General features: G+C 46.7%; 47 protein-coding genes and 1 tRNA gene (1 of these 48 only partly in view). 18 read left to right on the plus strand and 30 right to left on the minus strand.

Features of this window, described 5'->3' with window-relative positions:
• Nucleotides 1-1,202: 1,202 nt before the first annotated feature.
• The 3 genes from SAPGRDRAFT_RS23635 (at nt 1,203) to SAPGRDRAFT_RS17050 (ending at nt 2,549) form a co-directional block, all read left to right on the plus strand.
• Nucleotides 1,203-1,403, plus strand: a complete 201-nt coding sequence (locus tag SAPGRDRAFT_RS23635) for a hypothetical protein (protein WP_037350456.1) — start codon at nt 1,203-1,205, stop codon at nt 1,401-1,403.
• A gap of 76 nt (nt 1,404-1,479) precedes the next feature.
• Complete coding sequence (locus SAPGRDRAFT_RS17045) at nt 1,480-1,917, plus strand: hypothetical protein (RefSeq protein ID WP_002660565.1); 438 nt, start codon at nt 1,480-1,482, stop codon at nt 1,915-1,917.
• 119 nt (nt 1,918-2,036) lie between these two features.
• A complete protein-coding gene (locus SAPGRDRAFT_RS17050) occupies nt 2,037-2,549 on the plus strand; it encodes an energy transducer TonB (RefSeq protein WP_002660567.1) in 513 nt (170 codons plus the stop codon).
• Between the two features lie 56 nt (nt 2,550-2,605).
• Here SAPGRDRAFT_RS17050 and SAPGRDRAFT_RS17055 read toward each other — a convergent pair.
• A tRNA-Val gene (locus SAPGRDRAFT_RS17055) sits at nt 2,606-2,680 on the minus strand.
• Nucleotides 2,681-2,830: 150 nt separating this feature from the next.
• On the minus strand, nt 2,831-4,546 hold the full coding sequence (locus tag SAPGRDRAFT_RS17060; RefSeq protein WP_002660569.1) for an FISUMP domain-containing protein: 1,716 nt from the start codon (nt 4,544-4,546) through the stop codon (nt 2,831-2,833).
• Nucleotides 4,547-5,004: 458 nt separating this feature from the next.
• On the opposite strand from SAPGRDRAFT_RS17060, the gene SAPGRDRAFT_RS23850 reads away from it, so the two are divergent.
• Both SAPGRDRAFT_RS23850 and SAPGRDRAFT_RS17070 read left to right on the plus strand, forming a co-directional pair.
• Nucleotides 5,005-5,187, plus strand: a complete 183-nt coding sequence (locus SAPGRDRAFT_RS23850; RefSeq protein ID WP_037350457.1) for a hypothetical protein — start codon at nt 5,005-5,007, stop codon at nt 5,185-5,187.
• Between the two features lie 56 nt (nt 5,188-5,243).
• Nucleotides 5,244-5,783, plus strand: a complete 540-nt coding sequence (locus SAPGRDRAFT_RS17070; RefSeq protein ID WP_002660572.1) for a hypothetical protein — start codon at nt 5,244-5,246, stop codon at nt 5,781-5,783.
• Nucleotides 5,784-5,999: 216 nt separating this feature from the next.
• Here the strand turns inward: SAPGRDRAFT_RS17070 and SAPGRDRAFT_RS17075 are convergent, their stop codons facing one another.
• The gene (locus SAPGRDRAFT_RS17075; protein WP_002660573.1) at nt 6,000-6,935 is read right to left on the minus strand and encodes a hypothetical protein; all 936 of its coding nucleotides are present in this window, start codon (nt 6,933-6,935) and stop codon (nt 6,000-6,002) included.
• A 175-nt stretch (nt 6,936-7,110) separates the two neighbouring features.
• On the opposite strand from SAPGRDRAFT_RS17075, the gene SAPGRDRAFT_RS23175 reads away from it, so the two are divergent.
• Complete coding sequence (locus SAPGRDRAFT_RS23175) at nt 7,111-7,257, plus strand: hypothetical protein (RefSeq protein WP_002660575.1); 147 nt, start codon at nt 7,111-7,113, stop codon at nt 7,255-7,257.
• A 9-nt stretch (nt 7,258-7,266) separates the two neighbouring features.
• On the opposite strand, the gene mltG is transcribed toward SAPGRDRAFT_RS23175, so the two are convergent.
• The 13 genes from mltG to SAPGRDRAFT_RS17145 form a co-directional block, all read right to left on the minus strand.
• On the minus strand, nt 7,267-8,328 hold the full coding sequence (mltG, locus tag SAPGRDRAFT_RS17080) for an endolytic transglycosylase MltG (RefSeq protein ID WP_002660576.1): 1,062 nt from the start codon (nt 8,326-8,328) through the stop codon (nt 7,267-7,269).
• Between the two features lie 192 nt (nt 8,329-8,520).
• Nucleotides 8,521-9,336 (minus strand): 3-methyl-2-oxobutanoate hydroxymethyltransferase, encoded by an 816-nt coding sequence (panB, locus tag SAPGRDRAFT_RS17085; protein WP_002660578.1) that lies wholly within the window; start codon nt 9,334-9,336, stop codon nt 8,521-8,523.
• Nucleotides 9,337-9,489: 153 nt separating this feature from the next.
• Entirely contained in the window at nt 9,490-10,086 is a 597-nt protein-coding gene (locus SAPGRDRAFT_RS17090; protein ID WP_002660581.1) for a riboflavin synthase, read from the minus strand.
• A 41-nt stretch (nt 10,087-10,127) separates the two neighbouring features.
• Nucleotides 10,128-11,708 (minus strand): ABC transporter substrate-binding protein, encoded by a 1,581-nt coding sequence (locus SAPGRDRAFT_RS23180; protein WP_172635364.1) that lies wholly within the window; start codon nt 11,706-11,708, stop codon nt 10,128-10,130.
• Between the two features lie 290 nt (nt 11,709-11,998).
• Nucleotides 11,999-13,195 (minus strand): 5-methylcytosine restriction system specificity protein McrC, encoded by a 1,197-nt coding sequence (locus SAPGRDRAFT_RS17100; RefSeq protein ID WP_002660584.1) that lies wholly within the window; start codon nt 13,193-13,195, stop codon nt 11,999-12,001.
• The gene (locus tag SAPGRDRAFT_RS17105; protein WP_002660585.1) at nt 13,195-13,794 is read right to left on the minus strand and encodes a pseudouridine synthase; all 600 of its coding nucleotides are present in this window, start codon (nt 13,792-13,794) and stop codon (nt 13,195-13,197) included. The genes SAPGRDRAFT_RS17100 and SAPGRDRAFT_RS17105 overlap by 1 nt, the downstream gene beginning before the upstream one ends.
• Before the next feature lie 174 nt (nt 13,795-13,968).
• The gene (locus SAPGRDRAFT_RS17110; RefSeq protein ID WP_002660587.1) at nt 13,969-14,763 is read right to left on the minus strand and encodes a thymidylate synthase; all 795 of its coding nucleotides are present in this window, start codon (nt 14,761-14,763) and stop codon (nt 13,969-13,971) included.
• On the minus strand, nt 14,763-15,506 hold the full coding sequence (locus tag SAPGRDRAFT_RS17115) for a class I SAM-dependent methyltransferase (protein ID WP_002660589.1): 744 nt from the start codon (nt 15,504-15,506) through the stop codon (nt 14,763-14,765). Before SAPGRDRAFT_RS17115 ends, SAPGRDRAFT_RS17110 begins: the two co-directional genes overlap by 1 nt.
• 78 nt (nt 15,507-15,584) lie before the next feature.
• Nucleotides 15,585-16,643 (minus strand): tRNA preQ1(34) S-adenosylmethionine ribosyltransferase-isomerase QueA, encoded by a 1,059-nt coding sequence (queA, locus tag SAPGRDRAFT_RS17120; RefSeq protein WP_002660590.1) that lies wholly within the window; start codon nt 16,641-16,643, stop codon nt 15,585-15,587.
• 430 nt (nt 16,644-17,073) lie between these two features.
• A complete protein-coding gene (locus SAPGRDRAFT_RS17130) occupies nt 17,074-19,146 on the minus strand; it encodes a LysM peptidoglycan-binding domain-containing protein (RefSeq protein ID WP_002660592.1) in 2,073 nt (690 codons plus the stop codon).
• Between the two features lie 282 nt (nt 19,147-19,428).
• The gene (locus SAPGRDRAFT_RS17135; protein WP_002660594.1) at nt 19,429-19,998 is read right to left on the minus strand and encodes an acyltransferase; all 570 of its coding nucleotides are present in this window, start codon (nt 19,996-19,998) and stop codon (nt 19,429-19,431) included.
• Entirely contained in the window at nt 19,998-20,729 is a 732-nt protein-coding gene (gene gldF / locus SAPGRDRAFT_RS17140) for a gliding motility-associated ABC transporter permease subunit GldF (RefSeq protein ID WP_002660595.1), read from the minus strand. Before gldF ends, SAPGRDRAFT_RS17135 begins: the two co-directional genes overlap by 1 nt.
• Before the next feature lie 3 nt (nt 20,730-20,732).
• On the minus strand, nt 20,733-21,374 hold the full coding sequence (locus tag SAPGRDRAFT_RS17145; RefSeq protein ID WP_002660598.1) for a hypothetical protein: 642 nt from the start codon (nt 21,372-21,374) through the stop codon (nt 20,733-20,735).
• A 470-nt stretch (nt 21,375-21,844) separates the two neighbouring features.
• Here SAPGRDRAFT_RS17145 and SAPGRDRAFT_RS17150 point away from each other — a divergent pair, with 470 nt between their 5' ends.
• A complete protein-coding gene (locus tag SAPGRDRAFT_RS17150) occupies nt 21,845-25,696 on the plus strand; it encodes a lamin tail domain-containing protein (RefSeq protein WP_002660600.1) in 3,852 nt (1,283 codons plus the stop codon).
• A gap of 273 nt (nt 25,697-25,969) precedes the next feature.
• Here the strand turns inward: SAPGRDRAFT_RS17150 and SAPGRDRAFT_RS17155 are convergent, their stop codons facing one another.
• Both SAPGRDRAFT_RS17155 and SAPGRDRAFT_RS17160 read right to left on the minus strand, forming a co-directional pair.
• On the minus strand, nt 25,970-26,386 hold the full coding sequence (locus SAPGRDRAFT_RS17155; protein WP_002660602.1) for an STAS/SEC14 domain-containing protein: 417 nt from the start codon (nt 26,384-26,386) through the stop codon (nt 25,970-25,972).
• A 117-nt stretch (nt 26,387-26,503) separates the two neighbouring features.
• Nucleotides 26,504-26,911: a DUF7793 family protein gene (locus SAPGRDRAFT_RS17160; protein WP_156001988.1), complete on the minus strand. Its 408-nt coding sequence runs from the start codon at nt 26,909-26,911 to the stop codon at nt 26,504-26,506.
• A 254-nt stretch (nt 26,912-27,165) separates the two neighbouring features.
• Between SAPGRDRAFT_RS17160 and rpsU the strand changes: the two genes are divergently transcribed.
• Entirely contained in the window at nt 27,166-27,360 is a 195-nt protein-coding gene (rpsU, locus tag SAPGRDRAFT_RS17165; protein WP_002660605.1) for a 30S ribosomal protein S21, read from the plus strand.
• A 254-nt stretch (nt 27,361-27,614) separates the two neighbouring features.
• Here the strand turns inward: rpsU and SAPGRDRAFT_RS17175 are convergent, their stop codons facing one another.
• From SAPGRDRAFT_RS17175 to SAPGRDRAFT_RS17190, 4 genes are all read right to left on the minus strand, one after another.
• The gene (locus SAPGRDRAFT_RS17175; protein WP_002660607.1) at nt 27,615-28,274 is read right to left on the minus strand and encodes a CoA transferase subunit B; all 660 of its coding nucleotides are present in this window, start codon (nt 28,272-28,274) and stop codon (nt 27,615-27,617) included.
• Between the two features lie 18 nt (nt 28,275-28,292).
• Nucleotides 28,293-28,988: a CoA transferase subunit A gene (locus tag SAPGRDRAFT_RS17180; RefSeq protein ID WP_002660608.1), complete on the minus strand. Its 696-nt coding sequence runs from the start codon at nt 28,986-28,988 to the stop codon at nt 28,293-28,295.
• Between the two features lie 29 nt (nt 28,989-29,017).
• On the minus strand, nt 29,018-29,821 hold the full coding sequence (locus SAPGRDRAFT_RS17185) for a 3'-5' exonuclease (RefSeq protein ID WP_002660610.1): 804 nt from the start codon (nt 29,819-29,821) through the stop codon (nt 29,018-29,020).
• A gap of 241 nt (nt 29,822-30,062) precedes the next feature.
• On the minus strand, nt 30,063-31,250 hold the full coding sequence (locus tag SAPGRDRAFT_RS17190; RefSeq protein WP_002660612.1) for a hypothetical protein: 1,188 nt from the start codon (nt 31,248-31,250) through the stop codon (nt 30,063-30,065).
• Nucleotides 31,251-31,393: 143 nt separating this feature from the next.
• Here SAPGRDRAFT_RS17190 and dusB point away from each other — a divergent pair, with 143 nt between their 5' ends.
• A complete protein-coding gene (gene dusB, locus SAPGRDRAFT_RS17195) occupies nt 31,394-32,386 on the plus strand; it encodes a tRNA dihydrouridine synthase DusB (RefSeq protein ID WP_002660614.1) in 993 nt (330 codons plus the stop codon).
• A gap of 223 nt (nt 32,387-32,609) precedes the next feature.
• Nucleotides 32,610-34,916 carry a hypothetical protein gene (locus SAPGRDRAFT_RS17200; RefSeq protein WP_002660615.1) on the plus strand — a complete coding sequence of 769 codons (2,307 nt, stop codon included), beginning with the start codon at nt 32,610-32,612 and terminating at the stop codon, nt 34,914-34,916.
• A 70-nt stretch (nt 34,917-34,986) separates the two neighbouring features.
• On the opposite strand, the gene lon is transcribed toward SAPGRDRAFT_RS17200, so the two are convergent.
• Nucleotides 34,987-37,401, minus strand: a complete 2,415-nt coding sequence (gene lon, locus SAPGRDRAFT_RS17205; protein ID WP_002660617.1) for an endopeptidase La — start codon at nt 37,399-37,401, stop codon at nt 34,987-34,989.
• 708 nt (nt 37,402-38,109) lie between these two features.
• A complete protein-coding gene (locus SAPGRDRAFT_RS17220) occupies nt 38,110-40,596 on the minus strand; it encodes a DUF5686 and carboxypeptidase regulatory-like domain-containing protein (protein WP_002660621.1) in 2,487 nt (828 codons plus the stop codon).
• A 182-nt stretch (nt 40,597-40,778) separates the two neighbouring features.
• Here SAPGRDRAFT_RS17220 and SAPGRDRAFT_RS17225 point away from each other — a divergent pair, with 182 nt between their 5' ends.
• Together SAPGRDRAFT_RS17225 and SAPGRDRAFT_RS17230 are read left to right on the plus strand one after the other, a co-directional pair.
• Nucleotides 40,779-41,564: a porin family protein gene (locus SAPGRDRAFT_RS17225; protein WP_002660623.1), complete on the plus strand. Its 786-nt coding sequence runs from the start codon at nt 40,779-40,781 to the stop codon at nt 41,562-41,564.
• Between the two features lie 475 nt (nt 41,565-42,039).
• Nucleotides 42,040-43,095 (plus strand): OmpA family protein, encoded by a 1,056-nt coding sequence (locus SAPGRDRAFT_RS17230; RefSeq protein ID WP_002660624.1) that lies wholly within the window; start codon nt 42,040-42,042, stop codon nt 43,093-43,095.
• Nucleotides 43,096-43,228: 133 nt separating this feature from the next.
• On the opposite strand, the gene SAPGRDRAFT_RS17235 is transcribed toward SAPGRDRAFT_RS17230, so the two are convergent.
• On the minus strand, nt 43,229-44,215 hold the full coding sequence (locus SAPGRDRAFT_RS17235) for a PorP/SprF family type IX secretion system membrane protein (protein WP_002660626.1): 987 nt from the start codon (nt 44,213-44,215) through the stop codon (nt 43,229-43,231).
• Nucleotides 44,216-44,257: 42 nt separating this feature from the next.
• On the opposite strand from SAPGRDRAFT_RS17235, the gene SAPGRDRAFT_RS17240 reads away from it, so the two are divergent.
• Nucleotides 44,258-44,455: a hypothetical protein gene (locus tag SAPGRDRAFT_RS17240; protein ID WP_002660628.1), complete on the plus strand. Its 198-nt coding sequence runs from the start codon at nt 44,258-44,260 to the stop codon at nt 44,453-44,455.
• Here the strand turns inward: SAPGRDRAFT_RS17240 and SAPGRDRAFT_RS17245 are convergent.
• Nucleotides 44,452-45,504: a tetratricopeptide repeat protein gene (locus SAPGRDRAFT_RS17245; RefSeq protein ID WP_002660630.1), complete on the minus strand. Its 1,053-nt coding sequence runs from the start codon at nt 45,502-45,504 to the stop codon at nt 44,452-44,454. The genes SAPGRDRAFT_RS17240 and SAPGRDRAFT_RS17245 overlap by 4 nt on opposite strands.
• A gap of 257 nt (nt 45,505-45,761) precedes the next feature.
• Here SAPGRDRAFT_RS17245 and SAPGRDRAFT_RS17255 point away from each other — a divergent pair, with 257 nt between their 5' ends.
• Nucleotides 45,762-47,171 (plus strand): hypothetical protein, encoded by a 1,410-nt coding sequence (locus SAPGRDRAFT_RS17255; protein WP_002660632.1) that lies wholly within the window; start codon nt 45,762-45,764, stop codon nt 47,169-47,171.
• 171 nt (nt 47,172-47,342) lie between these two features.
• On the opposite strand, the gene glpK is transcribed toward SAPGRDRAFT_RS17255, so the two are convergent.
• Both glpK and SAPGRDRAFT_RS17265 read right to left on the minus strand, forming a co-directional pair.
• The gene (gene glpK, locus SAPGRDRAFT_RS17260) at nt 47,343-48,827 is read right to left on the minus strand and encodes a glycerol kinase GlpK (protein ID WP_002660634.1); all 1,485 of its coding nucleotides are present in this window, start codon (nt 48,825-48,827) and stop codon (nt 47,343-47,345) included.
• A gap of 80 nt (nt 48,828-48,907) precedes the next feature.
• The gene (locus SAPGRDRAFT_RS17265; protein ID WP_002660635.1) at nt 48,908-50,398 is read right to left on the minus strand and encodes a serine hydrolase domain-containing protein; all 1,491 of its coding nucleotides are present in this window, start codon (nt 50,396-50,398) and stop codon (nt 48,908-48,910) included.
• A gap of 308 nt (nt 50,399-50,706) precedes the next feature.
• Between SAPGRDRAFT_RS17265 and SAPGRDRAFT_RS17270 the strand changes: the two genes are divergently transcribed.
• The gene (locus SAPGRDRAFT_RS17270; protein WP_002660637.1) at nt 50,707-51,615 is read left to right on the plus strand and encodes a glycosyltransferase family 2 protein; all 909 of its coding nucleotides are present in this window, start codon (nt 50,707-50,709) and stop codon (nt 51,613-51,615) included.
• A gap of 163 nt (nt 51,616-51,778) precedes the next feature.
• Nucleotides 51,779-52,327 carry a hypothetical protein gene (locus SAPGRDRAFT_RS17275; protein WP_002660638.1) on the plus strand — a complete coding sequence of 183 codons (549 nt, stop codon included), beginning with the start codon at nt 51,779-51,781 and terminating at the stop codon, nt 52,325-52,327.
• Nucleotides 52,328-53,080: 753 nt separating this feature from the next.
• Here the strand turns inward: SAPGRDRAFT_RS17275 and SAPGRDRAFT_RS17280 are convergent.
• Complete coding sequence (locus tag SAPGRDRAFT_RS17280; RefSeq protein WP_253271360.1) at nt 53,081-53,605, minus strand: hypothetical protein; 525 nt, start codon at nt 53,603-53,605, stop codon at nt 53,081-53,083.
• Between the two features lie 211 nt (nt 53,606-53,816).
• Here SAPGRDRAFT_RS17280 and SAPGRDRAFT_RS17285 point away from each other — a divergent pair, with 211 nt between their 5' ends.
• Complete coding sequence (locus tag SAPGRDRAFT_RS17285; RefSeq protein WP_002660642.1) at nt 53,817-55,469, plus strand: sigma 54-interacting transcriptional regulator; 1,653 nt, start codon at nt 53,817-53,819, stop codon at nt 55,467-55,469.
• Here the strand turns inward: SAPGRDRAFT_RS17285 and SAPGRDRAFT_RS17290 are convergent.
• Nucleotides 55,459-56,898: a hypothetical protein gene (locus tag SAPGRDRAFT_RS17290; RefSeq protein ID WP_002660644.1), complete on the minus strand. Its 1,440-nt coding sequence runs from the start codon at nt 56,896-56,898 to the stop codon at nt 55,459-55,461. The genes SAPGRDRAFT_RS17285 and SAPGRDRAFT_RS17290 overlap by 11 nt on opposite strands.
• Nucleotides 56,899-57,193: 295 nt before the next feature.
• Here SAPGRDRAFT_RS17290 and SAPGRDRAFT_RS17300 point away from each other — a divergent pair, with 295 nt between their 5' ends.
• Nucleotides 57,194-57,671: the 5' portion of a hypothetical protein gene (locus SAPGRDRAFT_RS17300; protein WP_051018638.1), read on the plus strand. It continues 293 nt past the right edge of the window; the window shows 478 of its 771 coding nt (coding positions 1-478); its start codon is at nt 57,194-57,196; its stop codon lies off the right edge, out of view.

The following is a 57,671-nucleotide window of genomic DNA, read 5'->3' on the forward strand; positions in this document are numbered from 1 at the left end:
CAGATCCAGATCCGGATACCCCACCCAACCCCCCTGCAAAATAAGAGGGCGGAAGAGGAGGAGAAGCTTGGCTTTTTCTCCTTTTTTTTGGGCCTCCGCTGCAAAGCTGCGGCGGTTACTCCCTTTGGTCGTTGAAGACGAACTAAAGGGCTTGTTGTGGTTCGGGGGCTCGCTGCTGGGCGGTTTTGGGGCCTCCCGCCTTTGGCGGGCGCTACGTTCGGCAGCTCGCTGCTCGCTCGGCCCTGCGCAAAAAACAAGTTTTTGCTGGGTCTGCGGCTTTGCCGCACTGCCTACCATCGGTTACTCCCTTCGGTCGTCGAACTGCGCCCTAAAGGGCTTGTTGTGGCCGTTTGGCCTTTGGCCATGGCGGCTTTGCCGCCTGTCATTCATCGCCTAGGGGCTTAGGTAAAGAAAGTATCTTTTAGTGACTGGCTGGTTTTGGGCTGAAGCTTAATGGAAAGCTACAAGTAGAAAAAGCGAACAAGGACTTTAGTCCGTCAGTTCGCTCAGGTAATAACCCTGGGCTTCAGCCCAGGGCGCTAAGCATAGCCGCTGTTTACTAAGCTTAATTAAAGATTCTAGGAGCTCGCCTTTTCTGCCATGGGCTGAAGCCCACGGTTGTGGGGCTATGCAAAGAGCGGGCTAAAGCCCTTGTTTGCTGATGGAGCCTAGTGGAACAGAAAATCCCCTCGAATGAGGGGATGACGATTTTTTCGATAGCCTAGGGCCTTGTCCCTAGGCAGCCGAGCAGGAAGCCATATGGAGATAATTTTCATTAGTCCCTCAACTTTTTCTTGGGCGTTTTTGAAAAAGGAGAGATAAAGAAAACGTCTTTTAGTGACTGGCTGGTTTTGGGCTGAAGCTTAATGGAAAGCTAGAAGTAGAAAAAGCGAACAAGGACTTTAGTCCGCTCTTCGCTCAGGCAACAACCCTGGGCTTCAGCCCAGGGTGCTAAGCATAGCAATTGTTTTTACCCCTGATTTTTTTGTGTGGACTTGTTTTGGGCCATGGGCTGAAGCCCATGCTTGCGGGGCTATGCAAAGAGCGGGCTAAAGCCCTTGTTTGCTGATGGAGCCTAGTGGAACAGAAAATCCCCTCGAATGAGGGGATGGCGATTTTTCAGTTAGCCTAGGGCCTTGGCCCTAGGGTTCCTATGAAATTTATGGGGGATAAAAAACAAACTACCGAAGAAAAAATAACCCTTGTTCAAAGCGGTAGAGGATTTTAATCCTCTCCGCACTATAGATGTAGAATGGGGTTGTTGTATGGCTGTAGGTTTCAACCTACAGCCACAGCTAGCAGGCGGCGAAGCCGCCGCAGGCCTAGGGGCCTGCAAGGGGGCCGCGCAGCGGCAGACCCAGCCAGCTTGCTGGCGCAGGGCCGAGCAAACCTGCGAGCCCTGAAAGGGCCCGGCCGCCGCAGGCGGCAGGCCCCAAAAAAGAAAAAATAGAATTGTTCAGGACAAGACAAAAAAAAACTATGAAGTATACCTTATTTGTTGTGTTTGTACTTTTGTTAAGCTGTAAAAGCAGTAGGCGATTAGTAGTTTACAATAGTGATGTTATGTCTGATGAAGTGCTTTGCATAGAGAAGTTGCTAGTGGTTTCTGCATCTTTAAAGTCTACTGCAATCCTTTATGTTTATCCTGAATCGACAACTGTTACTGTTCGTAATGGAAAACGAGAGCTAAAAGGGGCAAAAATTGCTTTAGATGGGCTTAAATTTGGCCTGATGGCTTATGAATTAGACAGAAAAAGGGACAAGCAAATATGGGTATCAGATAGTATTCATACTTGTAATTTTATTGTAGACTATAGATATGGCTTTGTTTCTATAAGCCATGATAATTCAGCTGTACAGGGGCAAGAGTGTTCATGGGTTTTAAATTACCGTAACTCTATGCCTTATTTTAGATGAGGGCTTTCAGCTGTAGGGGGATATATCCGTCCTATAGGCGGGCAAGCCTCAAAAAAGAAAAATCTATAGCCAGCAACTTTTTTCTAAAGATGAGCATCTAACTAAAAAATGACAGCTAGATGAACCTAATAATTAAATGCCTAAGCTTTATGCTCCTCTTTTCTTCTTTAGGGTTTGCCCAAGCCATAGATAGTACAAATTGCTGGCAGCAAAGAGGGATGCCGCCAACGATCACTATAGAACAAACTCTAGAAAAGGATAGGGTGCTGACTATTGTCGAGGAAATGCCCTACCTATTGACCGATAGTTGTGCTGGAACATATAGCAAAGCCCAAAGAACAGCCAACAATCGTCTCCTGCTGAAGTTGATGGCCAAGGAAGTAAGCAAAAATCTTCCGCCCAATAGAGAAGAGGAAAGCTCCTCGGTAGTTTATCTTCAGTTTGTTGTTGATCAAGCAGGTAAATTAAGCCAAATACAAGCTATTTATCCCCCAGGAAGAAGAAAGGCGCCCTTGCTGGAAAAAGCAGCTATTCAAGCCCTAAAACAACTAGACAAAGAATATCTCTGGCAGCCCGCTAAACATAAAGGAAAAGTAGTCGCCTGTCGGTTGATTTTGCCTGTGCGAATTTAGCTTCCTAGAAAACAAAAAAAAAGAGTTACCGATTAAATCAGTAACTCTTTTTGTAGTGGGCGAAGAGGGATTCGAACCCCCGACCCTCTGGGTGTAAACCAGATGCTCTGAACCAACTGAGCTATTCGCCCTTGTTTTGCTTTCCGTTGAATGCATTGCAAATATACGGCAAGATTTTAAATCTCCAAATCTTTTTTTCTAGAAAAACTCCCCGATAATGCTTGCACTGAGCTAACCCTAAGATTATCAGGGAGAAAATTTTTTAATTTTTTTGAAGAAAATTATTCTTCGATCTTAATGTAACGGACCGAGAAGTAGCTGCTCTTATAAATGGCCGCCAACTGACATTGCTCGCTATTATAGGCTAAGCGAAGCCGATAAGCCAATTGTTCCCCTTTATAGATCTCTCCAGCCCGATCGGTACTCGACCAAAAATGGCCATAATGGCCTTCTTGCCAGAGCAGTTTGCGCTCCAATTTATATTCTCCGCAGGCTAGGGCCGCAAACTGACGACTATCTAGCCCTTTTTTATTAACCCAGCTCGTTTTGGCCTTTAGGGCCGAGCTTTTATGATCTACCATGACCAATAGGGCCTCCCAATCACTTTTATTGGGCAAGCGCCAACCCGCAGGACAGTTCTTGACGGCCTGCTCCCAACTGTATAGCTGTCCACCATCGGCCAAATTAGAAGGCATGCTGTCCGCTAAAGCCAAGGCATAGTTGCGCCCCATCCAATCTTGTTTCCCAATCTTAATCAGAGGATACTTTTGCCCATCTTTGGGGTCGGTCCAATAAGAGGCTGTTTTTTCTGCAGAAACCTCTGGCTGGGGGAGAGGCTCCTCTGTTTTTGGCTCTTCTACTTTTGGCTCCTCCACTTTTTCTACTTCTGTCGAGCGTGTCGGACCAACAGACATTTCACTGCTAGCGGCTGCTTTCTGAGAAAGGGTCAATTGACCATGCTCATAAAACATGGCTTGGGCCGAAGGCGGTAAATTTTGAAAATCGACCTGGGCCGAAGCTAAGGCAAAGGCTTCTGCAGGCGTGGTACCGTTAAAGATGGCCATATAAAAAGCCTCAGAAAATAAAATGGCCTGCTGATCAGAAAGGGCGTTATTGGTCCCAATAACATAGGGAATATATTGAGCAATCACTTTGGCCTGTGCCTCAGAGTAACAAGCATTGAGGAATACGCAATCAATGTATTTTTGAAAGAGGCGAAAGAGTTGGGCCAAACTTGGTCCGTCGGCTAATTCTGATTCTCCAGCAGCGCCATAAAAGAGTAGACCGTCCTCTCCACTTCCGTGACCAGAAAAATGGACAAAGCGAGGTTTTTCTTGCAAAAGGGTCTCTAAAAGGGCCTTTTTCTGAATGTCTAAAGACAATTCCACCTCAAAATTATCGCGATAATCAGAGCGGCGAAGCGCATTCTTAATGGCATTGATCTCAATATTGAGGTCCAAGGCCTGCGTATTTTTAGGGTTGGCCGTCAGCAAGAGCAATTTTTGTTGCTGCCCAACCGCCGTAGGCGCATTGCTGCGTTGCTGCTCAATATAAGTCACGCCCAATTCTACCCCTTCCACGGCTCTTTTCCAAGCTTCTGCGGTAGAGGACCAGCTAGGATCTAAGACGGGCAGGGCTGTTTTTTGCCCATTGGGCATCGGAAAAACGGGATAATCTGCATAGGGCTTGTGGCCATAATCGCAGGCCTCCAATAAAATAGGTTGCACCCAATATTCTCGGCGTTTCTGTGTTTTTCGGGCCAGCAATTGAGCCAAAGGAGCGGCCTCCAATTGGGCATCTTCCAAATAGGCGGGAGAAAGCAATAAGATCAAAATATTAACGGCCAAGTCTTTCTCTTCATAGGCCTCAAAGGGGTTTTCTTGATGCTCCCCCACAATCTGAATTTGCCCGCTAGCCTTTAAAGGAGCCAAAAACTGCTCTAAAGTTGCCTGATGCTCCTGTTGGCTATCCACGGCCAAAATCTGTACGTTTACCATAGTTTTTTCTGCGCTTAAAGTGTGCAGCGAAACTAAGGAATTTTTGTCATAATTTAAGCGGCTCCACAAATCTAGTCTAAGCCTCTTGTTATTTCTTGTTTTGGGGCCTCCGCCTCCCTTCGGTCGTCGGCGCTACGTTTCGCAGCTCGCAGGTCTGCTCGGCCCTGCGGCCTGACGGCCTAGGTCTGCGGCTGCGCCGCCCTGCTGCACATCGCTAGGCCGCTCATCTGTCTTTTTTCTTTTGGCTTTCTTCTTCGGCTATCGAAAAAAATCGTCATCCCCTCATTCGAGGGGATTTGCTGTTCTACTAGGCTCCATCAGCAAACAAGGGCTTCAGCCCGTCAGTTTGCATAGACCCGCAACCATGGGCTTCAGCCCATGGGCCTAAAACTGCCCAGCTGCCTAGGGCCTTGGCCCTAGGGTTTCTATGAAATTTATGGGGGAGAAAAAAATACCCCTTGTTCAAAGCGGTAGAGGATTTTAATCCTCTCCGCACTATAGATGTAGAATGGGGCTGTTGTATGGCTGTAGGTTTCAACCTACAGGTTATATATCCATCCATCCTACAGGCGGCAGGCCTCAAAAAAAGACAAACACAAAATTTTAGGCAGGCCTATTTTATGCCGTTAATTGGAACTTAGCGCTAGGATTATTCTTTAAGGGGAGAGAATAAATAACCTGAAAAAAAGTAAGAAATATGGATGATGATTTTTATACCTTAATTGATCGTGTGATGGCGCTTTCTAAGGAGGAATACCGAGAAAAAGTCATGCAGCCTTATCCGCTAATAGATGCATTGAGAGCAGAACTAGGAGCATCTGCCGAAATTTATGATAACTTCGATCTTCCAAGGGTGGAAGCTTATGTTAATCACCCCACATTTAAGTATGGGGAATTAGAGATTAATTATAGTACGACTATAGTCATTTCGAAACTAGTGGATGTAGTACGCCTAACGTTTAATTGTACTGTAAAAAACCCAGATCCTAAGGCTTGGAGTAAACGGATTGATACAGAGAGTTACTTTGAATACTTTACCCAAGAACAATTTGATTTGGATGAAAAACTGACTGCATTTTTTGATCAGCATGGGATTCACAAATTCACTTACAGGGAAGAGATATATGTTATCCCTGAGTTAGATTTTGTTCATGAGGGGATGAAGTTTTTTGGTGGACAGCCTAATGCAAGGATGCTGTTTTTTGAAAACTTTTTTTATTCTTTTAAAGATTTATAGTACTCAAAAAAAGCTGTTGTTTTTGGCCATGGCGGCTTTGCCGCCTGCAATTCATGGCCTAGGGAGAACCCCAAATGCAAAGGGCCTCAAATGATTATATATCACTGCTATGATAATCAAAGAGCTCTTTTAAAGACCCTCTTAGAGGGCTAGGCAAGCAAAAAAAGGGCAGAAAACCAATTGGTTTTCTGCCCTTTCAATCATCCTAAGCGCTAATTAGAGGCTGGCCAAAATGGCATCTAGGTCCAACTCTTTTTTCAGTTGGTCTACGGCCTTTTTAGCGGCTTCCATGCCTGATTTTAGTTCTTCTAGACTGAGGCTAGCGGTCGCCTCTGCTGCATTGGCGCCAGAAGACTGGCTGCCTAGGCGCTCTGCCAATTTTTCTAGCTTGGGCAATTGGGCCGCAATCATATCTTTATGGCCCTGCAAACGCTCCTGAATCGGTTTTTTGCTACTATGAAAGGCATTGATAAATTGCTCTACCTTTTCAACGACATCTTGCGTAAAACTCAAATCAGTTTGCTGGCTCTCGCCCTTTTTGAGGCGAGCCGCCAATTCCTTGACTTTATCAAAGTCTGATTTAATTTCTTTAGAGCTATCTACCAAAGCCTTGAGCTCTTCTTTGAGCGCCTCTTTTTTGGCCGCTTTGGCACTGTCTTCTGTTTGGGCCTTGGCCTCTTGCTGCTCCTTCAGTGCAGATTGGTCCATAGAGGCAGAGGCCGCATTAGAAGCTTCTGCCGCACCAGCAGCTAGCTTAAAGCCCAGTTTGGCCATATTGAACATCTGCTTGCCCATTTTTTGGATCTGTGCCACCTTGGCCATTCCCTGCTTGGGCATAACATTGATCTCTTCTCGTCCATCGGTTTCTGCAACAAAACAATGCCCAACCAAAACATTTTTCTTGTTGTCTTTAAGACGCTGTTTAATTTCTTTTTTCCACTCAGGCGTTTGCTTGCCCGGCAAAATAATCATGGTCTTTTTTCCCTTCTTATCGGCAAACTCAAAGTTGGTCAATACCACAAATTCTACAGGCTGCTCGGGCCCTTTGTGCAACTTCTTTAAGCCGTTAAAAAGAAGACGTACCACCTTCTTATAATCATTAAAGGTGAGGGTCTTTAAGTCCTCTGGCTTGATTTTACTAATTTTCAACATAGGTTCTTAACTATTAGGTATTTTGGCTCAGGATTTCATTCTAAAACCCTTTGCCCTAAATATACAGAAAAGGGACCAAAATCAAACGTTTTTATAGGCACAAAAAAAAGAGGCTGCTCCTATTCGGAACAGCCTCCCCTAAAAACCCAAACAAATAAACACAAAGACAATACAAATGTACGGATCAGATTTTAATATGCAAACTACAGGCAGTATTTCTTCAAATTTTAACACTTTTAGGGTGGTTTTTGTCACTAAAAGGGCCAAATGCCCCGTTTTGGGCCAAAAAAAGGAGCAGATGAAAACATCTGCTCCTTTTTAAATTCTTCGCTTAGCGATAAATTTTTTGTTGATTGAGCCAATGCTGGTAAGTTCTGGCATTTCGGCCATGCTCTGCCGAGTTTCGGGCAAAGGCATGTTGGGCGGGCTGCCCTTCTTCTGGTGGTTTGGCACAGAAAAACCAGTAGTTGTGCTTTTCGGCCTTCAAAACGGCATCTATGGCTTGGCGAGAGGCCATGCGAATAGGGCCAGGGGGCAAACCTGCATACTTATAGGTATTGTAAGGCGAATCGGTCTTGAGCATGTCTCGACTGACTCTTCGGATAGAAAAGTCGCCTTGGGCAAAGACTACCGTGGGGTCGGCTTCTAGCTTCCAGCTTTTGCTTTTGAGCCGATTGAGATAAACGCCAGCAATGCGGGCTTTTTCTGGTCCATAGTTACTTTCGGCATCTACAATAGAGGCTAGGGTGTAGACCTCTGCAGGGCTCAGGCCAAGGCTATCGGCTAGGGCCAGACGGTTGTTGCTTTCCCAAAACTTATGGTGCTCTTTTTTCATTCGGTCCACAAATTCTTCTGGCGAAATATTCCAGTAGAGCTCATAGGTGTTGGGAATAAAGAGCGTCATTAGCGTTTGTGGATTAAGCTGGTTTTGGGCCATAAAGTCGGCCTTTTGCATGGCTTCCCAATAGGCCAAAGAATCATAGGCTAGTTCTTGGCCCAAAAGGCCGGCTAGCTGTTGGGGCAAACGCAAATTATTAAAGGTAAAGCGAACAGGCGACTGCCCTTTTCTTAGTTGAGCAAAGAGCTGGTAGTAGCTGCTTAGGGTATCTTCTAAAACATAGCGCCCCGCCTTAGTCTTGAATTTCATCTTTTCTCCCACCCAGACGAAATTACTTTTGTCCTTGAGCCAGTTTTTTTGGCTCAGACTGTCGGCTAGTTGGTCTAGGCTAGGCGCCTCTTTTAGGTAAAGCGTAATTTGCTCTTTTTCTTTGGGCAAAGAGGGACCAAAAATGATTTGGTAGTAATAATAGGCAGCGCCAAGGGCCGCAATGGCCCCCAGAAAAACAATAAGCAAACTAATGCGGATAATCCGAGCAAGAGATTTTTTTTCCATGATAACTTGAGATGAAAAAATGCAATTTTGGCGTTTTGCAGGGCCGAAGGCCCGCAGGCTGAGGGATGGACAGCAGTGGCCGTTAGGCCAGACCCAGGCGGCAAAGCCGCCGCAGGGCCGAGCAGACTTGCGAGCCACGACATAGCCCGACCCGAGCCGATAGGCGAGGGGCAGCCCCAAAAAATAAAAACCTTAGTACTGTTCTTTTTCGTTGGGAAAATCTTGGGTTTTGACATCCTTAATATAGCGCTGGGTGGCCTCCTTCATCATTTCATACATATTGAGGTAGCGGCGCAAAAATCGGGGATGAAAATCTTTGGTCATGCCCAGCATATCGTGCACCACCAGCACCTGCCCGTCTACATCGGGGCCAGCGCCAATGCCAATAATGGGAATGCTGACCGCCTGGGCCACTTCTTTGGCCAATTGAGCGGGGATTTTTTCGAGAACAATGGCAAAACAACCCAGTTTTTCGAGCAATTTGGCATCTTCTAGCAGTTTTTTGGCCTCGGCTTCTTTTTTGGCGCGCACACTGTAGGTGCCAAACTTATAGATCGATTGAGGAGTGAGCCCAAGATGGCCCATAACGGGAACGCCAGCCGATAAAATGCGGCTAATCGACTCTGAAATTTCGCTACCGCCCTCTAGTTTTACGGCATGTCCACCCGTTTCCTTCATGATGCGGATAGTAGAATTTAAGGCCGCTTTAGAGTCGCCCTGATAGCAACCAAAAGGCAAATCGACGACCACAAAAGAGCGGTCTACGCCACGTACAACAGATTGTGCATGATAGATAATTTGGTCCAAGGTGATGGGCAGGGTAGTTTCATGGCCCGCCATTACGTTAGAGGCGCTATCTCCGACCAATAAAACATCAATTCCAGCTTCATCGAGGATGCGGGCCATAGAAAAGTCGTAGGCGGTGAGCATAGAAATCTTTTCGCCTCTTTGTTTCATGGCGTGCAAAACATGAGTAGTTACTTTCTTGACAGGCTGATGTACAGACATAATTTGTATTCCTAGTTGGTGAATCCCAAAAATGAGATTTTTTAAAAGGATTACAAAGAAGTTAGGCCTTTGATTTATATATGAAGTTCTATATAGCCAGAAAAAAAGGAGGAAAGCCTTGGCTTTCCTCCTTTGGGGCCTTAAGCTAAGGATCTAGGCGTTTTGGTAAACGGCGGCATATCGGGCCACGTATTTGCCCAAAATATCAAACTCTAGATTGACGGTATCGCCTACTTTTAGCTGCTTAAAGCTGGTATGCTCGTAGGTGTAGGGGATAATGGCGACCGAAAATTCATTTTGGCTGGGATTAACCACGGTCAAGCTAACGCCATTGATGCAAATAGAGCCTTTATCGACCAAAAGATGCTCGGGGGCAATTTCGTAGCTAAAGCGGAAGTACCAGCTGCCATCTACTTCTTCTACAGAAAGGCATTGGCCCGTTTTATCAACATGGCCCTGTACGATATGGCCATCTAGGCGGCCATTATAAGGCATGGCGCGCTCCAAATTGACGCTATCGCCAATCTGAAGTTGGCCCAAATTGCTCCGAATTAAGGTCTCTTCAATGGCCGTGACGGTGTAGTTCTCTTGATTGCAAGCCACTACGGTCAAACAAACGCCATTATGAGCCAGACTTTGGTCAATTTTTAGCTCGGGCGCTAGGCTAGAGGCTACTTTAATGTGCAAATTGCTGCCTTCTTTTTCTAGGCCAATAATTTGACCCGCATCTTCTATGATTCCAGTAAACATAATTGTCGTTTTTGTCTCTAACAGGGCAAAAGGAATAGAGTTTAGTCTTCTTTTTGCTGCTCTTCGATTTCTTCCCGCAATTTAGAAATAAAGATAGATAGGGGCCGAAGTTGGTAGTCCTTAAATTGCAAAAAGTGCACAAATTGGTTCTCAAAGCGGTTAATTAGGGGCTTTTCAATGATTTCTTCACCCTCTACTAAGGGCCGCTCCTCAATAACTTCCTCAATGTAGAAACGAGTCTGCAACCCCAGATAGGGCGCTTCATGAAAATGCTCCGGAAAGCCCGTACCGTATTTTTCTAGCATTTTGGCCAAGTAAAGGGTGGCATCATAACCCATATAGGCAAATTCTCTGGGCGCAATGCCATAGCGCTGCTTATATTTTTTGATAAAGGCCCTGGCCTCCCGACTATCTTCTTGTACAAAAAGGGCATCGCTAAAATGAAGGCGGAGGTTTTCGTAATAGTCGTAGTTGATCCGCTCGTAGTATTTCCATTGCGGCATCCCAATAACCAAAAACTCATAGCCTTTGCCTTTTTCTACTCGGTCTACCAAACTGTGCAGCTCTCTAAGGGCCGCAAAGACAAAACTTTCAGAGCGATGAGCGGGAATAATGACGATGTTTAGGGCATCTTGGCTCAAATGTTTTTTGATGTTGGCAATGCTTAAGCCATTGTTGGGCGAGAGGTAGCTCGGTATCTGGGCATCCAAATCATTTTTCCCCTTTTGGTAGGCCGCAAGCAGCTCGCGAACAGCACTGCTGTCTCTTTCTTGGCCCACAATCAGCAAGTTTTGCTTCTTGAGACGGTATTTTAGCTCAGCAGGGGTCTCAATGCCCTGGGCCAAAAATGCCCCCATATGTTGGTAGTGCACCGGATAACCCGGATTGAGCTGTAGGTAGAAAATGTTGTTTTCTGTTACGCTGGGATTGTTGTTAAATGGAGAAACTACCATAATGCCGCTGTCTCGACCAAAATTGGCCGTTTTTTGGAGCAGTTTAGAACTCACCGGACCCAAAATGACATCCGATTCCGCCAAGGCTTTGCTTTTCAGTAAGCTATCTACTTTGCTTTTACTGGCCTCTGTATCAAATACTTGTACTTTTAAGGCTAGCTTGGTTTTTTGCAAACTATCCAAAGCCAGTTCTACGCCTTCATAATATTCTACAGCCCGCAAAGAACGAAGCGGAATCTCATTTTTATAGTACTTATTGGCCAAAAAAGGCAGCATGATCGTCAAGGTGTATTGCTCTTTCATCTCGGCCTGACGCATCTGATTGGGATCGCCCTCATAGATTTTTCCCGCATAATCAATCCAGCCCAAGGTGTCTTTGATAATCGGCTGCTGCCCAATTTTTTTATACTCTACAATGATTTGCTTAAACTGCGATTCTTGCAAAGTGTCTTGCCAAACAATGGTGTCGGGCTTGATGTTGCGCAGACTATCTCGATTCGTAATTTCTGGCCGATAGCCATTCTCTACAATGGTTTTTGCGCTATCCTTGTTGGTCCGAACGGTTTCTAGTTCATCCGTTCCACCCCCTCCTTTCAATAAATGACAACTATCCAAACCCAATAATAGGCCCAAGGAAGCGAGCATTAATGTTATTTGCTTCAAGTTCATAAACGTAGTTATATATAATCAATAGTTTGATGGGCTAAAGGTACAATTTTTTGCTATTTTTTGGGGCCTCCGCTGCGGCTTCGCCTTGCGGCGCTACGCTTTGGGGCTCGCAGGTCTGCTCGGCCCTTCGCCAGCAAGCTGGCTCGGTCTGGCCTTCGGCCACCCCGCCGCATCGCTAGGCCAGTCGCTTCGCTCCTTGGGGCCCGCCCGCCGCATCGGTTACTCCCTTTGGTCGTCGAACTGCGGCTTTCTGCCTTGTTGTGGCCAGTTGTTTTGCTCCTTGGGGCCTGCTATAGCTTCAAGCCATTTTGTAGGGCCACAAGCAGCAAACTCTGCCCCAACTGCTTATTGAGCTGCCCATTTTGGACCAAAGGGACCTCTAGCAGCCGGGCGCGTCCTTTGCCGCTGGCAAAGGGCGCGCTTTTCATTTTAGCTCGCCCCCAAGGCGCCGGATAAATGAGCCAGCCTTCTTCGGCAGCCCACTCTTGCTGATAGCTGTAAATTTGTCGCAAGTCTTGCTCGCTAGGCAGCCCTTGCTCTAGCCGTTTCCACTTAAATTCCATCAAAATTCGCCGACCATAGGCATCCTCCCAGCAGCAGTCGGCCCGCAATTTTCGGCTTTCCCAAAAGGGCTTTTCTGCCTGAAAGGATAGCCGCCAATTTTTGGGACTAATGGCGCTCAAACTAGCGGCCAAATATTGTTCAAACAAAGGGGGCATGGGCAATAAAAAGCTCCAAAGCCAATCTGCTCCTTTTTGGGCCGATGGCCGCAGACCATTAAGGAGCAGGCGGGCCAACTCAAAAAGAAGTTGGCCCTTAGGCGTGCTTGGGGCATAGGCCGCCCAAAGGATGCGCCTAGGGCGAGCTGGGGCCGCGGGCAATTGCGCTAAAATATTTTCTAGCTGCCATTTTTCTTTGGGAGGCAAGCCCTGGGCGGCCAGCTCCTTGAGGGTCCAGACCAATAGCTGCAAAAAGGGGCGGGGCCTTTTGCTGGCCTGCCGCAAATAGGGCCAAAGTTTGGCCGGCGGCTGCAATTTAGAAAAGTTAATTTGGCCCTTCCAGTTTTTGCTGCGGCCCGCCCGCCAAGCTCGCTGATACTCTTGGGGCCCCTGCCAAAATTTTTCTAGCTCGGCCAAAAACTTCTGCCGATAATGGCTGAGCCAAGGCCCTTTTTCCCTTCCTTGCCGAGCCCAGTTCTGCCAATGGGCCAAATCTTCGGCTTGGCTGTAGACCAGCAGCTCTTGCAAAATTTGGCGATGTTGCTGCTGGTTTTTAGGGACCGATTTTTCTAGCTTGGGCAAAATTTCTAGACAAAGATGGGCTGTTTCTACCAGGCCCACAAAGTTGCCCCAACGCAATCCCTGATGTATAGGAATGACATAGGGCGGCCCTAGCTGCAAAAGGCTTTGCAGCTCATCAGCGCTGAGGTCTGCCCCCAAATAGAGGCAATCCTGCTCAAAAATTTGAATTTGTTTTTTGCTCGGCACTACTTCAATAAGGTCTGGGCCTCTTCTGCAGTGAGCTGAATGCAGTCGCCAGCCTGCATGTTTTCTGGCATTGTCCATTGGCCAATCTGATGGCGGAGCAAACGCAGGGTGGGAAAGCCCATGGCAGCGGTCATTTTACGGATTTGGCGGTTTTTGCCCTCTCGCAAACCGATGCGCAGCCAAGTGGTGGGAATATTGGCCCGAAAACGCACGGGCGGATCCCGCTCGGGCAGGGCGGGCGGCTGCTCTAAACGCTCTGCTTGGGCGGGCAAACAGGCATAGCGCTTCTTAGAGGGCAGCTTGATGGATAAACCGCCCGCCCGCAACTTTTCTAGGTCTTCCTCCTGAGGCTCGCCTTCTACTTGGACCAAATAGTAGCGCCAATGGGCATTTTTTGGGGCCAATAAACGAGTTTTGAGCAGATTGTCATTGCTGAGTAGCAAAAGGCCCTCGCTATCGGCATCTAGACGGCCAACAGGATAGACATCCTTGGGAAAGCCTAGCTCGAGATGGGCCAGGGTAATATGATTGGGCTGCTCTTGCGTAAACTGCGAGAGCATGCGGTAAGGCTTGTATATAATGTAATAGGACTTGGCCATAAGATGAATATTTTGCAGTGGACAGGCCCGAAGGGCCTTCGGCTGAGGGATGGAAAAGGGGGGCCGAAGGCCAGACCGAGCTTTTGAGCGTAGCGAAAAAGCGAAGGGCCGAGCAGACCTGCGAGCCCTGACACAGCCCGACCCGCCCGCAGGGCGGGGCAGCCCCAAAAAAAATTAAATAGACACCTTGGCCTTAATATGCGGATGAGGATCGTAATTTTCTAGTTGGAAATCTTCATAGACAAAGCTAAAGAGATCCGTTTTTTCTGGATTGATCTTCATCTTGGGCAAGGAACGAGGGGCTCTTTCTAGTTGCAGTTGGGCCTGTTCCAAATGGTTTTGGTAGAGGTGTAAATCGCCAAAAGTATGTACAAAATCGCCCGCTTCTAGGCCTGTTACCTGTGCCATCATGAGGGTCAGCAGGGCATAGGAGGCTATATTGAAGGGGACGCCCAAAAAGGCGTCGGCGCTGCGCTGATAGAGCTGGCAAGAGAGTTTTCCGTTGGCCACATAAAACTGAAAAAGGCAGTGGCAGGGAGAGAGGGCCATCTCTGGCAAATCGGCTACATTCCAGGCCGAGACGATAATTCGGCGAGAGTTAGGATTGTTTTTAATCAGCTCGATAGCCTGCTGGATTTGGTCGATGCTCTGGCCCTTATTGTTGCTCCAGCTTCGCCATTGTTTGCCATAGACCGGGCCCAAATCGCCATGTTCGTCGGCCCATTCGTTCCAGATACGCACCCCATGTTCCTGCAAATAGGCCAGATTAGTATCGCCTTTAAGGAACCAGAGCAGCTCGTGAATAATGGATTTGAGGTGGAGCTTTTTGGTGGTCAGCAGCGGAAATCCTTCTTGTAGATTAAAGCGCATTTGGTAGCCAAAAACGGAGCGGGTGCCAGTGCCCGTTCTATCGCCTTTATCTACGCCCTCCTTTAAAATATGGGCGAGTAAATCGAGATAAGCTTGCATTAAGCGAGTTTTTCTTTTAGTTCTTGAAAAGAGAGGAGGCCCAACTGTTCTTTTCTGTTGGCTTCCATCACTTTATATTCAAAAAATGGATTTTGAGGGGGGCAAGCGGGCCCTAGGGGCTGCGTTTTTGATAAAATGCCTAGGCCCCAATCGCTATCGATGCAGCAAGACTGAACGCTCTGCTCTTGTCGCCACTTAAAAAAGGCCTTCCAGGTGGTGCCATTCCAATAGCCTCTAGCGGGCGAATGATGGTAGGCATAATCCTCTCGGGCATGGTATTCTGTGGGCGGATTGCAATCGTGCAAAACAATAAAGCCATGTGGTTGAATAAACTGCAGGGCATGCTCAATATCGCGGTCCACCTGTTCGGCCAAGTGCAGGCCATCAATAAAAATGACATCAAAGCGATGGTTGGGAGAAAGGACTTTCCCTTGGGCCAACTGCTCAAAAAACTGGTCGCTAGTGAGCTTAAAATCTACGGGATTTTCTTCAAACTCGACACCGGGGTCTACACTATACTTATTTTTGGCCTCAATGAGGTTAAAGTTATGATTGGGATTGCGCACCCCAATTTCTAGATATTCGCTAGCTGCATTATGCTTGGCCGTTTGGGCCAATAGATAGTTAATAATATCGGTTCGGCTAGGCGTTTTGGCCTTTTCTCGGTCGCTTGCTCTTTGTCCCTCTGCCTGATAAGGGTTATCGATTAGTTGTTGCTTAATGCTTTTCAGGTATTTTTTCATCGGAAGAACATTTAGTAGAGTTCATTAAAAAAGGCAGGACCGGTGTAGATCCTGCCTTTAGAAGGAGAGAGATGCAAATTAGAGAATCAACATAGCGTCTCCATAGCTATAGAAGCGATATTTTTGTTCTACAGCCTGACGGTAAGCTTCCATCATCAGGTCGTAGCCACCAAAGGCACAAATCATAATCACAAGGCTAGATTTGGGCAGGTGGAAGTTCGTAATCATACAATCGGCAATACTAAAATCGTAAGGCGGATAGATAAAGCGGTTGGTCCAACCTTCTGCAGGCTTAAGCAAGCTATGAGCAGAAACAGAAGACTCAATAGAACGCATAGAGGTGGTTCCTAGGGCACAACGGCGCTTGTCTTGCTTGATGGCCTCATTCACGGTATCGCAAACGGGCTGGCTAATCTTGAAGTACTCGGCGTCCATTTTGTGTTTAGACAAATCTTCTACCTCAATATTGCGGAAGGTACCCAAGCCAACATGCAAGGTCAATTCAGCAAATTCTACTCCTTTCAATTCCAAGCGCTTCATGACCTCATGGCTCATGTGCAAACCAGCAGTTGGTGCAGCTACGGCCCCTACTTCCTTGGCATAAATGGTCTGATAACGCTCGGTATCTAGCTCTTCTAGGTCTCGCTTGATATACTTGGGCAAAGGCGTTTGGCCCAATTTGTAAAGCTGTGCGCGAAACTCTTCATTGGGGCCATCATACAAAAAGCGAATGGTCCGCCCTCTAGAAGTGGTATTGTCTACTACCTCAGCTACCAACAATTCTACGCCATCTTCATCATTGAAATACAGCTTGTTACCCACCCGAATTTTACGTGCAGGATCTACCAGTACATCCCAAAGTTTTTGCTCTTCATTGAGCTCTCTCAACAAGAACACCTCAATTTTGGCCCCTGTTTTCTCCTTTTGTCCATACAAACGAGCAGGAAAAACCTTGGTGTTGTTCATGATAAATACGTCTCCATCATCAAAATACTCAATGATGTCTCTAAACTGACGGTGTTCAATTTTTCCGCTATCGCGGTGCACGACCATAAGGCGCGATTCATCGCGGTTCTCTACGGGATATTGTGCAATTAGCTCCTGTGGGAGGTCAAAGTTAAACTGAGATAGTTTCATAGTCGTTACGGCTCCTATAAAATGATAAAATAAATGGGTGTTAGACCCAAAGCGCAAAGATAAAAATCTATCTCGCTTTATTGCCGCCTTCCAACAGTATTTTTTTTGACGGGGGGGATTTGGGGCCCGCGGCCAGCTTTGCTGGCCGCCGCTATGCTGCGGGGCTCGCTATTCGCTCGGCCCTTCGTTTTTTTCGCTTTGCTCAAAAAAACTCGGTCTGGCCTTCGGCCACCCGCTCCGCAGCGCTGGGCCGTTTGGCCTTCGGCCATGGCGGCTTTGCCGCTATCTGCGGCCAATCTTATTGGGCCTTGTTTCTAGCTTAAAAGCCCCTGCTTTGTTTGTAGAAGATCTTAGCGGTCCGCAAAGAGACTGGGCCAAAAAAACAGCCTCCTTGAAAAAGGAGGCTGTTTTGAGCATTTGTCTATAGGGTCTAAATATAACCGAATCGTTTGGCACGATCGGGATATTTAGCAATACAAAGTTGCTTTATAGATTTGCCAAAAGGCATTTGGAAGTGAGGCTTATCGACAAAGCTTTTCCAGTCGCCACCCCACTCAAAGCCAAAGCGCTTTCCTACGGCAGCAATTTTGGGCCAGTCGCAGTTCCAAATGGGCTGGCCATTTTTAATTTCTACCACATCAATGGCTAGACCGTAGTTATGGTAACTTTGTCCCCCTCTGGCCTTGGTTACATTTCCTTTGGCATAAAGGGCGTCTTGTTCGGCCACCGTGCGTAGGGCAGAGGTAACACGCAGCTTAATGCCCAGCTCTTTTTCTACTGTATTGACAAAGCCATAGGCGGCTTTTTGTACCCGGGCATCAAGGCTAGGGATTCTGTTGTTGGTGTGCTTGTCCCAAGTTTTATTGGCACCTCGGTATTCCTCGGCTACGGTGGTGTTTTCTGTTGTTTCTTTGGTGCCTGCATCGGCTGCGGTGCCGGCTCCGGCGGGAGTATTGAGCTTTTGGCCCACTTGCAGTGCTGGCCATTTTACGCCAGCATTGACCTCAGAGAGCGCATCGAAGCTAATGCCGAGTTTTCCAGCAATTTTATAGCCCGTATCGCCACTCACTACCGTATAGCTACCCATTTGAGGAGTTTCCTCTTTGGGGGCTGCGGTTTCGGCGGCTTGGCTGCCCGGAACTTGCAGCTTTTGGCCCAATTGCAATTTGGTCCAGACCACAGCAGTATTTGCAGCAGAAAGCTCATCGAAGCTAATACCGAGTTTTGCCGCAATTTTATAGCCGGTATCGCCAGCTACTACGGTATAGTCGCCGCTAGTTGTAGGTGTTTCTTTGCTAGGGCTATTATTTTCTGTATTGGTATTTTCTGTAGTAGTATTATCTGTTTCCTCCTGAGGGGGAGTTTCTTCTTTTTGGTTTGTTGTGTCTCCTTGGATTGTGGAAATATCGTCAATCGTTTCGGAGAGGGTATCCTGTTTTTCAAGGAAGGTATCTACCTTGGGGCCATAAGCAGAAACCTCTTTATATTTAAGGTCGATAGCTTCTGATTTGGAGCCAGAAGCATTTTTGCTTTTCCCATTTCCAGTCAAGTAATACTTATAGATTCCTCCTCTTTCAATAGCCGGTTTTAGATATTCTGCTTTAATGAAATCTACGGTAGGGTTGGCACTACCTGCGTTTTCTGCATTTTCTATGGCCCATTTTACGGTACCTTGTCCTGCGTTGTAGGCGGTAACGGCAATAGTTGTAAAGTTGGGGTCATCGGTACTCACGCCCATAGATTTGGCTTTTGATTTGAGTACGGCGGCGCCAAAAAGGGTATTGATTTCGGGGTCTTTCCAGTAGGTATCAAAATCGTATTTACTGAGTTCAGAATTTTTATCTTGGATTCCCTTCCAGGTACTTTTGGTAATTTGCATCAGGCCAAAAGCGGCTCCGCTAGAAGCGTCGGGTACCCCTCCTGATTCTACGGCCATAATAGCCTTTAGGTGGTCGACCTTCATGCCGTATTTTTCTGCGGCTTTTTCAATATGTGGGCTATATTCTTCTACTTTGAGGACTTTTTTCTCGTAGCCATCTAGTGTTTTGCCGGTGAGCAAATGAAACCAGCTACTTCCGCCTACATCTACACGGCCATCAGGGCTATTGACCCCCATTTTTGATTTTTGGTAATTATAGATAGCAGATTTACAATTGCTGTCGCATTCGCCATTGAGGGGCAAATTAGCTCCTCGTTTATTGAGTAGCTGTTGGATGGTAACAACATCGGCAGGATCATTTTGTCCGCCATTATCGCCAACAGATCCTTTAATGGGATAATTGCCTTGAATGCTGGCCGCTTCATTTTCAGTAGTTGTTGTTTCCTCGCTACTACTAGCGCTGCTGAGCTGTCCCTGAATTTTGTTAATGAGTTGGCCAATTTTATCGAGAACGGATTGTTCTTCTTGGTCAATTTTGCCATCATCGCTGTTAAAAAGCGACTTGAGGCTTTCTAGATTTTTGTTGTACTTGTCTAAAAGTGCTTGTAACTCTACTTTCGTCATAATGGTATGCTTTTTAATATTTTGGCGATGCTAATATATTAAAAAAGCTCAAAAGAAAGTGCTAGCTAGTTAACTTATTCTAATAGAAATCAGCCCCATTAACAACTTAAGGGGGCCGAAGAAGGCTGCTTGCCTGAAAAAGGCAGATGAGCGGATGAGCGATGCGCAGCAGTGGCCGCAGGCCAGACCCAAGCGGCGAAGCCGCTGCAGGGCCGAGCAGACTTGCGAGCTGTGGAGCGTAGCGACCCGAGCCGAAGGCGAGGGGCAGCCCCTAAAAAAAAACTAAATAGCCACTAACTTTCCGGCTTGCAATTGATAGTTTTCGCCAGTTTCGGGACAGCTAGCGAGCCCATGCTCATTGAGTTCTAGGCGGTGGCCAGCTCTAGACATCCAGCCGACTTGTTTGGCGGGATTGCCTAGCCAGAGCGAGTAGGCGGGAGCATTTTTGGTGAGAACGGCCCCAGCGCCCACAAAGGCATATTGGCCCAAATGCAGGCCGCAAAGGATGGTAGCGTTGGCGCCAATGCTCACGCCTTTTTCTAGGTAAGTCGTTTTATATTCGGCTTTTCGGACGATGCCGGCCCTGGGGTTGAGCACATTGGTAAAGACCATAGAGGGGCCCAAAAAAACCTCCTCTTCACAGATCACGCCCGTATAAATAGAGACATTATTTTGGACCTTACAGCCTTGACCAAGTTGGACCTCATTGGCCAGAAAAACATTTTGGCCAAGGCTACAATTTTTGCCAATAATAGCGCCGGGCATGAGGTGGCAAAAGTGCCAAATCTTGCTGCCTTCGCCAATTTGAGCGCCGGGGTCTATAATGGCGCTAGGGTGGATAAAAGTAGACATTACCATCTGCGTTTTTCGACGGAAAGCTGGCTAGCCAGCAAAAAGATACCAATAATACTGAGGAAATAAAGGAGGTCGCGGCTATCGACTAAACCTCGGCTAATAGAGGCATAATGAAAGCTAATGCCGAGGGATTCTACGATGGCATCGGTTTGTCCGAAGAAAATGGGCAACTTGCTAATGCTGCCAAAGGCATCGTAGAAAAAGGCTGATAGAAAAAGGCCCAAAATAAAGGCGACAATTTGGTTTTTGCTCAGGGTAGAGGCAAAAAGTCCAATAGCGGCAAAGCAGGCGCCGAGGAAAAAGAGGCCCAAATAAGAGCCCATGCTGGCGCCAATATCTAAATTTCCTTTGGGGTCGCCCAGCTCATAAATTGAAAAGAAATAAATGAGAGTAGGCAAAATGGAGAAAAAGACCAGAAAGAGGGCTGCAAAATATTTGCCCAGCAAAATCTCCCAGTTTTTAAGTGGCCGAGTGACCAAAAGCTCAATGGTTCCCGTTTGAATTTCCTCTGAAAAAGAGCGCATCGTAATGGCGGGAATCAGGAAAAGGAAAATATAGGGCGCCATACTAAAAAAGCTATCGAGGCTAGCATAGCCGTAGCTAATCACGCTATAATCTGGAAACACCCAGACAAAAAGGCCGGTGCCCAGCAAAAAAACGGCAATGGCAATATAGGCAATCAGCGAGCTGAGAAAAAGGTTAACTTCCTTCTTGAAAATGGTCCACATAAATTAATCTTGTTGGATATAAACAGCTTTTCGGTCGTTATAAATGAGTAAAATCTTAAACAATTTGTCTTCGTATTCTTCTGTTTTAAGGGACTCTAAAGACTGCAAAAGTCCGGGGTCGTCCTTAATCCAAGCGCGCAAATTTTCATAGTTAAAATCGGTCTGCTCGCCCGTTTCAAATTGCAAGATACGTTCTTTAGAGCTAGGTTCTTTATTGATGATCACTTTTTGTCCAACCGCTTGGCCCGAAAAAGGGTCGTAGATCGTCATGGGCAACTCATGCTCCTTAAAGTAGCGGTAATAATAGTAAGAAATTGTACCAACTACATGCAAATGGACCAAATAAGGCGGGCCCTTGGGCGGATCTACCCGAATATAAGGCTGTTCCCGATAGGCAATTCCCCAAATTTCTCCCTGAGCATCAAGCACTTCCCAGCTAGCCTCCGATAACAATAATAAATTGCCATCTGGAGAAAGGGATTTGGCCCAACTGCTGGTATCGGGCAAGGGAACCCGAGGCCGATTAGCCTTAAAATCTTCCCATTGGCGATATACGCCCGCCTCAAAAACTGTATTCTGACTCAAGCGCTGTGCCGCCAACTGCTGGCCCACAAAAAGTAAAAAGAACAAGAAATATTTATACATACTATAGGAGTGTTTTTGTTTTGAAAATTTGGGGCTGCCCCTCATTGCATTCGGGTCGGGCTGTGTCGTGGCTCGCAGGTCTGCTCGGCCCTGCGGCGCTAAAGCGCCTGGGTCTGGCCTTCGGCCACCACTATCCATCCCTCAGCCGCTTCGCTTCGCTCGCCTGCGGCGGCTTCGCCGCCTGCTAGACGCAAGAAAAATCCTTGCCTATTCCAAAACGGCAGCAAATTACAAAAAGAAGAGAAAAGGACCAATTTTGTGATGATTTGCCCTTTTTACAGAATATATCTTTATTGTACACTTTAAATACAGCTTATTTTTATTACCTTTGCTAGATACGAAATGACCCGTTCGTTAATTAACAATAAGCTAATAATACAAAAGGGGGAATAGATAGGCGCAAAACGTATTTTCGCAGCCTAAATAAATCCCTCATCTAACTATCTTCTCGCAAATCATCTTAATTACTTATGCGACATCTCTACTTAGCACTTTTATGCTTTCTTGGCTGGCAGTTATCTGCCCAAACAACAATTGCAACTTATGATTTTGAGGCTAGCCCAGCTGCACCAGCTATGATATTTACCCCTACTGGAGGTGGCGTAGCTACGGCTACAGGACCTTTCCCTGCTGGAGAGCCCAGATATGTAAGCGGAACACAAGGCTATGAGTACAATAACGAATCAGGTACAGCCTTATTTACAGGCATGAATACCACGGGCTATACCAATATTGACTTTAGCATTCGCTTGGCTTCTTTTGCTGGAACTGCTGGAAATGGTGCTGACGGTCCAGATGATGTAGTAGTTGCTGTTAGTACTGATGGAGGAGCAACATGGAGTGATGAGTTAGAGATTTCTGGATCTAGTAACTCTCAGTGGTCATTTTCTGGTGTAGATCAGGCTACTGTTGCCTATGATGGGGATAATTCTGCTGCAAGCTTTTCCTCTTCTGGAGGTTTGGATTATTCTACTTTACAAATTACAGGACTTCCTTCTGTCAGTGATTTGCAAATTCGTTTAGAGCTTGTAAATAATAGCGGGAATGAAATCTGGGTTATTGAAGATGCTTTACTAGAAGGGGATGTTGCGGTAGTTTGCCCGCATACGGTAAGTGCTTTTGCCCCAATTTCAGGGCCTGCGGGCACAGAAGTAACCATTACAGGAACTGGCTTTACGGCTGCTACCACAGTCAGTTTTGCTGGCGTTGCTGCTGCTAATATAACTTTTGTAGATGCCACTACACTTATTGCTACCGTACCCACAGCCGCAAATGATGGTCAATTGACCCTTAGCGAATCTGCTTGTGATATTACTACCCCTTATGGCTTTACCTACCTAGAAGAAGTGGGAAGCTGTGCAGGTACGCCTATTTTTACAGACCTGATTATGTCTGAGGTTTATGATGAAACATCAGGATCTTTGGGATATATTGAGATATATAATGGCACAGCTAATCCTATTGATCTTTCAGACTATGAGATTCGCCGTTACGCTACTCTTACCACAACGACAGTTTCTTTTACCTTTGACTTTCCTGCAGTCAGCATCAACCCAGGCCAAGTATTGGTTGGTCGCGCAAGTAGCACTACAGGAGGAGTAGAAGATTTTATTTTTGCAGGTACAACCAATGGGTATAATGATGATGATCGTCTAGAATTGGTCCACGTTCCCTCTGGAACTGTAGTAGATGATTTTGAGGATCAAATTGTAAGAGCAAGAGGGTTTGTATATCGTAGAAATACTACGGTAACTAGCCCTAATCCCAATTTTGATGCTTCAGAATGGACCACAGCAACTGCTGGAGACATCTCTGACTTGGGAACTTTTGCTGCTCCCTCTGGCCCGCCCCTTACACCTCCCACTTTTAGCGCCCAACCTATGGATGTCAATAGCTGCGAGCTACTCATGGGCGTAACCGCTACTGCAAATAATGGCGGAACCCTAACTTACCAATGGTACTTTAACGAAAATGATGGCGCGGCTACAGCTTGGACAGCCGTAAGCGCAGCCGCTTTCCCCAATGCCACTACAGTAAGCGGAGAAACTTCTGACGTTTTATTGATTCAAGGCAATTTGGTCGATTATGATGGCTATCAGTTCTACTGCGAAGTCATTGAAGATGGTAACTGCGGAAGCCTAACCGAAGCCGCTCAGTTTAATATCGGTAGCGAACGCTTTTTCCGTTCTGCAACTATTGGTTATTGGACCGATGTGAGCAGCTGGGAAATGGCCCCCTCTGCCGCTGGCCCTTGGGTGGCCGCCTGCGATTACCCCCGCTTCGATAATAGCGATTATGTACATATCCTTAATGGCCACCTCATTGAGCTCGACCAAGATATCGAGATTGACCAATTGGTAGTAGAAGCTGGTGGAGAACTAGTGATTCCCGCAAGCCTACAACTCCGTATCCAAGAAGATACTGGCATCGACTTCCTCCTAGAAGGTACCCTAGAGGACCATGGCGCAGGTGGAGGAAATGGCATTAACTTCCAATCTGGCGCAAGCTGGGAAATGGGCGCTAATGCAAGAATTATCAAAACGGGAAGTAGCACCGTTGCCGCCTACAGAGATAATTATGAAAATGGCATTTCTACTATTCCCGCTACAGCCCACTGGCATTTCCGCTACGCCAATAACGGCTCTGTTAGCGTGATTACCAATAATATGTTCTATCCTAACCTCTATATGGAGTCTGTCAGCGGCGATTATAGCTTTGCTGGCCTCTCTGAGAAATTTAGCGGTAGTGGCGGATTCATGACCGTTAAAGGCGATATGCTGGTCGGAAATACCGGAACTGGCGCCGTAGAGGTGTTCAATAGCAATACGAATATTAGCCCCATGCAAATTTTGGGCGATCTTATCATCGGTGGAAACCCCAGCGCTTCTATCTCTAAACTAGAAAATAACGACGGCACTACTGCCGGTACAGGTATGGAGGTTTTTGGTAGCCTTCTAATTAACAATAACGGCCTACTCGATTATGAGGATCCCAATGCTAGCGCTATTGGCCTTTTCCGCCTGCATGGCGATTGGCTAGATGATGCCAGCAATAACGGCTTTGATGAAACTCATGCAGTAGTCGAGTTTGTCGGAAGTACCGACCAAACGGTCATCAAAACAAATGCTGGGGCCACCGAAAGCTTCCGCTTTGTTCGCCTCATCAAACCCGCAGGCTTCCTCATCAATAACTGTAGCGATATTTACATTGATGAAGAAATGGACTTCCAACAAGGTATCGTTTTGGGCTCTGCCTCAGAAAGAGTCTACTTTGATGTAGATGCCACCGCTATCAATGCCTCAAATATTAGCCATGTTGATGGCCCCGTACTTAAAGAAACTTCAGGAACTGGAATCGATGCCTTTACTTATCCCACCGGCGATAATGGCATTTATGGCGCAATCGGTATCGAAACCGCAGTTAATACAGGCGAGTTTTTTGTGGCCCAATACTTTAATCAAGGCTACGGAACATATAACCTCAATACCGCCGAGCTAGACCATGTTTCTGTACTCGAATACTGGACCCTAGACGAGGTATTTACTGGAACTGGCGCCTCTCTTTTTGTTACCCTACACTGGGGCCCTCATAGCCAAGTACTCGATCCCAATGATTTGTTGGTGGGACACTATTTTACCGAAGCCCCTAGCACAAGCAACCAATGGGAGTCAGAAGGCAATACCTTCCTAACTGGAACGGCCACTTCTGGGAGCATCACTTCTGATGTCGTAACGAGCTTTAGCCCCTTCACTTTGGCTGATGTAGTGAGCCAATTGTCTCTTCCTCTAGAGTTGTTGGATTTCTCGGCCCAAAAAGTAGATGAACAAGCACTACTTTCTGCTACCGTAGCCAACGAAGATGCTGGCGATGAATACTGCTTCGAGCGTAGTTCGGACGGCACCAGTTTTGAAACTATCGCCTGCTTTACCGCCCAAGAAGATTTGGCCCAAAATACTTACAATACCCTAGATGAGCAGCCCGCTGCTGGCTATAATTATTACCGCCTCCGCCAAAATGATGTAGACGGTAGCCAAAGCTATAGCGATGTCAAGGTACTTTATTTTGGAGAAGCTAGCGGAGAAACTAAACTCTTCCCCATTCCCGCCAACAACCAAATTCAACTAGAGTTGCCAAGCAATCTTGCCGGCTACCAAGCCGAAATTATCGATGCCTTGGGCCGCGTTTTGCAAAGCCAAACCATTGCCCCGCTTCGCCTACAATATAGCTTTGATCTTAGCAATTTGGCCGCCGGTCAATATATCCTGCGCCTACAAGCCCCCAACGGCTTGGGCCAAAGCCATAAGTTTACCGTAGAAAAATAAGCGCAACTTTAGCTAAAATGAAAAGGAGTTAGTACCATCTCGTACTGACTCCTTTTTTCTTTTGGGGCTGCCCCTCGCTTCGCTCGGGTCGGGCTGTGTCGTGGCTCGCTGTTCGCTCGGCCCTGCGGCCTGACGGCCTTGGTCTGCGGCTGCGCCGCACCACTTTCCATCCCTCAGCCGCGGCGCTGCGCGCCTTTGCGGCGGCTTCGCCGCCTGCCCACCGCAATAAAAATAGCCGCTGCATCCGCAACGGCTATTTTTATAAGGACCAATTTATTGCTGTTTGCTCTTTTGCTCCAACAACCAGTCAATCGCTTCCTCTCGATCAACAAATAGCTGAATGGGAATATCTGCATGACTCAATTGGATGAGGAAGTTGCCCAATAATCTAGAAACGGCTCCAGAAACCAAGAGGGCTACAGCCCGAACGCAGCTTGGAAAATCAGCACTAAATTTTCTGCGGGCCTCCACCGTCCCCCCTTTAATTTGACGAATATCAGCCAAATGATAAACAGCCTGCCCACGAGCAACAGCCATTCTGGCTATCGTCTGATCAATCTCTTTAGCATCTTCTATTTGTACAGTATAGTGCTCATGAATAACCTGCTCTAATATAGCACTGTTATAGGACCAGTAAATAGTACAAGAGGCTAATTCTATCCGCTCTTTCTGATAATTTTTTGCTTGCATCTTCTAGGCGTTTATCTTTTTTACTAATTGGCCCAATGCCTTTTTCCGTCTTAGAGACGGACCAAAGAAGATGAAGTTTAGCCACTAAAACGAAAAAAATAAAAGCAGCAGCCAAAATTATTCTTTTATCTGTTCCTGTATCCAAGCTATGGCTTTCTCTTTTTGCTTAAATACAGCGGCAGGAAATACAGGCTTGTTTATCCCTAATAAAAAGTTGCCCAAAAGCTTAGAAAGCGGACTCTTGACCCAAAGAGCGCAAACCTCCGCTAAAGGCTCTTCCTTATCCGCAAAGACTTTGCGACCCGCTGCACTCGCCCCCTTAATCTGACGCATATCGACTAAAAGATATACAGGACTCTCTTTTTGGGCCGCCAAAATCCGAAGATTTTTCCTGACCGATAAAGAATCGGCTTGCTCCATATAATAATTAGCCTCAATACGCAATAGGATAATATTGCTGTTCGCTATAAAAGACAAATGACCACAATCCATCTGAATGTGGTTGATTTCGGGATGATATGACATTTTGAAGCTTAAGAATAAAAGGTAATTTTAGGAACGCCCAAAGTTAAGCGCGCTTTTGGGCTTCTTTTGTGCCAAATACTACAAAAGCCTAAACAATTATTCAAGCTGTTAAATAGCCCAGCCAATAATTAGCGAAAAGCCTTGAAAATATGCTGATTTAAATTGGAATTCTAGCTAGAATAGTAGATATTTGCGAAGCATTTTTTAGATGCACTTTTATTTTTTTATTTTCAACCTAAACCAAGGGGGTTTTTATGCTAATTATCAATGTAAAAGATAGCGAGACTATCGATCGCGCCCTACGCCGTTACAAGCGTAAAGTAAGAGACACTAAATTGATGCGTGAAGTTCGTACACGCAAACACTTTACAAAGCCATCTGTGCTGCGTCGTACAGAGACGCTCAAAGCGGTTTACCGCGATGTTCGCGAGCGTAAGCTCGATCTCTAACTCGCTACTTTTTTGACATTAGCTAAGGCTCTACCCCCAAAAGGTAGGGTCTTTTTTTATGCCCATTGGTCCAAATGGCCCAGCGCTGCGCAGCCGTGGCCCGAAGGGCCAGACCAAGTTTTTTGAGCGTAGCGAAAAAAACGCAGGGCCGAGCAGACCTGCGAGCGGCGCAGCATAGCGGCGGCCGACCTAGCCGAAGGCTAGCCGGCCGCGGGCCCCAAAAAAAACCACCCCAAAAAGGAGTGGTTCAAATCTTAAGCTAATTTCATTTCCGGACAATCATCGGAGGCGACTAAAGCCCCAGCTGTTTTTTCCCGAATCTCTTGGACCGAGACGCCAGGCGCCCGCTCCAACAAATGAAAGGCATTCTCCTTGATCTCGAAGACCCCCAAATCAGTGACCACCTTTTTGATACAACCCAAGCCCGTAAGCGGTAGGCTACAGCTAGGCAACAACTTGGACTCACCCTTGCGGTTGGTGTGTCGCATGGCCACAATGATGTTCTTGGCTGAAGCAACTAGGTCCATGGCGCCCCCCATACCCTTGACCATTTTGCCCGGAATCTTCCAGTTGGCAATATCGCCATTTTGGGCCACTTCCATAGCGCCCAAAACGGTCAAATCAATATGTCCGCCCCGAATCATCTCAAAGCTTTCGGCGGAGCTAAACAAAGAAGCGCCAGCTAAAGTGGTCACCGTTTGTTTGCCCGCATTGATGAGGTCGGCATCTACGTTTTCTTCGGTAGGGAAGGGGCCCATACCGAGCAAACCGTTTTCAGATTGCAGAAAAACCTGCATATTTTCGGGAATATAATTGGCGACCAAAGTGGGAATCCCGATGCCCAAATTGACATAATAGCCATCTTGTAGTTCTTGGGCAATGCGCTGCGCAATGCCGTATTTATCGAGTGCCATAAGATTAAATTTTAAGGGTTAGGCTTGACGAACAGTGCGCTGCTCAATACGTTTTTCATAATCTACTCCTTGGAAGATGCGTTGCACATAAACGCCAGGGACATGAATTTCATTGGGATGAAGTTCGCCAGGTTCAAGCAGCTGCTCCACCTCAACCACCGTGATTTTACCTGCTTTGGCCATCATGGGGTTAAAGTTTCTGGCCGTTCCCTTAAAGACCAAATTACCGTGTTTATCGCCTTTCCAAGCTTTGACCAAGGCAAAATCAGCAGAAAGCGCCATCTCCATAACATACATACGACCATCAAATTCTCGGCATTCTTTGCCCTCAGCCACCTCGGTGCCATAGCCTGTGGGCGTATAAAAGGCGGGAATTCCCGCTCCGCCCGCACGGATGCGTTCGGCCAAGGTACCCTGAGGGACCAAATCAACTTCTAGCTCGCCAGACAGGAGCTGCCGCTCAAATTCGGCATTTTCGCCAACATAAGAAGAAATCATCTTCTTGACCTGTCGCTGCTGAAGCATTAGGCCAATGCCAAAATCATCTACGCCAGCATTATTAGAAATGCAGGTAAGGTTCTTCATACCAGCTTGGACCAAGGCCGAAATAGCATTTTCTGGAATGCCACAAAGGCCAAAACCACCAAGCATCAGCGTCATATTATCTTCTATGCCCTGAATTGCTTCTTGGGCATTTGCCACAACTTTGTTCATAATGGGTTATGCGATTGTTTGTTAGTAAATTACTTGAGCTTGCCCCCTAAAATGGCGCGGGCAATATTTTTTACTTGCACCGGAAATTCCTTGTCGATAATCCAGCGCAAAGTATTGGGGTGCTTATAGGCAGGCTGCCCCTTTTGGTTGCCAAAATTAAAGAGGATAATGCCCTCTGCATTGCGGACAAAGCGGCCACCTAAATCTACCTTTCGGTTGGCTTGCTGAATAAAATCATGTAGGGCCTGCATATCATTTTTTACGGGCCGCTCATAAACTTTTTCGGTTTTTGGGTCCTGCCAATTGCTTTCTGCATAGCGCTCAATTTGCCCCTTGAGGACCTCCGCCGTAGCTCGAGTATCCGCCAAAGCATCATGGGCATTTTCCAAATTTTGCCCACAATAAAAACGCAAAGCCGCTTTGAGCGTACGAGGCTCCATTTTATAAAAAATCTGCATGGCATCAATCAAACGACGGCCCTCAATCGAAAACTCAAAACCCGCTCTCGAAAATTCCTCCATCAAAACGGGAAGATCAAAACGGTTAGAATTATAACCCGCCAAATCAGCATCGCCAATAAAATCAAGCAGCTCAATAGCCAATAACTTAAAAGGGGGCGCATCTTTGAGCTCCTGCTCACCAAGGCCATGAATGGCCAAAGCCTCTGCCGAACTTGGCTGCCCCGGCTTGACCAAATAAGAGCGCTCAATAGGCGCTCCGCCATCTTTGGGGTACTTAATTAGTGCAATCTGCACAATGCGGTCCTTCATAATATCCCCGCCTGTAGTCTCTAAATCTAAAAAGCAGAGATCTTTATCTAATTGAAATTGCATTCGCCCTTTTTCTAATCAGGTAATGAAAATAAATGGCCGCTATTGGGCCAGACTCAAGATAATCAAATCTTAGAATAACTAAAGAATTTAGGCGTTTTTTGGGGCCTCCGCTGCGGCTTCGCCTTGCGGCGCTACGCTTTGGGGCTCGCAGGTCTGCTCGGCCCTTCAGGCTTCACTTCGTTTCGCCTTCGGTCTGGCCTTCGGCCACCCCGCCGCATCGCTAGGCCAGCCAGCGCTAAGCCTATTCCTTGTCCTTAAATCCGTTTTTCCAGCGCCAACGACCATAAGCCACTAGGGCCAGCCAACCAAAAAAGGGAATAAAATAAAGGAAGCAAATCGGGTTGCGCAAAAGTAAGTAAATAGAGGACCCCCAGCCTTTGTATACCTTGACCTCTTCTCCTTTTTTGCCCTTCTGATGCCATTGTTTCTCAAATTCATGAAATAGCATAGGCCAACCCAAAGGCGTATTTAAGGGAAAGCCTTTAAAGATGACTCGGAGCAGCTCACCCAAGTGGTAGGGCTTCCGACCATATTGGACTAGGGCCAACTCAAGCTCCTCCTGGCATTTGTCCTGCACCCTTTGGCGGATGTCTTCAATTTCGGCCTCCGTCAATTTCTCAAAGGCCTTGTCGGTCCATTCATAGGGCCGAATCCGAGAACCCCGAACAAAGGTCATTTTGCTGGGAAAAGAGAGAAAGAAAGCCGCAGGAAAGAGCAAGAGCGGAGTCAAAGGGCCCAAGGGTAAAAAAGGAACCCCAATTTTATTGATGGCCTTATTCACGCCTTTATGGCTGTACATCAAAGGGGCCACATACTCGGCATTGATGGTGGAGTACCAAACAATATCCGATTTATATTTTAAGCTCATCCGAATGAAGGAGCTAGAAAAACGCTGCAATTTATACCGACGATTAAAGCCTTTGCCAATACCCGGCACTCCTTCTGGATAAATCAATAGTTGGCCATCTGGATAATGCATCATGGTCTCAAAGTTGAGAAAGCTGGCATCTATACCTCCCGCTAGTTTCCAAGCATGCAACATAAAATAAGGGTGCATGGCCGGCGTCTGAGAAAGCATAGGGGCCGTAAGTACCCTGAGCTGCTTTTTAGGATCAAATTTATGCATTTTAGAAAGACCAGAGCCAAAAATCATCCCATCCCAAGGAAAAGCCATACCCGAGTGGTTGCTGGCAAAAATAATAGGATGTTCAGGACGGTTCCGCTCTGGGAGCTCCTCAAAACCAATGAACTCGGGCCGAAAATAGTTTTGGTCCATCAAGCTATAAATCTCTCGATTGAACTGACGCACAAAGCCCATGCGAAAATGATCATCGTAGATATGCTTATTGGCTGCAATTTGCTCTGGTGTGCAAGCTTTTCGCTTCTTGAGTTTGGGGAGAGTCTTTTCTTTGATTTTTTTATCGCTCATGGAGTTGGTTCATTTATCACCAAATTTATAAAAATTTGAGGAGTTATTTACTTCTCTAGCTTTTTGGCCCAAAAAAGCGATAGATTCAAAGGCTTTTACCTTTGTTCGTCGTATTTTTGCGCAAAACAGAACATAAAACTACTATGGTTAAAATTGGAGATCTTTCTTTGGGAGAATTCCCCTTTTTGCTAGCCCCAATGGAGGATGTTAGCGATCCCCCTTTTCGTGCACTTTGTAAAGAACAGGGCTGCGATATGATGTACACGGAGTTTATTTCAGTAGAAGGGCTGATCCGAGACGCAAAGAAAAGTGTAGTCAAATTAGATATTTACCCTGAAGAACGCCCCATTGGCGTGCAAATTTTTGGGGCCGAACTAGATTCTATGATGCGGGCTGCCGAAATTGTAGAAGAAGCCCAGCCCGAGGTTTTAGATATTAACTTTGGTTGCCCCGTGAAGAAGGTGGTCTGCAAAATGGCAGGCGCAGGTATTTTGCAGGATATTGACCGCATGGTGGAATTGACCGAAGCCGTGGTGAAGTCAACCAAACTGCCCGTAACGGTAAAAACCCGCCTAGGCTGGGACCAGAACAGCATTAAAATTGAAGAAGTGGCCGAGCGCCTGCAAGATGTAGGCATCAAGGCCCTGAGTATTCATGGCCGCACTCGGGCCCAGATGTATAAAGGCGAGGCCGATTGGTCGCATATTGCCCAAGTAAAAGAAAATCCCCGCATCCATATTCCCATTTTTGGTAATGGCGATATTGATAGCCCCGAAAAAGCGAAATTGTACAAAGAACGCTATGGGGTGGATGGTATCATGATTGGCCGGGCGGCTATTGGCTACCCCTGGATTTTTAGAGAAATAAAACACTACTTTGAAACAGGAGAAAAAATGGCCCCGCCAAATATTCATGAACGAGTAGATGCCGCTCGCCGCCATCTTATTCGAGCCGTAGAATGGAAAGGGCCCGTTTTGGGCGTTTTGGAAACCCGCCGCCATTATACCAACTATTTTCGGGGGATGCCAGGCGTGAAAGAATACCGCAAAAAATTGGTTACCCTGATGGAGCTGCCCGATCTGCTCGCTGTTTTAGAAGAAATTGAGGCCCGCTATGCCGATTATGTTTTTAGCTAAAGGCCCTTTTTGCGGTGGACAGGCGGCGAAGCCGCCGCAGGCTTAGGGACATGAAGTGGTGCGGCGCAGCCGCAGACCCAGGGGCTGAAGCGAAGCGGAAGCCCCGCAGGGCCGAGCAGACCTGCGAGCCACGGAATGGCCCGGCCGCCAAAGGCGGCAAGCCCCAAAACTACAGAAGAACAAGCCTAATCATAGCTCTTTGGAGCAATAACACACACACTATATGAGAGTATTTTTTACCTTGTTTCTTGTTGGCTTAAGCTGCTTTTACGGGAGCTTATGGGCACAAGAAAAAATTGATCTGTTAGATCAAAAACTAGAGGTACGCAACTTTAAATTTGAGCAAAATATTGAGATGTCTGATAAGGGCAGCAAGGGAATTATGTTCAGCTTTGAGTGCCGATATCCTAGTAATAGCCGTTATTTGCTGACCTATAAGCAGCAGCTTAGCGCCCGAAAATATGGGCAAGAGGTGTTTAGCGATAGCAGCAGCTATTTGGTCCTCAAACCCAATGAATGGCAGAAACGCCGCCGCTTTGTGGCTTATCGAGACCTAGCTGTAGCCGCTGGATCACAGGAGGAAATTGAGTTTATTTATGAGGTGCCTGGCCTTTTAAAGTACCGCAATACTATTGCATATACTCAGCCGCAAACCTATAGCATTTTGTTTCAGATGGAGCAGGCGGAAGTAAAGAGAACGGCTCGTTTGCTCGATCCTGGCTCGCCTAAAGAAGGGGCACCCGATGTATATTGGACCATTAGCACTAATGGGAGTGATTACCCGGTGTATAGCTCTAAATTGCAGCCCAATAGCTATGAAGCTCCCGCCGAAGACGCTCAGTTTTTTGCCCTAGAAGGGGAGGAGCTCTACATCAACTTTTATGATGAAGATGGTCTAGAAGATGATTTTTTGGGCCGCTTGCCTCTGGCCGCAGCCAACAAAGACTTGCGAAAATCGCAAAAAGGGGAGATGTTTGGCCAAATCAAACGCCTAAATTATACGATAGGCCTGAGCAAAAGAAGCCGACAACCCATTAGTACGTATATACAAGATGACTTTATTTATGAAGGCCGCCGAGGCGTGAAATTGGTCCTTGAGTACTTTTTGCCCAAAAGCCTAAGGGGCCAAAAAATGCGTCCCGATTTTATTTTCTCGGATGTAGAAGGCAAAAAAGTGAAAATTCCACTTTTTTATTCTTTGGTAGAAGACCAAGCGCAGCCTGGGGAATTGATGGAACTGCCCGAAAATGGCCGATTGAGCTATTTTATTCCGCATTATGCCTGGAACTCCTCCATTAAAAAGATTGAGTTTTATTTTGATGGAGGTGGACAAAATATTGTAGAAGCCGCTCCCTATATTTTCCTCCAACCCCTAGAGTTTCCGCCCTATATTTATTATTCGGGCACCTTTGTAGAAGAAGATGTGGACTATGAAGGGGCAAAAGGAATAAAGATTAGCTTTTCTTATGCGGTAAAAGATGTGCATCAATATTCTAAATTGCGCATTAACTTTGAAAATTTGAAAGGCCAACCTCTGGTCCAAACCGTTTACCCCATGCAGGAACTGCCCAAAGATAGCCTGCCCCAATCTCTTTTGCATGGCGTTTATGAGCAGCCCAAGATGAAGGCAAAAGATAGCTTGGCCTTTTTTATTCCTTATCTGGACCTAGATGATCCGCAAGTTCGCCTGAAGATGAGCTTGGTCCCCGATTTAGAAATTCCCATTATTAACGAACGCAGCCCACTGGTTGAACGCCCCGATACGCTAACTGATTTACTCTTAGAAGAGGAGTTGGCTATGGACCGGGTGCAAAATAATGACTTTGGCTATGTGGTGACCCTAAAAGCTAAGTTGCCCCGCCTCTATCGGGGCCGTGCTGTGCTGCTGCTTGATGGACTGCGAAATGGCGTTGATTTTATGGGCTATAATACGCTAGGAGAAGGCCTAGTAGAAATAGGACAAGATAGCTTTGCGCTAGGGCTAGACTCTACCCAAATTCATGTGCTTTTTCCGTATCGCCGCCTTTTGGCCAATGAAAAAGTAGCCCTCAGCTATCAATTTGTCGATCGCAAAACGGGAGAGGTCCTATTGGCCGAACAAAAAAGCGAAAGCAAATTGCCCAAAAGCCTGCATAATGTAAGTTTCCAAATCGATTTGCAGTCGCTTAAGTGGATGACGGATAGCCTGCAGCTAGATTCTGTCCAAACAAAAACCAATTGGAAGTATGAAATTATGGTGGGCAATGAGGTCCAAATGAGCAAAACCCTACCCGCTCTCTTTAAAGGCAAAACCCTAAAGGAGCAGTTTAAACGCTCTTTGCGAGCCCATAGAGAGGACCGAATTCAAATTTATTTGGAAGAAAAAACAGGCGAAAATCCTCTTCGCATTCCCATCTGGAGCGGAGATTTGGGCCAGCTACTACAAGCCAAAGGCAGTAGCAAAGCCGTTGATCAAAGCCCCCTGAAAAAAGCAAAAATTAAACTCCGCCTCAAGCGATCAGAGCGAAAAATAGTGAAGATAAAACGCTAAGGCTTGGCCCTAAACCAAAAAAAAGCAGCTCTTAAGAGCTGCTTTTTTTGTTTATAGCGCTGCGCTAAAATTAACGCAAGGCAATTTTGAGTACATCTTCCATGCGCTTGACATAATGAAATTTTAGGCCTTTGATATATTCGGCTTTTACTTCCATGACATGCGGACGGTTGTCCTCGCAAAGGATCAATTCTTTGACCCCAGCCCGTTTGGCCGCCAAGATTTTTTCCTTAATGCCACCTACCCGAAGCACACGACCACGCAAAGAAATTTCTCCAGTCATGGCCAAATGAGAGCGCAAGGGCTTCCCCTTAAAGGCAGAGGCTAGGGCCGAAAGCATGGTGATTCCCGCAGAAGGTCCATCCTTGGGCACGGCCCCAGCAGGAACATGCAAATGCACATCTCTTTGCTCAAAAAGGCTGGCCTCAATGCCAAACTCCTCCGCATGGCTCTTGAGATAAGAAAGGGCCAAGGCCGCAGATTCTTTCATCACATCGCCCAAGTTCCCCGTCAATTGAAGCTTGCCCTTGCCCGGGCTTAGGCTGGCCTCAATAAAGAGAATTTCGCCCCCCACTTGGGTCCAAGCCAAACCAACGACTACACCAGCAGGCAGCTTTTCTTCATAAATATCCTTAACAGTGGTTTTAATGCCCAAGGCATCTTCTACATCCTGAGCCGTACTAAAACGAACCTGCTTTTTATCGCCCTGCGCAATCTGCTTGGCCGCAATCCGCATCAAACGAGCAATTTGACGCTCTAGTTTACGCACTCCCGACTCTTGGGTATAGTCCGTAACCAAGGTTTGTAGGGCTTTGGCCCCAATTCTAAACTGATTGCCCGAAATCCCATGCTCTTTGCGCTGCTTGGGAATCAAATGGCGCTTGGCAATTTCTAGCTTTTCTTCTACCGAATAACCCGAGAGCTCAATGATTTCCATACGGTCCAAAAGGGCCGGCTGAATAGAACTCAAGGAGTTGGAGGTAGCAATAAAGAGGACCTTAGAAAGGTCGTAATCCAACTCCAAATAGTTGTCGTAAAAACTGCTATTTTGCTCTGGGTCTAAAATCTCTAGTAGGGCAGAAGAGGGATCGCCCCGCTGTCCACTACCCATCTTATCAATCTCATCCAAAATGAAGACGGGATTAGAGGTTCCCGTTTTTTTCAAAGATTGAATGATACGACCAGGCATGGCCCCAATATAGGTTTTACGGTGTCCCCGCAATTCCGACTCATCATGTAGGCCACCTAAAGACATACGGATGTATTCTCGGTTGAGAGCCGAAGCTACCGAACGCCCCAAAGAGGTTTTTCCCACACCTGGAGGGCCCAATAGGCAAATAATAGGCGCTTTCATGTCTTGACGCAACTCCAAAACTGCCAAATATTCCAAAATCCGATCCTTGACCTTGTCCAAACCATAATGGTCATGGTCCAAGATCTTTTCGGCCTTGTTCAAATCAAAATTATCCTCGCTAAACTCATTCCAAGGTAAATCGACTAAGGTCTCTAAGTAGTTGAGCGTTAGCGAGTAATCTGGCGCCATAGGGTTGGTGCGCTCCAATCGACGGAGCTCCCGATCAAATTTTTCTTGCACCGCTTCCGACCAGTCTTTATCTGCTGCCTTGGCCCGCAAACGGTCCACTTCTTGGCTCTGCGGATTTTCGCCTAGCTCATCCTGAATCAATTTCATCTGCTGGTTGAGGATGTAATCCCGCTGCTGCTTCTCCATCTCTTCCCGCACTTTCTCCTCCAATTCGGCCCGAATCTCAGTAATGTGCAACTGAATACTCAACTGCTCCAACAAGATTTTGGCCCGCTTGAGCAGCTTGCTCTCATTGAGCAACTCCTGCTTGGCACTCACGCTCACCTGCATATTGGTGGCCACAAAATTGACCAAAAAACCAGAGTTCTGGATCTTATGCAGCAGCTGCACCGCATCCGAAGGAATTTGCGGACTAATATCTATTAAGGCCTCACTTTTCTCTCGAATAGATTGTAAGGTCGCCTCAAACTCAATTTGCTCTTTCTTCTTAGGCCGCTCATCAACCAACAAAATAGGCTCGGCTCGCAAAAACGGAAGGATCTGCAGCGCTTTGCGCTCTCTGCCCGTCCGTCGACGACCCTGCAAAATAGCCGTATAACTATCATCGGGCATTTTGATGAGACGAAGAATTTTAGCCACCACGCCCAAGGCGTGCAGATCTTTCAATTTTGGCTCATCTACCTCCATATCTTTCTGGGCAAAAACCAAAATATGCTGACCATCTGCATAGGCATCTTGTACCGCCGCTATAGAACGCTCGCGGCCCACCGTTACCGGAATCACAACTCCCGGAAACAAAACGGTGTTCTTCAATGCCAAAACAGGAAGGTCATAACTATATTCCTCTTCTTGCATCAAACGCTCCTCTTGCTCGTCTACACTAAAAAAGGGTAAAATTTCCATTTCTTCCTCTGGATTCAAATCGTTTTCTTTTTTTGACATGCTGATTATTTGTAATGAATGCAAGCCTCTCGGCCTCTGCTGCCAGTTGCTGACAGCTTGTCAGTCGGTTTGGGCCCAAACTAAGTAGTTTTGCCCGCTTAATCCTTTCATAAAGATAAAAATTAAGCAAATAGGCCCCTTTTTTAAACCGGCCCTCTATAGGCCAAAAGCTATTCCCTTCTATGTATTCTGCCGTTTTGACTTGTTTTTTCTGGGGCTGCCCCAGCCTGAGGCTGGGTCGGGCTGTTTCGCAGCTCGCTATTCGCTCGGCCCTGCGGCGCTTTCAGCGCCTTGGTCTGGCCTTCGGCCACTGCTGTCCATCCCTCAGCCGCGGCGCTGCGCGCCTTTGCGGCGGCTTCGCCGCCTGCAGAACGCCCAATTGGACCAAAATTAAGGGGCTGGCCTTAGCGCTTTTAGTTTGTATTTATTCAAAGGTAGTAACTTTGTTTTGTAAACGCAAATTTAGTTTTCTCTAAAAGAACTTTCTTTATGCTCAGCAACTGAGGGCTTTGGCCCAGGGCAAAAAATAGCTGGATCTAGCAGGCGGCGAAGCCGCCGCAGGCCCAGCGCTGCGGAGCGGGTGGCCGTAGGCCAGACCAAAGCCGCCGCAGGCGGCTGCAGGGCCGAGCAGACCTGCGAGCCCCGCAGCATAGCGGCGGCCAGTTCGGCTTTGCCGAGCTGGCCGCGGGCCCCAAAAGATAAGAGAACTTAGAGCGAGAAATTAAAGCTAATGACTCCGCCCCAATCTGGTGTTTTATTTTCACGGATGGCCATCACGGCATCTATTCGGATAATGCGGAAGAGCTTCCAGCCAATGCGGTCGATACCAAAATTGAGCTCCATATGGTTGCCTTTTTCGGGGGTATAGAGGTGGTGGACCCCCAGAATAGTTTCGAAGCCCAACTTTTTGAGACCTGGCAATTTATTCCAGAGAAAGCCATTAAAGTGGTGCTCAAAATGGGTCTGCACAAAATAATCCATTGTGCTGTGCTCATAATAAGGCAAGAGCTGAAAGCTGCGCCATTGCTTGCCATTTTGGGCAAAAAAGGTTTGGTTGCCACGAAAGTGTTGATAATCGACAAAGCGCATATTTTCGGTTTGCAGGAAGGCGCCGGCCTCTGTGCGCCAGCTAAACTTTCCGATACCAGCCACCGGCAAATTGAGTTTTTGGATATAAGCGCCTAGGTAATCAAAGGCCGTCATTTCGTCGTTGAGGGCTAGGGCTTTTTTATAAATCAGCCAAATTTCGGGAATATTACTGGGTCGATAGATGCGTTCTTTGGGGTAAGAGAGGTACTTCTGGCCAAAACGCAGGCGAAACCGCAGGTCAAAAAGCAGGCGATTATTGGCTTGGAAGGCCAGGGTATCTTCTGCTGGCGGCTGATTAAAATCGAGGGCTTGATTAGAGTAAAACTCCCTTTTTTCTCTGAACAATAGGCTATAATCGGCCTGATTACTGAGGGCTTTGCGCTGGGCATATTCGGCTTGAAAGAGCAGGCGAAGGCCATTAAATAACCGTTGAGAATAGCGAGCTTGGATAAATGTTTTATCGTAGGCCTTAATATAATTTTGCCGATAGACCAAAGAAGTATAGCTATTGATGAGCGGGCTCATGGGCGGGTCTTCAACAAACTGCTGGACCAGATTTCCGCCGCTGAGCATCAGGTTGGCATCATTGGTTTTATTGAAGCGAAAAAAGAGGCTGCCCGAGCTGCGCAGGCGCTTATCGGCAAGGCCATATTGCAGTTTCATCTTGGCATTGAGGTAGCGGGTATTTTCCTTATTGAAGCGCTTGTTGTAGCCCAGATTAACATCTCCATAAAAGCCCTGTAAGGTATTATACATGATACTATATAGGGGGGAAGAAACCGACCAACTATAGCCCTTATTGCGTTTGCGGTAGCTATAGCCCGATAGCAGCAGGCTCCAGCTCGGGCGGTTGGCGATGCGGTCCATAGAATCAATATAGGCGGGGTCGTTGAGTATCTTTTGCAGGCTATCCTTTACTTGATACTCAACCACTTCTTTTTCGGAAAGTGGAAGAGGGCGAATGCTATCCCAGTAGACCTTTGTTTTTCTATTGGCCTCGGCTTCTACCGAAAAGATTTCGTTATTAAAGAGCTTTTTGGGAAATTCGGGGGCCAGGTTATACTGTTGAAAAACGCCAATGATTCCTCCAGAGACCTCAATGCCAAAGAGATTGATGCTCAGTTCAATTTCTTGAGAAAACAGTCGCCAGACGCTATCTTGCACCTCTACATGCAGCTGCTTAAACGCCACGGTATCGAGGATAGAGATATTGGCGGCCTTGCCCGTCGTTTTGAGGTCAGTACTATAGATACACCATTCGCCATCTACAATATAAATGTCGCCAAAGAAGAGTTGGCCCAAGGGGTTTTTGGGAATGACCTGGACCTGATAGATCATTTTGCCCTCATCAAAAAAGGTATTGAGTAATTTGTATCTATAGGCATTGAGAGCGCCTTGGCCAATAGGCGAGAGCAGGCGGGCGTCAATCAGCTCTGTATAATTTTGATAGAAATTCATATCTAGCATAGCGGCCCCAGAATTAAAGCTAAAGCCATTATCATCGCCACTCACCTTAGAAGAAATCATTTCTTCTTTGACTTTATTGCCTTGGACATAAATTTTAGATACCGATTCGGAAAGATAAACCATGCCACTCCCCGAGGAGTCTAGTTGCTGCCTAAACTCTTCTGTAGATTGGCCCATAATGCTTTCGGGCAATTCACTAATTTCTTGGGCGCCTTTAACATAGGCCTCGCAGCTAAAGTTCTTAACCTGATTGAGGTAAAACTTCCGCTTTTTCATGGCCTGCCGAATAATGCCATAGGCAGGGTCTTCAGAGCCATCGACTACCACCTCGGGGGCCTGAAGATCGACGGGGGCGAGCTCTACGTTGAGCTCTAGTTGCTCGTTTTCACTCCAGTTTAAGTTGATGACCTTTTTTTTGTAACCCACATACTGAAAGACCAATTGGTATTCTCCGGGCGCCAGCCGAAGCATATAGCGGCCCTCTATATTAGAAGTGGTGCCCACCGATTCTTTTTGGAGGTAAACCGAGACAAAGGGCAGCGGCTCTCCTTTTTCATCGGTCACTAAACCCGAAAGTTGGGCCAAAAGCTGGCTAGAGCTAAAGCCCAAAAAGAGAAGCAAAAATAAAATCTTATTCATAATCTTGATTTAGGGAGTTGGAGCAATCTATAGCCCTCAAAATATAAAGCTTTTCCAACTTATGCCCCTCTATAGCGTCTAAAAAGCAACGACAGAAATTATTTTTGATAGCAGTTCTATCCAAAATATTTGTAATTTTGCCGCACACAACATATTTAATCACCTTAACACCAAGAAAAACAATGCGTAACCTAAGTTTACTAGCTCTTTTTCTAATGGCTGCACAGTTTGGTTTTGCCCAAAAAGGCCTAGAATTTGGCGTCACTTTCACGCCTGCCACTAGCTGGATCATCAATGATGAAGATTTTGCCCAAGGCGATGACATGGACCTACAAGCCACTTTTGGCTACAATGCTGGCGCTCATCTCGGCATCAACTTCACAGAAGGTATGGGCCTTCAAGTTGGGGTAAACCTTTCTCAACAAGGCCAAAATTACATCAATAAAGCCTCTTCAAGCAATAAGGACGATATGGATGTATACTCTCGTAAATTGACTTATGTCCGTGTCCCCGTTTTGCTAAAATTTAATGGAAGCACAGAGGGCTCTTTTACTTCTTATTTCCGCTTTGGCCCTCACCTAGATTTTCTTAGCAAGGCCGTTTATAACTATGAAGAAAATAGTGGCTCTATTCTTCGTGTAGATCGTGAAGATATTGATTTGACTCAGGTAGAAAACCCGACTGGTGGAAACTACAAAATCTACAATGATGTTGTTTTTGGCGCCACGCTAGAAATGGGTGGAGCCATCAATGTTGATGAAAACATGAAAATTTTGGTGCTTTTCCACCTTTCTGGCTCATTGAGCAACCCCGAAGGTGAAGACTCTTATGATGCCAGTCCATTTGTTTCATTGACCAATCCCGCAGCCTTCCCCGATGATGCAGGTTCTGCTTCTCGCGGCACGGCTTATAACGTAATGGGTGGACTCACTGTAGGTCTGACCTATACTATTGGTGGCGGAGAATAAACGGCTACCACAATAAAGCGTTTATCTTTTAGGACCAAGCACTTTTTTGTGTTTTGGTCCTTTTTTTTGGGGCCCGCGGCCAGCTTTGCTGGCCGCCGCTATGCTGCGGGGCTCGCTGTTCGCTCGGCCCTGCAGCCGCCTCTGGCGGCTTTGGTCTGGCCTGCGGCCACCCACTCCGCAGCGCTGGGCCTGCGGCGGCTTTGCCGCCTGTAGAAACGCAAAATGCAAAAATCTTGGCAAGAGACTGCTAACTTTTTGGCATCATTATGTATTCTTAGAGCGAAAAGGGCTTTATGGACCTAGAGGCGGCGCAGCCGCCGGCTTAGGGATGGAAAGGGGGGCGGCGAAGCCGCAGACCCAAGTTTTTTTTGAAGCGAAGCGAAAAAAAACTGCAGGGCCGAGCAGGCTTGCGAGCCCCGACACAGCCCGGCCCGCCCGCAGGGCGGGCAAGCCCCAAAAACAAAAAATAACATTTATGCGTCAATTTCTTATTTCTGCTTTTCTATTGGCCTTGGGCCAGGGACTTTTTGCCCAAGAAAACCTACTCAAAAATCCTTCTTTTGAAGAGGGCTGTAATTGTGATGACAGCACCGAATTAGTGTCTATGCCCTTGGATTGGCAGGCTACGGCTGGGCAGATCAATTTTTTTAATCCGGGCTGCCCCTTATTGCCCGAACGCAAAACCTATTTGCAGGCCCTAAAAATGCCTACCCCCGCCGAGGGCAAGGTCTATGCGGGCTTGGGTTTGGCCAAAGAAGGCGAATATTTGACCGGAGAACTGCAAACGCCCCTTTTGGCCAATACAGACTATTTGGTCAAAATGAGAGTTCGGCGGCCCATCCGTTTTTGTTATACCCCCATTGATGAACTGGGCTTGCGCTTTGATACCCTAGCCCCCAAAAAAGTAGAAGGATATGCCAGTTTGCCGGGGCCTTCTCTAAAGCTGCGGGCCGATAATGGGGCCATTAAGGAGCAGTATCAATGGCAGGAAATTTCGGCAATTTATAGGGCCGAAGGAGGCGAGCGCTACCTCACTTTAGGAAACTTTCTGGACAACAATGAGCTCAGTATGCGAAATTGGGCCAAGGGAGATTGCGCCTATATTTATATAGATTGGGCTTCGGTGACCCTCTTTAAGGGGCAGGTAGATTTGGCCCGCTACCAAAAGGGCCAAGAATTTAAGGCCGAAGAGCGGATTTGGCTCAAAAACATCGCCTTTGAAAAGGCCACAGAGCGCCTCAAAAGTGAAAGCTTGCCCATTTTGGATGAATTGGCCGAAAACCTAGGGCGTTTCCCGGAGCAAAAATTTGAAATTTCTGGACATACCGACAACAGCGGAGATGAGGGAAGCAATCGCCTTTTTTCTGAGGCTAGAGCCAAAAGTGTAGTTGATTATTTGGTAGCTAAGGGTATATCGGCCAAGCAGTTGCAACTAAAAGGCCGAGGCAGCAGCCAAAATATCAATGCCAATGATAGCGATAAAAAAAGGGCCAAAAACTGGAGAATTGAGATCAAGGCCTTGGCCCAATAAAAAAGGGGCTGTCTTTGCAGACAACCCCTCAAACACTTGTTGATTCACCAACCTATAAGTAGGTGGACAAAACAAAAATAGAATTTTATTCAAATAAAGAGGAGTTTTACTAAACATTTTTTGGTCCAACTGGTTATTTGGCCCAAATGGAGCTTAGGGCTGGCTGTTGCCAGCCTTTTCCATTGGCAAAAAGGGTATAGGCCAAAAGTACTTCATGATTACTGCCCAATTGTGGACCTAAATTGCTGGCGGTTTGGCTAAAAATATAGCTAATTCGGTAGCGTTGCTTAACCGTTGTGCCCAACGAAGCCATTAGGCTGCCCTCGCTGCCGTAGCCTAGGCCCAGCAAAAACCGTTGGTCATAGATATACTGCGCATTTAGCATGACCCCAAAAGGAGAATTGAGGGCATACCTAAACCAAATTTGAGGAATAATTTGGTGTTTTGGGGCTTCTCCAGCCTTTCTAAAACTGCCCGAATAAAAATCAATTTTAGTAGCGGCATGCAAATAAATATGGGCCACCCTTCTGAGGTCGGATAGCGATTGCCCATCGGAAAAGCGGAGCTTTAGGCCCAAAATCTGAGGGACCGAAAAGCCCAGCTGAAATTGCTCGGTTTGATAAAGCGCCCCTAGGGCGGCTTCGGGCAAAAACTGGCTTTCATTGTTCTGAATAATCAGCGGATCATTGGGGTCTAGGGCCGATAAATCTTGCCCCCTAAGTTGATAGTGCAAAGCCGATAAACTAAGACCCAAATTTAAGCGATGACCAAACTCGCCTTTTTGGACCTTGCCGAGCTGCAATTGGTAGGCATAAGAAAATTGTAGGGCCGTATAGGAACTAGGGCCCGTCCTGTCTTGTTGCAAGGCCAATCCCCAAGCCATATTTTTATCTTCGGCCCAATGCTGATAGGCCAAACTGGCCGTTCTGGGCGATTCGGGCATATTTAGCCATTGTTGTTTGTAGCCCAACTGTATTTGCTGAACGCCTTCTTGGCCCAAACTGGCAGGATTGAGAAAAAAGGCCTGCTGTTGATACTCCTGGCTAAGCGGAAGCTGCTGCCCAAATAAAGGGGAAGCAAAGAGCAACAGAAAAAATAGGTAAGGAGAGATTTGCAGCATAAAATTTAAAGCTTTAGTTTAGACTGATCAAAATAACTAATTATGAGCAAGAATAAAAAAGGGAAAACCCCCAAGATGCATAAAGATCTTGAGGGCTTCGAAATCCACATCAATGAGTTTGGCGAAATTAAGAGTTCTTTTTCTATTGACCGCCTGAATGACTTTCTCAACGAAAATGTTGATGACAAGAAACTCAGAGAAAAAGAAGGGGAGGAAGAAGAGGAAAAGTCAGAAGATTAAATACGTAGGCGAGCTATAGCCGATTCTACAGTGCTGGGCTCTATGATTCTCAGAAAGACTTCCATTCTCAAGGCATTTTCATACTCTTGGAGGGCCATTTCTTTTTTGCCCAAACGCTCAGCCGCAAGGCCTTTATAATAGTAGGCATTTGCAAATTGAGGGTCAAACTTTGTGGCATTGTCAAAATGGCGCAGGGCTTTATTAAAAAAGTCTTGCGCTTTTTCTGTTTGTTTGGCCAGCTGATCTCCTTGCTCCAAATACATTAGGGCCAAGTTGTAATTGAGGTGGGGGCTCATGGGCTGCCGCAAAATCCCTTGCTCATAAGCCGCCTCTGCCTCTTCATACTTAGAGCGGAAATGATAATATTGAGCCTTGAGCAAAAGCGCATCCTCATAGGTAGAATCAATCCGTAGCACATTATCAATATAACTCACCGTATAAGGCGCATCTATTTTACCCCCCAAAATGGCCAACTGCATATAGGCATCCAAATAATCGGCATCCTGTTCTACCGTAGCCTGAAAACTTTCGAGGGCCTTGAGCGTATCGCCCATATCTCGGAGCATGCTGCCTCTCAAATAAAGGGCATCGGGCTGGCTGGGCTGTATTTTTTCTAGCTTATCTAAAACAAGCATTCCCTCCTGATACTGCTTGACAATATTCTGCATTTCGGCCAATTTTAGATAAAGAGGAACCGCCTGCGGAAAGCGATCTATGGCTTTTTCTAAAACCTTAATCGCCGAGAGCGAATGCTGATTATCAAAATAGGCATCGGCCAAAACGGCATAATATTCTACCTTAGAAGAGTCTAGAGCCAAGGCTTTTTCAGCATCCAATTCAGCTTCTTTATACAATTCGGCCTCCCAAAATGCACGAGAACGATCGGCATACAGACTCGCCTCTTTTGGGCTTTTGGCAATCATTTGGCTCAGTTGGTCAATGGCCGGAATATCGTAGCTTTGTTGTGGCGATTTGTTTACATTTTCAGAACTGCAGGCGCCAAATAGCCAGCTAAGTCCAAAGAATAGAAGAAAGGAATAGATGCGCATAATATCTTTTTTTAGATTTTTTTTGTTCTTTTTTGGGGCCCGCGGCCGGCTCGGCTGCGCCTCGGTCGGCCGCCGCTATGCTGCGGGGCTCGCAGGTCTGCTCGGCCCTTCAGCCGCCTCTGGCGGCTTCGGTCTGGCCTTCGGCCACCCACTCCGCAGCGCTGGGCCAATTGCGCTAGCGCCCAAGTTTAATCATTTGGGCCAAAATTAGCACTTTTAAATTGTACGGACAATGAACTTCCTTAAAAACTCCTTTTATGAAGCTTATCCCTTTTATTTTCAGTTTTTTCATGAGCTGCTCTGCTCTTTGGGCACAACAGCTAACTAGCTCGCCCGCTTATAGTATGGGCCGAGACAAAGATTGCTTTGTTTTGGGCCAAATTGATAGCCTTTATTATGTGTATCGAGAAGGAGTAGGCAAGGAGCATGGCATTCATAGCTTTCGGATGAACCTAGAAGAGGAGTGGGAGGCTACTATTAGCTATAAGCGAAGCCAGGTTTTTTTTATGGAGAGCTTGCAGCAAAAGGACCGCTTTCAGCTCATCTATGCTATGCACTTTGATGGCAATACGGAAATCCGAATGAAGGAGATAGGTGCAGAGGGCCAAGAATTAGCTGATGAGGCCCTTTTGCTCTTTAAGTATTTTGTGCCTTATCGGGATTTGCGTTGGGAGCTCTCTCAAGATAAATCCGAATTATTGGTCTTTCATAAGGTCAATAACCGAGAAATAGAATGGGGCTGCTATAATTTAGCCGATCGGCAGCTGCGTTGGGAGTATAGCCTTAAAGATTTTGAGATAAAGAACTTTAAGCGTTTGGAGCATATTGTCATCTGTAATTCGGGACAGGCCCTCTTATTATTTGAGTTTCATAATCGCCTGCGGCGAGAGGACCACCATTTTTTGCTCTTTAGTGTTTCTGCCCAAGGCGAGCGCAAAAAACATAAAATTGATTTTGCCCAAGCCAAAACCGATGAATACCTAGTAGATTATGATGAGCTCAACCAACAGTTGCTAATTGGGGGACTTTATTATCAATCGGGCAATGAGGTAGAAGGCTTATTTTACCTGCGTTATGATATGCAAGAAGAGGCTTTGCTAAAATTCCATCCTTTTCCCGATACCTTAATCCGTAGCCTAACGGGCCAAAAGCGAAAAAACCTGCGGCGAGTAGAATACCTTCGTTTGCGAGAGCTCATTCCCCGCCGAGATGGCGGCATTTTATTGGTGGCCGAGCGCTACCGAAAGTATAATTATAACAATCATAGAACCTCTTATCAGGACCATCTCCCAGCGCAGCAAACCGATTACCTCTATGAGAATATTTTGCTGAGCTCTATTCATCCCTCTGGCCAATTGCATTGGCAGGAGGTTTTGTTTAAGCAGCAAAAATCAGAGAATGATGAGGGCCGCTACTCTTCTTTTTTCCTGATGAAAACGGCTCGTCATCTGCGGTTCATTTACAATGATGAAATTCGCTATTTGGGCCGAGTATATGAATATACGGTAGATGCAAGCGGGCAGGCCGAGCGGCAGCGACTATTTGGAGAGAAGCGTTCGGGGGTTTTGCCTGAGTTTCAGCGGGCGAAACAGGTTTCTGCAAAAACGACCCTAGCCATTAGTGAGCGAAACAATAAGTTTCGTTTGGTCCGCCTGAGCTACGATTAGGTCCAACTGCGTTTTGCAGGCGGCGAAGCCGCCGCAGGCTTAGGGATGGACAGCAGTGGCCGTCAGGCCAGACCGAAGCGCTGAAAGCGCTGAAGGGCCGAGCGAAGAGCGAGCTGCGAAACAGCCCGGCCCGCCCATTGGGCGGGCAAGCCCAAAAAAATAAATAAACAACTATTCCTCTGCCCAATTTCGAGTTCTAGAGACGGCTTTTAGCCAGCGGGCATAGCGTTTTTCTCGATCGGCAGCGGGCATATTGGGCTGAAAAGACTGAGCTTGTTTGGCCAAAAAGCCCTGGATATCGCTTTTGGTCCAGACCTTAGCGCCCAAGCCGGCCAAATAGGCGGCGCCTGCGGCGGTAGTTTCTTGTAGGCTGGGGCGCAGCAGTTCGGCATCTAGAATATCGGACTGAAACTGCATAAGAAAATCATTGGCCGAGGCGCCGCCATCTACTTTGAGTTGGACCAAAGGCAGCTGAGCATCTTGTTGCATGGCCAAAAGCAGATCTTTGCTCTGATAGGCCAGAGATTCTAGGGCCGCCCGAACGATATGGGCCTTTGTGCTGCTTCGGCTGAGGCCCAAAATGGCGCCCCGAGCGTACATATCCCAATAAGGGGCGCCCAAACCCGCAAAAGCGGGGACAAAATAAACGCCATTTGTATCCTCTACCTGCTGGGCAAAATAGCTAGAATCCTTGGCAGAATCGAGGATGCGCAGGCTATCTCGCAGCCATTGGATGGCCGCACCGGCCACAAAAACGGCCCCTTCTAGAGCATAAGTTCGCTGGCCGTCAATCTCCCAAGCCACTGTAGTGAGCAAGCCCGAATTTGAGCTTTGGGGTTGATCTCCCGTATTCATCAGCATAAAACAGCCCGTGCCGTAGGTATTTTTTACGCTACCCGCCTGCCAACAGCCTTGGCCAAAGAGGGCCGCTTGTTGGTCGCCAGCAATGCCCGTAATGGAAATTTCTGCCCCAAAAAGAGAACTATCTGTATGGCCAAAAAGGCCCGAAGAGGCCGAAATTTCGGGTAAAATATGGGCGGGAATGCCAAAAATATCCAACAATTTAGGGTCCCATTCTCCAGTATGCAAATTATAGAGTAGGGTTCGGCTAGCGTTGCTGGGGTCGGTTTTATGGACCTTTCCGTTGGTTAGTTTCCAGAGCAGCCAGCTATCGACGGTGCCAAAACAGAGCTGTTCTTTTTCGGCTAGGGCTTTGGCTTGGGGAACATGTTCTAGGATCCAGCGTATTTTGGTGGCCGAGAAATAGGCATCGGCTAGCAGGCCTGTTTGTTGGCGGAGATAATCGGCATGGCCGGCTTGTTTGAGTTCTTCGCAGTAGCTGGCGGTTCGGCGGTCTTGCCAAACGATAGCTCTATGAACGGGCCGGCCTGTTTTCTTATCCCATAAAATGGTGGTTTCTCTTTGGTTGGTAATACCAATGGCTTGAATAGCTTGGGGAGAAATTTGCATTTTTTCGATCAGGCGCTGGGCCACTTGCAATTGCGAGCGCCAAATTTCCTCGGCATCATGTTCTACCCAAGCTTCTTGGGGATAATATTGTTGAAATTCTTGTTGTTCAAGGCCGAGCAATTGGCCATTTTTATCAAAAAGCAGGGCTCTAGAGCTGCTCGTTCCTTGGTCTAAGGCGAGAATCATGATAGTGGCGTATTTTGGTCCAAAAAAAGGCCTAAAATATACGCAAAAAAGCCCCTAGAGCTAGCTCTAGGGGCTTTTTTTTAAAAATCGGCTATCAGGGTTTTTCGGCTTTTGAGGGATATACTTGATTTCTTCTGGTAATACTTGAGATCTACTTGATCTTGATTATCTAGATGAAACCCTTGAATGCTATTGCCTAGTTTATTGAAAATCAGGCGTTTTTTGGTTTTTAAACTTCTTTTGCCAATACAAAGGCCATCAAATTGTTTGAGCTTTTGGTTATTTTCTTTTGGGCCTTTCCAGATCCAGAAGGTTTCTCCTTTTTTATCTGTATGTTGAATCAGTTGAATTTCTTCTCCATCTTTGGCGGCATAAATGCCTTCAAATTGGGCCGAAAAATTCTGGCAATGGTCGTTCAGGTCCGTACTTTCGCCATCTAGGCTTCGGGCTAGGCGGTTAAAGACATATCGCCAATGGAAGCTTTCTTTTTTTCCTTGTCGGATGACGACTAAATTTCTGTCGGGATTGACATAAATAAATTGGCCCAAATAGCCAGAGGCAAAAAAGTCGCGATCCTGAAAAATGCCCTTTTCGAGGTCTCCATTTCGCCAAAAGCAGTTGCGGTAGCCCCAGTAGGCGCGGCCATCTTCTTGGCGGTTAATAATTTGTTCAATAAAATCTTTGGGGACCAATTGTTGGCCCTGCCAATTGCCCTTGTGCAGCAGTAGTTGGCCGAGGCGGAGCAAATCTCTAGAGCAAAGTGCAAAGCCGCCAAAAGCCCTTTGGTTACCGGCTTCTCGGCTATCTACGGTAAGTAGGGCGGGGCATTCCATGCCCATGGGCTGCCAAAGTTTGTCTGATAGATAATCGCCCACGCTTTGGCCGGTGGCGGTCTCCAAACAGCTCGATAAAATCTGGGTGGCTAGTGATTTATAGGCAAAATGCGTCCCTGGCCGATGCTCTACGGCATCAAAATTCCGAATATATTTATCTTGGTCATTATTATAATAGAGGACCGACAGTTTGCCAAAATCTCGTTCATCCTTAAAATCAATACCCGAAACCATATTGAGCAAATGAAAAATCTTAATGCCTCGGCGTTCAGGATCCGAAAATTCGGGAATAAAGTCAGAAACGGGCTGTTCGGCTGAGATCTTTCCTTCGCCAATGGCAATGCCGACCAATAGGGCCGTAATGGCTTTAGAGATAGAGAAAACGACCTGCGGCTCATATCTTTCATGTCCATTGGCATAGTCTTCAAAGAGCAAACTATCATTGCGAAGGACCAAAAAGGCCGTACTATGGCTTTTTTCCATAAACTGCGCCCAATTTTCCTCGCCTTTGTGGTAATCCTTGGGCAGCCAATGGGCCAAAGGGGGCAAAATATTGGGGTTTTGCGCCTCTACAAAGGAGGCAGAAGGAGAAGCCGCCGCAAAAATAGTATCTTTGGGAAACAGCTTGTAGTCGGAAACGGCGGGCATCATATGCAGCCCAATTCGGCTAAAGGTACAGGCCGATAAGAGGATGAAAATAAAGCTAAAGCTGAATAAAAGGGTAGTAGTTTTTTGCATAGTTAAGGGCCTTTTGGCCATATTTTTTTTGATGAAGAATTAAGTAATTTGGGGCCTCCGCTGCGGCTTCGCCTTGCGGCGCTACGTTTCGGGGCTCGCTGTTCGCTCGGCCCTGCGCTTCGGTGCTACGCACCTTCGGTTACTCCCTTTGGTCGTTGAACTGCGCCCTAAAGGGCTTGTTCTGGTCTGGCCTTCGGCCCCCCCTGCACATCGCTAGGCCAGTCGCTTCGCTCCTCTGGACCACAAAAACCAAGCTTGAACGCTCGTTTAATAAAAACTTTTTACTAAAAAATTGCTTAGTCTATTTTATGCTTTCAATACTGATCCCCAATTACAATTATGAGGTAGGTCCATTATTGCAGGAGCTTTTGCGGCAGATGCAGGCGGAGAACATCGCCTTAGAGTTAATTTGTATGGATGATGGCTCTGCGGAGCCTTATCGGCAGCAGTTAAGGGAGTTGCCGGAGCATCCTTTTTTGCAGAAGGTTTTCCTAGAAAAAAATATTGGGCGGGCGGCCATTCGCAATCGTTTGGCCCAACTGGCTAGCCAGCCTTATTTATTGTATTTGGATGCCGACAGTTGGCCGACTTCGCCCAGGTTTTTGGTCCAATACCTCGATAATTTGGGGCCTTGGGTGTTGGTTGGGGGGAGAGAATACGCCCCAGCTTGTCCCGCGGCTAAATTTAGTTTGCACTGGAGCTATGGCCGAAGTCGAGAAGTTCGGTCTTTGGCTGCACGCCAAGCGCAGCCTTATGCCTCATTTATGAGCAATAATTTTGCTTTGCCTCGGGCTTGGGCTTTGGCCCAACCCTTTGAGGAGCAGCTCAAGCAGTATGGGCATGAAGATAGCCTTTGGGGTTGGCAATTGGCCCAAGAAAAAAAAGAGATTCGACAAATAGATAATGCCGTTATTCATTTGGGCCTAGATGAAAATTCGGCTTTTTTGGCCAAATCTAAGCAGGCCGTAGAAAACCTGCATTTTTTGTCTACTACAGCCGCTTTTCCTATGTTAGACGATATCAAGCTTTGGCGGGTTTGGAAGAAGGTCCAGTTTTTTGCCCCTTTATTGGCTCATCTACACCGAATTATGCACAAAAGTTGGGAGAAGCAGTTGTTTGCGCCTCAGCCCTCATTAAAACTATTTGATTTTTATCGGCTCTCTTATTTGGCTTTGTATAGGTTTAATATAAAAAAGCGTAAGAAAAAAGTTGTATAATGGAGCATTAAATGATAAAAGAGATAATAAACCTCTCTAAAGAAAATCCAGCTTAAAGTTAAGGAACTTTCTGTTTAAGCATTGGGGTAGGCATTTAACTATGAAATATACTATTATATTTATACTGTTTTTTTATCTGTCCAGTTGCAATTCAAATGTTCAGATGGAGAAAAGAGAACCACAACATTTAGATGTTCATTTAGAGCGCATCTTAAATGGATTAGGAGTGGAGATTAGAACAGAGAAGTCAAGTCTTGTATTTATAGAAGAAGGAGCATTTGGCGGTAAAATCTTTGGTGATGTTTGTGAAATTAAATCAGGGCAGCCCTGCTCTTGTTTTTACTGGACTTCTGTAACAAGAAAGGAAGAGAATACAGCTTTTGTAGAAATAGTGAATGAAATGACAGCAGACACATTCCCTCTTTATGTAGATTCTAGTTTTACCATCAAATTGGAATCGATAGAACGGGATAATTTTTTTCAGTTAGCTACTGCATTAAAGAGAGCATATTCTAAAAAGAAAGTAGGCTGCAACAATAAATTTATACCTTCTACTAGATCAACTGTTATTTTTACAAATAGTGAAGGTGAAATATTTATAGAAAATGGTACGAATAGGCATCAGAACGAAGAATGTATAAATCCAGTTCTTATTGACCTTTTTACGAAATTAGATAAGTTAATTAAGCGAAAAGCTGCTGCTTCAAACTAGTTTTGGGCTGGTAGTTTGCGTATTAGTTATAATAGGCCTCCCGCCTTCGGCGGGCGCTACGTTTCGGGGCTCGCTGCTCGCTCGGCCCTGCGCGGGCTGCACCCGCTGGGTCTGGCCTTCGGCCACCCCTGCACATCGCTAGGCCAAATGGAAGTCCTGCGCTTCGGCCATCCTTTGATAAAAATTTGAGGCTAGTCCAGGCATTTTTTAAAGGCATAGCTGTAGCTATGGCTGAGAAAAATAACGCAGAATAGCAGGAAATTAAAGCAAAGGATAGAAGTGGCAGGGCTTTCATTTGGCCTTTGCCGTTTGGCCTTCGGCCAAGGCGGCTTTGCCGCTATCTGCAGCCTAAAGGCCGCAGCCATTTTTGTTGGGCCTTGGTCTTTCTCGCCGCAGCGGCTTAAAAGCCCCTGCTTTGTTTGTGGGAAGGATATATTTGGTTTTCAGGTCCTGCGGCTTTTAAGCTGCAGGCCAATTGTTGCTGAGGAGCGGGCTCTGCTGTTCCTAAAATGGCTGCTGGTTTCAACCTGCAGCCACAGCTAGCAGGCGGCGAAGCCGCCGCAAAGGAGCGAAGCGACTTGGCCTAGGGATGGAAACTGGTGCGGCGCAGCCGCAGACCCAGGGGCTGAAGCGAAGCGAAAGCCCCGCAGGGCCGAGCAGACCTGCGAGCCAGTGCACAGCCCGGCCGCCGCAGGCGGCAGGCCCCAAAAAAAACCCCTCCGAAGAGGGGGCATTCAAATGAAAAAGGCCAACTTAGTAGCTATATTCTACCTCTAGCTGAAAGCGGCTGCCATCTGTACCTTCTATGTTGATGGTACTCGGTGGATTGGCGACCTTATAACTAGAAATATCGATAAGATCAACAGGGGTATCCATCAACTCATCTTCGCCAAAATCATCATAATCAAAGAGGCCAATAGCAAAATCTAGAGAGCCATTGAGGTCTATCCGAAGTGGGTTGTTGAGGGTGAGCGTAATTCCACCACCAGGAGCGACATCTTCCACATAATCGTTAGCGCCATTATAAATAACAGTGCCGATGTTGCCATTGCCATCCGTATAAGCGAGAAGAAAATACATATCGGCATCACTAAAGTTAGTGTCCCAATCGCGGTTTTCATAGTAGTTGTAGCTTGGCGTATTGCTAACCGATACTTTGTTGATGAGCATAGCCGTGGGGATGGGGTCTTCTACCTCTTCATTTTCTTTGCTACAAGATTGTAGGCCGATAGCAGCGAATAGAAGTCCGAGGAACAAAAAAGTCTGTATTTTTTTCATGATAAAAAGCTTGTGCGCCTAGACGCGGGTTAAATAATTGGACCCAAATAAAGGCAGAAGCGAAGGTTTGTTGGCTAAAGAAAGAGGGGAAAAGGGCAGAACTGTTAAATTTTTCTAAAGCGGTAATTTTTTACCTCAAAGGGAGCTCGCTCGATCTGCTTGGCAGAATTGCAGAAAAACCTTATGTTTGTGTTACCTAAATACAAGCATCATGCACAAGAAAAAAGTCCTTTATCTGGCCTTGTCTAATCGGCAAGCCCTAGCTGATTTATTTCCAATTTTGCAAGCTTTTGCCCAGAAAGGGGTGGCTAGTTTGGCCCGTCCGAGAGGGCGGCTGCTGTTTCAGTTGGACCAATGGAAGAAGCGTTCTACCTTTGTTTTTGACCAACTACATATTTTTTATGCGGCCTTGCCCGCTGGCCAAGAAGAAGGTAGTCAAAAGGCGTTAAGCCGCTTGTTGGACCTAAAACCAACTACAGATATAGCGGAAATTATTAGCCATTACGATGGCCTAAATGAATTGAAAAAAGCCAGCCTAGCCGAGGGTTTTATGACCATTTTAGGGCAGTTGTCTGTAGAAAAGCAATGGCTATTTTGGGCTAAAAAAGAGGCTTGTTTGGGGCCTTATCATAAGGGGCGTTTGTTTTTTCACCCCCTAAATAGTGAGCTTTCCTCTGCCTGTTTGCTGGGCCTAGAAAAACAAATTGAAGCAAATCAATCTAGTGATATTTTCTGTTGGGATAATCCCGCTTTTGGTCCCTGGTACCTTTGCTGCCAATTGCTGATTGAACAAGAGCTGTTGTCGAGCGCCAACTATTTGTTCCAAGCCCTAGAAGGGGGAAAAGGACAGTTGGTTTTGGGGCGGATGCAGGATAAATTGCTGCCCAAACTCAGAGAGCAGCTGTTGCCCAAATTGCCTAGAGCTGTGGAGCTAGATCTTGTTCAGTCTGAATTACAAACCTATTTAAAACAAGGATTTTCTATTCTGCTTCTAGGGGAGCGAGGGAGTGGTAAAAACCACCAACTAGAGCAATTACAGACCATTTTGGGGGCTATTCCTCGCATACATGCCTTGGCGATCAATGAGGAGGACAGTATGATTCCTAAATTGTTTGGTCAAGAGGGCCAAATTGGCCTATTTGAAGAGGCAGATGGGGGTGCCCTGATTATTGAGGAGCTGCAACACCTAAGCATTAAGGCCCAATTGTGCCTGATGCAGGCCATTTCTACTGATCGGAACAATTATTTTAAAGGAAATGGCGGACTCAAACGCTATCAGTTTCGACTGATTTTTACCACTAGTCTCGATCTAAAAGAACTGAAATCAGCCCTTTTGCCCTCTTTCTTTGACCGAATTGCGCAACTTCGAGTTAGTCTACCCGCCTTGAGAAATCAACCACAGAAAATTATTACCGCCTGGCAATCGGTCTGGAAAAAAATGCGCTTTGCTATGCCTTGCCCCGATGCAGCAGAATTTCTCCTTTGGCTGCAACAACAAGAGCTAAAGGGAAATTACCGAGACCTAGAACAGATCGCCATTGCGTATAAGGCCTTCTTCGATTTTCCCAAAGAGCTGCAAAAACGAAAAGGGCCAGAGGTCCTCGATTGGCTCAAAAAAGAGTTTGACCAGCCGCTAACTGCCGCTGCTAGCCTCCCACAACAGGCCATTCTAAATTATTTACTTCCGCCAGAGGCCTTTTTGAAAACTGAGAGCAATTTAGGCAATAAACTGCTCAATCGTTTTCGCCGACTTCTATTAGAATGGGCCAAAGAGGTAGAATCTCCCCGTGATTTTCTGGGAATCAGCTCAAAAACAGTCCATAACTGGAAAAATACAGCCGATAAAAAGCCGCCTAGTTTTTAAGAAAAGCCTCCCAATAGTCAGTTAAGGGCAGCAGCTGGTTCCACTCTTGCCAAATGGCATCTTTGGGCAAGGCCCGCAGCTGCTGCGCATATAGCGCTAAAAGGTCCAGTTGCCCCTCCTCACTCAAATCGCCCAACTGAAGCAGTAGCTTGAGGTTCTTTTCATAGAAAGGATAACGATTGGCCTGCCGACCCAAACCCTTAAGGTCTTGCTCCACTTCTGCCAATTGCCCCCTGAGCTTGCCCGCCCGAAAATTTTCCCAATAGACAATTAAGTCAATGGTTTTGGCCCGCAAATTAGGGAGTTCTAGGCCCTGAAGTAGCTGCATGCAGTGCTGCAGTTCTCCAAAATGCCCCCCCCCGTATAAGGGCGATAGCACCAAGGGCAATAGCTGCCCCAAAATAGCCTGCTGCTCCAAACCATAACGCTTGATTAAGGGCAAACTCTTTTCCGTTAAGAATTTGGCCATCTGAGCCCCCTCTAACCGATCTTGCCAATATAGGATAAATAATAAATGTAGATGCAATAACCTAGGATACAGGAATTTATGTTTCTTGCAATGAGCCTCTGCTTTCTCAAACTCAACCCAAAGCGCCCCCTCTTCCTGCAAACCCAAAGAAAAACTAAAGTGATTCATCAACAGTTTTAGATAGGCCGCCGCCTGCGCCTGCACGAGCTTGGGCCGCTCTTCCATACTGTCCAAAGCCGCCTGACTATGCGCCAAAGCTTCCTCATCTCGCCCCTTGGCCTTGGCCAAAAGCGCCTGAGATTGCCACCAACTTCGCATGGCTTTGCTGCTCGCCGGCTGATAGTCTTTATCCAAAATTTGCTCTTCTACTAAGCGCTGCATTTTTCTGGCCCGACTCTTACTCTCCAAAGGACTAGATGGCGCATTCATCATCCGACTCAATTCCTCATTAACCAAAGCATACTGACTATAATTGTGCAAAAGAGCTGCCGTTTCCTGTAAAGCCAAAAAAGGCGGTTTCACTTTTCTGTGGGCCTGCCCCAAACGCGCCTGCAAAGACCGACACTCTAGCAAAAGCTCGTATTCCTCAAATTCCTCGGCCAAATTACTGGCTTTGTCCAACTGACTAATCGCCAAATCATATAGCTGCTTCTGAATCAGAATTTCAGCGTTATCTAACAATACCCGAACCTTAGAACGCCCCGTTTTTTCCTCATGATAGGCCCGCAAACTCTTGAGCAATAACTGCTGCAATCGGTTTTTATGCACCTTCAGGTTTTTGGCAAAAGAAGCATCCCGCAAACGCCGCTTGATCTGCTCCTCATCATATTCTTCCTGCTCGTTAATGAGATCAAAAAGATGAGAGGTGTGGCTATCTCGGCTGTCTTTCTTAAAATATCGCTTTTCTGCCGAGCTCATCGCCTGAATCATTCGGAATAAATCGCTACTGGGTGTTTTCATATTAGTAGTATCTGCTAAATGTTGTTGTTTTGGGGCTGCCCCGCCCTACGGGCGGGTCGGGCTGTGTCGGGGCTCGCAGGTCTGCTCGGCCCTGCGCTTTTTCGCTACGCTCAAAAGCTGGGTCTGCGGCTGCGCCGCCCCCCTTTCCATCCCTCAGCCTGCGGCCCTTCGGGCCTGTAGACCGCAAAAATAGGCTCCAAAAGGCCCAAAATTACAAAAATTTAAAAAAGACTTGAATTTGGGCCCCGCTTTTCCCTTTGAATTTGCAACTTTGGACCAAAATAAATCGCCAAGCATGACAGATCTATACCCTTTTTTGGGCAAAAGCCCTAACCGACCCTTCTTTGAGCTACTACTCAAGTACCAAAATCCCCAAGCTGCCAAATGGGCCTGGACGCAAATTAACCAAAATGATAACTGGCCCGGCGGCTGGATGTTGCGCCTCTGGCTTTGGCAGGGCGGATATAAAACAGAGGAGGAAGTGGGTAGTTTAGACCTAAATAGCCAAACTGATTTTTGGATGGATTTAATTGAGGCTTGCCGCCTCCTAGACCTCTGGCAATCAGAACTCAAGCAAACTAAAGCCGCCCAAGATTTAGCTTACCGCCTTTTGCCCCTGCTCAATTTCGCCGCCAATTTTTTGGCCCAAAATAAGGAAAACAAAAAATTAGAGGAAGTTGCAGAACTCAGAGATTGGCTCCTCTATATGGCCTGCTACTTTGAGGACCGAAAGGATAAGGAGGGAGAACTGAGCATGCGCTATGCCCGCCTTT

Source organism: Saprospira grandis DSM 2844, assembly GCF_000275825.1.
Classification (GTDB): Bacteria; Bacteroidota; Bacteroidia; order Chitinophagales; family Saprospiraceae; genus Saprospira; species Saprospira grandis_A.

Coding starts and splice junctions, on each gene's coding strand:
- SAPGRDRAFT_RS17185 (WP_002660610.1), bottom strand. CDS start 29,821: ATGCAATTTCAATTAGATAAAGATCTCTGCTTTTTAGATTTAGAGACT.
- SAPGRDRAFT_RS17130 (WP_002660592.1), bottom strand. CDS start 19,146: ATGACGAAAGTAGAGTTACAAGCACTTTTAGACAAGTACAACAAAAAT.
- SAPGRDRAFT_RS17220 (WP_002660621.1), bottom strand. CDS start 40,596: ATGAATAAGATTTTATTTTTGCTTCTCTTTTTGGGCTTTAGCTCTAGC.
- SAPGRDRAFT_RS17200 (WP_002660615.1), top strand. CDS start 32,610: ATGAGAGTATTTTTTACCTTGTTTCTTGTTGGCTTAAGCTGCTTTTAC.
- SAPGRDRAFT_RS17245 (WP_002660630.1), bottom strand. CDS start 45,504: ATGCGCATCTATTCCTTTCTTCTATTCTTTGGACTTAGCTGGCTATTT.
- SAPGRDRAFT_RS17190 (WP_002660612.1), bottom strand. CDS start 31,250: ATGAGCGATAAAAAAATCAAAGAAAAGACTCTCCCCAAACTCAAGAAG.
- dusB (WP_002660614.1), top strand. CDS start 31,394: ATGGTTAAAATTGGAGATCTTTCTTTGGGAGAATTCCCCTTTTTGCTA.
- SAPGRDRAFT_RS17090 (WP_002660581.1), bottom strand. CDS start 10,086: ATGTTTACTGGAATCATAGAAGATGCGGGTCAAATTATTGGCCTAGAA.
- SAPGRDRAFT_RS17235 (WP_002660626.1), bottom strand. CDS start 44,215: ATGCTGCAAATCTCTCCTTACCTATTTTTTCTGTTGCTCTTTGCTTCC.
- SAPGRDRAFT_RS17160 (WP_156001988.1), bottom strand. CDS start 26,911: ATGTCATATCATCCCGAAATCAACCACATTCAGATGGATTGTGGTCAT.
- SAPGRDRAFT_RS17045 (WP_002660565.1), top strand. CDS start 1,480: ATGAAGTATACCTTATTTGTTGTGTTTGTACTTTTGTTAAGCTGTAAA.
- SAPGRDRAFT_RS17075 (WP_002660573.1), bottom strand. CDS start 6,935: ATGTTGAAAATTAGTAAAATCAAGCCAGAGGACTTAAAGACCCTCACC.
- SAPGRDRAFT_RS23180 (WP_172635364.1), bottom strand. CDS start 11,708: ATGAACTTGAAGCAAATAACATTAATGCTCGCTTCCTTGGGCCTATTA.
- SAPGRDRAFT_RS17070 (WP_002660572.1), top strand. CDS start 5,244: ATGGATGATGATTTTTATACCTTAATTGATCGTGTGATGGCGCTTTCT.
- SAPGRDRAFT_RS17270 (WP_002660637.1), top strand. CDS start 50,707: ATGCTTTCAATACTGATCCCCAATTACAATTATGAGGTAGGTCCATTA.
- SAPGRDRAFT_RS17175 (WP_002660607.1), bottom strand. CDS start 28,274: ATGGCACTCGATAAATACGGCATTGCGCAGCGCATTGCCCAAGAACTA.
- SAPGRDRAFT_RS17145 (WP_002660598.1), bottom strand. CDS start 21,374: ATGTATAAATATTTCTTGTTCTTTTTACTTTTTGTGGGCCAGCAGTTG.
- SAPGRDRAFT_RS17180 (WP_002660608.1), bottom strand. CDS start 28,988: ATGAACAAAGTTGTGGCAAATGCCCAAGAAGCAATTCAGGGCATAGAA.
- SAPGRDRAFT_RS17290 (WP_002660644.1), bottom strand. CDS start 56,898: ATGAAAACACCCAGTAGCGATTTATTCCGAATGATTCAGGCGATGAGC.
- SAPGRDRAFT_RS17265 (WP_002660635.1), bottom strand. CDS start 50,398: ATGCAAAAAACTACTACCCTTTTATTCAGCTTTAGCTTTATTTTCATC.
- SAPGRDRAFT_RS17105 (WP_002660585.1), bottom strand. CDS start 13,794: ATGGCCAAGTCCTATTACATTATATACAAGCCTTACCGCATGCTCTCG.
- lon (WP_002660617.1), bottom strand. CDS start 37,401: ATGTCAAAAAAAGAAAACGATTTGAATCCAGAGGAAGAAATGGAAATT.
- SAPGRDRAFT_RS17150 (WP_002660600.1), top strand. CDS start 21,845: ATGCGACATCTCTACTTAGCACTTTTATGCTTTCTTGGCTGGCAGTTA.
- gldF (WP_002660595.1), bottom strand. CDS start 20,729: ATGTGGACCATTTTCAAGAAGGAAGTTAACCTTTTTCTCAGCTCGCTG.
- SAPGRDRAFT_RS17060 (WP_002660569.1), bottom strand. CDS start 4,546: ATGGTAAACGTACAGATTTTGGCCGTGGATAGCCAACAGGAGCATCAG.
- queA (WP_002660590.1), bottom strand. CDS start 16,643: ATGAAACTATCTCAGTTTAACTTTGACCTCCCACAGGAGCTAATTGCA.
- rpsU (WP_002660605.1), top strand. CDS start 27,166: ATGCTAATTATCAATGTAAAAGATAGCGAGACTATCGATCGCGCCCTA.
- SAPGRDRAFT_RS17280 (WP_253271360.1), bottom strand. CDS start 53,605: ATGAAAAAAATACAGACTTTTTTGTTCCTCGGACTTCTATTCGCTGCT.
- glpK (WP_002660634.1), bottom strand. CDS start 48,827: ATGATTCTCGCCTTAGACCAAGGAACGAGCAGCTCTAGAGCCCTGCTT.
- SAPGRDRAFT_RS17255 (WP_002660632.1), top strand. CDS start 45,762: ATGAAGCTTATCCCTTTTATTTTCAGTTTTTTCATGAGCTGCTCTGCT.
- SAPGRDRAFT_RS17050 (WP_002660567.1), top strand. CDS start 2,037: ATGAACCTAATAATTAAATGCCTAAGCTTTATGCTCCTCTTTTCTTCT.
- mltG (WP_002660576.1), bottom strand. CDS start 8,328: ATGGAAAAAAAATCTCTTGCTCGGATTATCCGCATTAGTTTGCTTATT.
- SAPGRDRAFT_RS23175 (WP_002660575.1), top strand. CDS start 7,111: ATGTACGGATCAGATTTTAATATGCAAACTACAGGCAGTATTTCTTCA.
- SAPGRDRAFT_RS17240 (WP_002660628.1), top strand. CDS start 44,258: ATGAGCAAGAATAAAAAAGGGAAAACCCCCAAGATGCATAAAGATCTT.
- panB (WP_002660578.1), bottom strand. CDS start 9,336: ATGTCTGTACATCAGCCTGTCAAGAAAGTAACTACTCATGTTTTGCAC.
- SAPGRDRAFT_RS17110 (WP_002660587.1), bottom strand. CDS start 14,763: ATGCAAGCTTATCTCGATTTACTCGCCCATATTTTAAAGGAGGGCGTA.
- SAPGRDRAFT_RS17225 (WP_002660623.1), top strand. CDS start 40,779: ATGCGTAACCTAAGTTTACTAGCTCTTTTTCTAATGGCTGCACAGTTT.
- SAPGRDRAFT_RS17285 (WP_002660642.1), top strand. CDS start 53,817: ATGCACAAGAAAAAAGTCCTTTATCTGGCCTTGTCTAATCGGCAAGCC.
- SAPGRDRAFT_RS17115 (WP_002660589.1), bottom strand. CDS start 15,506: ATGAAAAAATACCTGAAAAGCATTAAGCAACAACTAATCGATAACCCT.
- SAPGRDRAFT_RS17155 (WP_002660602.1), bottom strand. CDS start 26,386: ATGCAAGCAAAAAATTATCAGAAAGAGCGGATAGAATTAGCCTCTTGT.
- SAPGRDRAFT_RS17275 (WP_002660638.1), top strand. CDS start 51,779: ATGGAGAAAAGAGAACCACAACATTTAGATGTTCATTTAGAGCGCATC.
- SAPGRDRAFT_RS17135 (WP_002660594.1), bottom strand. CDS start 19,998: ATGTCTACTTTTATCCACCCTAGCGCCATTATAGACCCCGGCGCTCAA.
- SAPGRDRAFT_RS17230 (WP_002660624.1), top strand. CDS start 42,040: ATGCGTCAATTTCTTATTTCTGCTTTTCTATTGGCCTTGGGCCAGGGA.